54 protein-coding genes are annotated in these 56,221 nt (G+C 71.7%); 28 read left to right on the forward strand and 26 right to left on the reverse strand.

The window, feature by feature from the left end; translation table 11 throughout:
• Positions 1-241 precede the first annotated feature (241 nt).
• Positions 242-787, forward strand: coding sequence for a hypothetical protein (locus tag NOD94_RS16625; RefSeq protein WP_281206717.1), 546 nt, complete (start codon positions 242-244; stop codon positions 785-787).
• A gap of 310 nt (positions 788-1,097) precedes the next feature.
• Positions 1,098-1,574 (forward strand): hypothetical protein, encoded by a 477-nt coding sequence (locus NOD94_RS16630; RefSeq protein WP_281206718.1) that lies wholly within the window; start codon positions 1,098-1,100, stop codon positions 1,572-1,574.
• Positions 1,575-1,647: 73 nt separating this feature from the next.
• On the opposite strand, the gene NOD94_RS16635 is transcribed toward NOD94_RS16630, so the two are convergent.
• The 3 genes from NOD94_RS16635 to fabV form a co-directional block, all read right to left on the reverse strand.
• The gene (locus tag NOD94_RS16635; protein ID WP_281206719.1) at positions 1,648-1,923 is read right to left on the reverse strand and encodes a hypothetical protein; all 276 of its coding nucleotides are present in this window, start codon (positions 1,921-1,923) and stop codon (positions 1,648-1,650) included.
• Positions 1,924-2,382, reverse strand: coding sequence for a hypothetical protein (locus NOD94_RS16640; RefSeq protein ID WP_281206720.1), 459 nt, complete (start codon positions 2,380-2,382; stop codon positions 1,924-1,926).
• Positions 2,383-2,910: 528 nt separating this feature from the next.
• Complete coding sequence (gene fabV, locus NOD94_RS16645; RefSeq protein WP_281206721.1) at positions 2,911-4,137, reverse strand: enoyl-[acyl-carrier-protein] reductase FabV; 1,227 nt, start codon at positions 4,135-4,137, stop codon at positions 2,911-2,913.
• A 295-nt stretch (positions 4,138-4,432) separates the two neighbouring features.
• Between fabV and NOD94_RS16650 the strand changes: the two genes are divergently transcribed.
• The 4 genes from NOD94_RS16650 to NOD94_RS16665 all read left to right on the forward strand — a co-directional run bounded on the left by NOD94_RS16650 (position 4,433) and on the right by NOD94_RS16665 (position 8,851).
• Complete coding sequence (locus NOD94_RS16650) at positions 4,433-4,801, forward strand: hypothetical protein (protein ID WP_281206722.1); 369 nt, start codon at positions 4,433-4,435, stop codon at positions 4,799-4,801.
• 1,143 nt (positions 4,802-5,944) lie between these two features.
• Positions 5,945-6,529: a TetR/AcrR family transcriptional regulator gene (locus NOD94_RS16655; protein WP_281206723.1), complete on the forward strand. Its 585-nt coding sequence runs from the start codon at positions 5,945-5,947 to the stop codon at positions 6,527-6,529.
• Positions 6,530-6,600: 71 nt separating this feature from the next.
• Positions 6,601-8,001: an MFS transporter gene (locus tag NOD94_RS16660; RefSeq protein ID WP_281206724.1), complete on the forward strand. Its 1,401-nt coding sequence runs from the start codon at positions 6,601-6,603 to the stop codon at positions 7,999-8,001.
• 85 nt (positions 8,002-8,086) lie between these two features.
• Complete coding sequence (locus NOD94_RS16665; protein ID WP_281206725.1) at positions 8,087-8,851, forward strand: glucose 1-dehydrogenase; 765 nt, start codon at positions 8,087-8,089, stop codon at positions 8,849-8,851.
• 106 nt (positions 8,852-8,957) lie between these two features.
• On the opposite strand, the gene NOD94_RS16670 is transcribed toward NOD94_RS16665, so the two are convergent.
• From NOD94_RS16670 to NOD94_RS16690, 5 genes are all read right to left on the reverse strand, one after another.
• Positions 8,958-9,902, reverse strand: coding sequence for a hypothetical protein (locus tag NOD94_RS16670; RefSeq protein WP_281206726.1), 945 nt, complete (start codon positions 9,900-9,902; stop codon positions 8,958-8,960).
• 61 nt (positions 9,903-9,963) lie between these two features.
• Complete coding sequence (locus NOD94_RS16675; RefSeq protein ID WP_281206727.1) at positions 9,964-10,542, reverse strand: TIGR03086 family metal-binding protein; 579 nt, start codon at positions 10,540-10,542, stop codon at positions 9,964-9,966.
• Positions 10,539-11,135 carry a TetR/AcrR family transcriptional regulator gene (locus NOD94_RS16680; protein WP_281206728.1) on the reverse strand — a complete coding sequence of 199 codons (597 nt, stop codon included), beginning with the start codon at positions 11,133-11,135 and terminating at the stop codon, positions 10,539-10,541. The genes NOD94_RS16675 and NOD94_RS16680 overlap by 4 nt, the downstream gene beginning before the upstream one ends.
• A 147-nt stretch (positions 11,136-11,282) precedes the next feature.
• Entirely contained in the window at positions 11,283-11,783 is a 501-nt protein-coding gene (locus NOD94_RS16685; protein ID WP_281206730.1) for a DUF3291 domain-containing protein, read from the reverse strand.
• A 32-nt stretch (positions 11,784-11,815) separates the two neighbouring features.
• Positions 11,816-12,523 (reverse strand): helix-turn-helix domain-containing protein, encoded by a 708-nt coding sequence (locus NOD94_RS16690; RefSeq protein WP_281206731.1) that lies wholly within the window; start codon positions 12,521-12,523, stop codon positions 11,816-11,818.
• 272 nt (positions 12,524-12,795) lie between these two features.
• Here NOD94_RS16690 and NOD94_RS16695 point away from each other — a divergent pair, with 272 nt between their 5' ends.
• Together NOD94_RS16695 and NOD94_RS16700 are read left to right on the forward strand one after the other, a co-directional pair.
• Positions 12,796-13,107: an STAS domain-containing protein gene (locus NOD94_RS16695; protein ID WP_281206732.1), complete on the forward strand. Its 312-nt coding sequence runs from the start codon at positions 12,796-12,798 to the stop codon at positions 13,105-13,107.
• A gap of 118 nt (positions 13,108-13,225) precedes the next feature.
• Complete coding sequence (locus NOD94_RS16700) at positions 13,226-13,675, forward strand: ATP-binding protein (RefSeq protein WP_281206733.1); 450 nt, start codon at positions 13,226-13,228, stop codon at positions 13,673-13,675.
• A 123-nt stretch (positions 13,676-13,798) separates the two neighbouring features.
• On the opposite strand, the gene NOD94_RS16705 is transcribed toward NOD94_RS16700, so the two are convergent.
• Both NOD94_RS16705 and NOD94_RS16710 read right to left on the reverse strand, forming a co-directional pair.
• Entirely contained in the window at positions 13,799-14,170 is a 372-nt protein-coding gene (locus NOD94_RS16705) for a hypothetical protein (protein ID WP_281206734.1), read from the reverse strand.
• Between the two features lie 144 nt (positions 14,171-14,314).
• Positions 14,315-15,604 carry a serine hydrolase domain-containing protein gene (locus NOD94_RS16710; protein ID WP_281206735.1) on the reverse strand — a complete coding sequence of 430 codons (1,290 nt, stop codon included), beginning with the start codon at positions 15,602-15,604 and terminating at the stop codon, positions 14,315-14,317.
• A gap of 288 nt (positions 15,605-15,892) precedes the next feature.
• Between NOD94_RS16710 and NOD94_RS16715 the strand changes: the two genes are divergently transcribed.
• Positions 15,893-16,663, forward strand: coding sequence for a helix-turn-helix domain-containing protein (locus NOD94_RS16715; RefSeq protein WP_281206771.1), 771 nt, complete (start codon positions 15,893-15,895; stop codon positions 16,661-16,663).
• A gap of 102 nt (positions 16,664-16,765) precedes the next feature.
• Here NOD94_RS16715 and NOD94_RS16720 read toward each other — a convergent pair whose 3' ends face one another.
• Entirely contained in the window at positions 16,766-18,154 is a 1,389-nt protein-coding gene (locus NOD94_RS16720) for a mycothione reductase (protein WP_281206736.1), read from the reverse strand.
• A 153-nt stretch (positions 18,155-18,307) separates the two neighbouring features.
• Positions 18,308-18,931 (reverse strand): NAD(P)H-dependent oxidoreductase, encoded by a 624-nt coding sequence (locus tag NOD94_RS16725; protein WP_281206737.1) that lies wholly within the window; start codon positions 18,929-18,931, stop codon positions 18,308-18,310.
• Positions 18,932-19,060: 129 nt separating this feature from the next.
• Between NOD94_RS16725 and NOD94_RS16730 the strand changes: the two genes are divergently transcribed.
• On the forward strand, positions 19,061-19,300 hold the full coding sequence (locus NOD94_RS16730) for a hypothetical protein (protein WP_281206738.1): 240 nt from the start codon (positions 19,061-19,063) through the stop codon (positions 19,298-19,300).
• Between the two features lie 125 nt (positions 19,301-19,425).
• Positions 19,426-21,387 carry an acyl-CoA dehydrogenase family protein gene (locus tag NOD94_RS16735; protein WP_281206739.1) on the forward strand — a complete coding sequence of 654 codons (1,962 nt, stop codon included), beginning with the start codon at positions 19,426-19,428 and terminating at the stop codon, positions 21,385-21,387.
• A 124-nt stretch (positions 21,388-21,511) separates the two neighbouring features.
• On the opposite strand, the gene NOD94_RS16740 is transcribed toward NOD94_RS16735, so the two are convergent.
• The 3 genes from NOD94_RS16740 to NOD94_RS16750 all read right to left on the reverse strand — a co-directional run bounded on the left by NOD94_RS16740 (position 21,512) and on the right by NOD94_RS16750 (position 23,866).
• On the reverse strand, positions 21,512-21,784 hold the full coding sequence (locus NOD94_RS16740) for a hypothetical protein (RefSeq protein WP_281206740.1): 273 nt from the start codon (positions 21,782-21,784) through the stop codon (positions 21,512-21,514).
• Positions 21,785-21,985: 201 nt separating this feature from the next.
• Positions 21,986-22,936, reverse strand: a complete 951-nt coding sequence (locus NOD94_RS16745; RefSeq protein ID WP_281206741.1) for an Imm49 family immunity protein — start codon at positions 22,934-22,936, stop codon at positions 21,986-21,988.
• Between the two features lie 192 nt (positions 22,937-23,128).
• Positions 23,129-23,866 carry a class I SAM-dependent methyltransferase gene (locus tag NOD94_RS16750; RefSeq protein ID WP_281206742.1) on the reverse strand — a complete coding sequence of 246 codons (738 nt, stop codon included), beginning with the start codon at positions 23,864-23,866 and terminating at the stop codon, positions 23,129-23,131.
• Positions 23,867-24,074: 208 nt separating this feature from the next.
• Between NOD94_RS16750 and NOD94_RS16755 the strand changes: the two genes are divergently transcribed.
• Positions 24,075-24,290, forward strand: a complete 216-nt coding sequence (locus tag NOD94_RS16755) for a hypothetical protein (protein ID WP_281206743.1) — start codon at positions 24,075-24,077, stop codon at positions 24,288-24,290.
• 363 nt (positions 24,291-24,653) lie between these two features.
• Here the strand turns inward: NOD94_RS16755 and NOD94_RS16760 are convergent, their stop codons facing one another.
• Positions 24,654-24,905 carry a hypothetical protein gene (locus tag NOD94_RS16760; protein WP_281206744.1) on the reverse strand — a complete coding sequence of 84 codons (252 nt, stop codon included), beginning with the start codon at positions 24,903-24,905 and terminating at the stop codon, positions 24,654-24,656.
• 319 nt (positions 24,906-25,224) lie between these two features.
• Positions 25,225-26,106 carry a SigB/SigF/SigG family RNA polymerase sigma factor gene (locus NOD94_RS16765; protein ID WP_281206745.1) on the reverse strand — a complete coding sequence of 294 codons (882 nt, stop codon included), beginning with the start codon at positions 26,104-26,106 and terminating at the stop codon, positions 25,225-25,227.
• A 346-nt stretch (positions 26,107-26,452) separates the two neighbouring features.
• Here NOD94_RS16765 and NOD94_RS16770 point away from each other — a divergent pair, with 346 nt between their 5' ends.
• The 4 genes from NOD94_RS16770 to NOD94_RS16785 all read left to right on the forward strand — a co-directional run bounded on the left by NOD94_RS16770 (position 26,453) and on the right by NOD94_RS16785 (position 29,138).
• Positions 26,453-26,608 (forward strand): hypothetical protein, encoded by a 156-nt coding sequence (locus tag NOD94_RS16770; RefSeq protein ID WP_281206746.1) that lies wholly within the window; start codon positions 26,453-26,455, stop codon positions 26,606-26,608.
• Between the two features lie 222 nt (positions 26,609-26,830).
• A complete protein-coding gene (locus NOD94_RS16775; RefSeq protein ID WP_281206747.1) occupies positions 26,831-28,327 on the forward strand; it encodes a UDP-N-acetylmuramoyl-L-alanyl-D-glutamate--2,6-diaminopimelate ligase in 1,497 nt (498 codons plus the stop codon).
• Positions 28,328-28,410: 83 nt separating this feature from the next.
• The gene (locus tag NOD94_RS16780) at positions 28,411-28,896 is read left to right on the forward strand and encodes a DUF2975 domain-containing protein (protein ID WP_281206748.1); all 486 of its coding nucleotides are present in this window, start codon (positions 28,411-28,413) and stop codon (positions 28,894-28,896) included.
• Positions 28,896-29,138 carry a helix-turn-helix transcriptional regulator gene (locus NOD94_RS16785; RefSeq protein ID WP_281206749.1) on the forward strand — a complete coding sequence of 81 codons (243 nt, stop codon included), beginning with the start codon at positions 28,896-28,898 and terminating at the stop codon, positions 29,136-29,138. Before NOD94_RS16780 ends, NOD94_RS16785 begins: the two co-directional genes overlap by 1 nt.
• A 49-nt stretch (positions 29,139-29,187) precedes the next feature.
• Here NOD94_RS16785 and NOD94_RS16790 read toward each other — a convergent pair whose 3' ends face one another.
• Positions 29,188-29,595: a PPOX class F420-dependent oxidoreductase gene (locus tag NOD94_RS16790; protein ID WP_281206750.1), complete on the reverse strand. Its 408-nt coding sequence runs from the start codon at positions 29,593-29,595 to the stop codon at positions 29,188-29,190.
• Positions 29,596-30,056: 461 nt separating this feature from the next.
• Between NOD94_RS16790 and NOD94_RS16795 the strand changes: the two genes are divergently transcribed.
• From NOD94_RS16795 to NOD94_RS16820, 6 genes are all read left to right on the forward strand, one after another.
• Positions 30,057-30,602, forward strand: a complete 546-nt coding sequence (locus NOD94_RS16795; RefSeq protein ID WP_281206751.1) for a nuclear transport factor 2 family protein — start codon at positions 30,057-30,059, stop codon at positions 30,600-30,602.
• Positions 30,603-30,736: 134 nt separating this feature from the next.
• The gene (locus NOD94_RS16800; protein ID WP_281206752.1) at positions 30,737-31,807 is read left to right on the forward strand and encodes a hypothetical protein; all 1,071 of its coding nucleotides are present in this window, start codon (positions 30,737-30,739) and stop codon (positions 31,805-31,807) included.
• A 78-nt stretch (positions 31,808-31,885) separates the two neighbouring features.
• On the forward strand, positions 31,886-32,434 hold the full coding sequence (locus NOD94_RS16805; protein WP_281206753.1) for a GNAT family N-acetyltransferase: 549 nt from the start codon (positions 31,886-31,888) through the stop codon (positions 32,432-32,434).
• Positions 32,435-32,764: 330 nt separating this feature from the next.
• Complete coding sequence (locus NOD94_RS16810) at positions 32,765-34,006, forward strand: cytochrome P450, cyclodipeptide synthase-associated (RefSeq protein ID WP_281206754.1); 1,242 nt, start codon at positions 32,765-32,767, stop codon at positions 34,004-34,006.
• Positions 34,007-34,068: 62 nt separating this feature from the next.
• The gene (locus tag NOD94_RS16815; RefSeq protein ID WP_281206755.1) at positions 34,069-34,464 is read left to right on the forward strand and encodes a nuclear transport factor 2 family protein; all 396 of its coding nucleotides are present in this window, start codon (positions 34,069-34,071) and stop codon (positions 34,462-34,464) included.
• 262 nt (positions 34,465-34,726) lie between these two features.
• On the forward strand, positions 34,727-36,727 hold the full coding sequence (locus tag NOD94_RS16820; RefSeq protein WP_281206756.1) for an ATP-binding protein: 2,001 nt from the start codon (positions 34,727-34,729) through the stop codon (positions 36,725-36,727).
• A gap of 202 nt (positions 36,728-36,929) precedes the next feature.
• Here NOD94_RS16820 and NOD94_RS16825 read toward each other — a convergent pair whose 3' ends face one another.
• The 6 genes from NOD94_RS16825 to NOD94_RS16850 all read right to left on the reverse strand — a co-directional run bounded on the left by NOD94_RS16825 (position 36,930) and on the right by NOD94_RS16850 (position 47,407).
• The gene (locus NOD94_RS16825) at positions 36,930-39,302 is read right to left on the reverse strand and encodes a SpoIIE family protein phosphatase (RefSeq protein ID WP_281206772.1); all 2,373 of its coding nucleotides are present in this window, start codon (positions 39,300-39,302) and stop codon (positions 36,930-36,932) included.
• Between the two features lie 149 nt (positions 39,303-39,451).
• Positions 39,452-44,017 carry a HAMP domain-containing protein gene (locus NOD94_RS16830; protein ID WP_281206757.1) on the reverse strand — a complete coding sequence of 1,522 codons (4,566 nt, stop codon included), beginning with the start codon at positions 44,015-44,017 and terminating at the stop codon, positions 39,452-39,454.
• Between the two features lie 507 nt (positions 44,018-44,524).
• Complete coding sequence (locus tag NOD94_RS16835) at positions 44,525-45,154, reverse strand: glyoxalase (RefSeq protein WP_281206758.1); 630 nt, start codon at positions 45,152-45,154, stop codon at positions 44,525-44,527.
• A gap of 76 nt (positions 45,155-45,230) precedes the next feature.
• Entirely contained in the window at positions 45,231-46,169 is a 939-nt protein-coding gene (locus NOD94_RS16840; RefSeq protein WP_281206759.1) for an alpha/beta hydrolase, read from the reverse strand.
• Between the two features lie 88 nt (positions 46,170-46,257).
• Positions 46,258-46,734, reverse strand: coding sequence for a phospholipase (locus tag NOD94_RS16845; protein WP_281206760.1), 477 nt, complete (start codon positions 46,732-46,734; stop codon positions 46,258-46,260).
• A 202-nt stretch (positions 46,735-46,936) separates the two neighbouring features.
• Positions 46,937-47,407: a hypothetical protein gene (locus NOD94_RS16850; RefSeq protein WP_281206761.1), complete on the reverse strand. Its 471-nt coding sequence runs from the start codon at positions 47,405-47,407 to the stop codon at positions 46,937-46,939.
• A gap of 243 nt (positions 47,408-47,650) precedes the next feature.
• On the opposite strand from NOD94_RS16850, the gene NOD94_RS16855 reads away from it, so the two are divergent.
• The 5 genes from NOD94_RS16855 to NOD94_RS16875 are packed head-to-tail and all read left to right on the forward strand — an operon-like array spanning position 47,651 to position 51,783.
• Positions 47,651-48,154 carry an RNA polymerase sigma factor gene (locus tag NOD94_RS16855; protein WP_281206773.1) on the forward strand — a complete coding sequence of 168 codons (504 nt, stop codon included), beginning with the start codon at positions 47,651-47,653 and terminating at the stop codon, positions 48,152-48,154.
• The gene (locus NOD94_RS16860; RefSeq protein WP_281206762.1) at positions 48,151-48,966 is read left to right on the forward strand and encodes a zf-HC2 domain-containing protein; all 816 of its coding nucleotides are present in this window, start codon (positions 48,151-48,153) and stop codon (positions 48,964-48,966) included. The genes NOD94_RS16855 and NOD94_RS16860 overlap by 4 nt, the downstream gene beginning before the upstream one ends.
• A gap of 59 nt (positions 48,967-49,025) precedes the next feature.
• Positions 49,026-49,832: an ATP-binding cassette domain-containing protein gene (locus NOD94_RS16865; protein WP_281206763.1), complete on the forward strand. Its 807-nt coding sequence runs from the start codon at positions 49,026-49,028 to the stop codon at positions 49,830-49,832.
• Positions 49,829-51,214, forward strand: a complete 1,386-nt coding sequence (locus NOD94_RS16870; RefSeq protein ID WP_281206764.1) for a hypothetical protein — start codon at positions 49,829-49,831, stop codon at positions 51,212-51,214. Before NOD94_RS16865 ends, NOD94_RS16870 begins: the two co-directional genes overlap by 4 nt.
• Positions 51,211-51,783, forward strand: a complete 573-nt coding sequence (locus NOD94_RS16875; RefSeq protein ID WP_281206765.1) for a hypothetical protein — start codon at positions 51,211-51,213, stop codon at positions 51,781-51,783. Before NOD94_RS16870 ends, NOD94_RS16875 begins: the two co-directional genes overlap by 4 nt.
• A 16-nt stretch (positions 51,784-51,799) precedes the next feature.
• Here NOD94_RS16875 and NOD94_RS16880 read toward each other — a convergent pair whose 3' ends face one another.
• Positions 51,800-52,645: a hypothetical protein gene (locus NOD94_RS16880; protein WP_281206766.1), complete on the reverse strand. Its 846-nt coding sequence runs from the start codon at positions 52,643-52,645 to the stop codon at positions 51,800-51,802.
• Between the two features lie 66 nt (positions 52,646-52,711).
• Entirely contained in the window at positions 52,712-54,064 is a 1,353-nt protein-coding gene (locus NOD94_RS16885) for an AMP-binding protein (protein WP_281206767.1), read from the reverse strand.
• A 301-nt stretch (positions 54,065-54,365) separates the two neighbouring features.
• Between NOD94_RS16885 and NOD94_RS16890 the strand changes: the two genes are divergently transcribed.
• Positions 54,366-55,994: an alpha/beta hydrolase gene (locus NOD94_RS16890; protein WP_281206768.1), complete on the forward strand. Its 1,629-nt coding sequence runs from the start codon at positions 54,366-54,368 to the stop codon at positions 55,992-55,994.
• The last annotated feature ends 227 nt before the right edge of the window (positions 55,995-56,221 follow it).

The following is a 56,221-nucleotide window of genomic DNA, read 5'->3' on the forward strand; positions in this document are numbered from 1 at the left end:
CCGCGCCCCCCCCCCCCCCCCCCGCCCCCCCCCGGGCCGGGGGGCGGGCGGGGGGGGGGGGGGGGGGGGGGGCGGGCCCGGGGCCGCGCCGGCGCGGCCTGTCCGGCCGGCAGTACCGTTCAGCCGAATCGGTTGCTCCAACCTGCTGATATTTGTCCGACAATCAGCCCGTCGTGCGCTGTCGGCGGCGCGAGTGTCCGAGGCTCCCGCTGGTTCAGCACGCAGACCACAGGAGCTACGGATGAACGCGGTACCCATGATCATGCGACGCTTGCGGCCGGTGGCCGTTCTCGCCGTACCCCTCGCCCTCGGCCTGGCCACGATCGCGGCTCCTGCCGCGGTCGCCGCCCCCGGCACGGACTCCGTGCACGCACCCTCCGACGGCCCGCGCGGGCCCCAGGGCGCCAAGGGGCCCCAAGGCCCCAAGGGGCCCAAGGGGCCCAAGGGCGACCGCGGGCCGGCCGGTCCCGCCGGACCTGCCGGGCCGTGCGTCGACATCGCCGTCGTGGCGGGCGCCACCGCAGGCAGCGAGTACAGCGCCGCCCTCACCCGCGGCAAGACCTTCGTCGGCTACCGCCCCACCCTCACCGGCGCCTACACCTGGCGCGACCTGACCCTCCCCGTCACCCCCGGGTACCCGCGCAACACGTGCAGCGTCGGCGTGAAGCTGGCCGGCGAGCGCGTCTACGTGAAGGTCCTCACCACCGCGGGCGACATCTACGAAACCTCCTGCACCGCCCCCGCCCTCACCTGCACCCTCGGATGGACCGCCGTCATCAAGCCTTGACCCCACGGCCCCCGAGCCATGCCCCCGTCGTGAGCGCGGCCGATGCGACGGGGGCCGGTGCGCACCAACACCACGGGCGTGGCCGCGACGGCAACGTCTTCGGCCGGCCGGCAGCGTCGCGACGCCCGGGGAACCGCCGGACCTGCGCGATGCGTGGGTACGTACGGTTCCGTGGAGCAGTTGCCGGGTACCCCCTTCTCGGGCGGATGACCGACGGGCCGGGGGGCGTCGCGTGGGACGGACGGGGCGAATTTGGTGGTGGCGCGGGGTCGGCGGACTCGCCGTGCTGTGGCTCGTGGGGAGCACGGCCATGGTCTGGCTCTTGTTCGGCGCCCGACTCGGCGCGCTGACGGGCGTCGCCGGGCCGACCGGCACCTTCGTGGTCACCGGCTGCTACGGCGGGCTGGAGCAGACCGACACCCGATGCGGGGGAACCTACACGCCGTCCTCCGTACCCTCGTCCAGTGGCGGGTCCGCAGAGCGGAGCACGCAGCTCCACTCCCCCGCCGACGAATACCTCCCGGGTACCCGGCGGAACGTCCGACTCGTCGGTGGCGCCGCCTTCGAGCCCTCCCCGCTCTCGGCCGCCGAACACGTGACCTTCGCCATCTGGACCGCGGTCACCCTCGGTCTGCCCGGCCATTGGCTCCTCACCTCCGCCCGCCGGGGACGCCTCCGCGGCGGCGACGGCTACGTCTTCGTCTGGCTCGCCTCCCTGGTCGGCGCCATCGCCCTCGGCGTCCTCGCCCTCCCGGTGGCTTGGATCCTGGCGCTCGTCCGGGGATAGGGGAGCCGCGGGATCACCTCCTCCTGGTCTCCAACGGAGGCAGAGGCGACGGGCGTTGGGCGGTTCGGGGCCCTCAGGTCGCGTGACGGACCTTCCATCGGGAGACGCGGCCGCGTTCCTCGGCCGCCCGCGTACAGGGTTCCGTCCGGGCGAAAGCGAGTCCGTTGGGTTCGCGGTCGGGGGCGGTGAGCGGGTGTTCGGTGATCTTCCCGTCCGGGGTGACGGAGCCGACCCGGCCCGTGCCCCACCCGGTGAACCGGCAGGACCCGTTCGGGCGCCGGTGTCCGTCGCCCTCGTGGTTGGGCCCGGCGTGCCCCGTCTCGACCGGGGCAGCGACGTCGTGGGTCACTCACAGTCCCTGCGCGGCCCGAAGTCGCTGGATCTGTCGGAGAACGGCCTGTTCGGAGACCGGAGTGTGCGGCTCCGGCCCCATCCCCACCAGGTCGGAGATGCAGGCGCCGACCCGTGTCACGATGCGCTCCATGACCTCGGAGGGTGCCTGGGCACCTTCGTCACGGAAGGTCATCCGGATCCGGACGGTGTCCTCGGGGAACTCCGCTCCGTCCAGATCCTCGTACCGTACGGTCACCTCCCGGCCCTCGTCGTTCTGCCGGGGGCAGGCCGCGAGGGCGGTACGCAGTTGCGCGAAGGTGGTCTCGGCACCCGTTCCCGAGTATGAGGCGAGGAAGTGCACGGGGTCGCCGGGCGCGTCCGCGGTGAACATCTGGGTGATGGCGGCCCGGGCGCCTTTCTGCCGGAGCAGGGCCCACATGGTGGTGCAGGGGTTCGCCCGTTCCTCCGGGGTCATGGGCCGCAGTTCGCTCGGGTGCGCCTCCCGGACTTCGTCAGGGCCCGGGACCCCCACGGCCTCACCCCGCTGCAGGACAAGCTGCAGCAGGCGCGCGGTGTCCGGTACCCCTCCGACGGCATCCGGCGTGGGCAACTCGACGGAAGGCGAGGGCGCCGGGCCCGTCGACTCGGCCGAGGACGCAGCGGGGGCCGTACCGGCGGCCGGGGTTCCCACCCGTGAGGGCTTGGCTGCCACGACGGTGGGCGGCCCTGAGCAGGCGGGGAGCACGAGACAGCCGGCGAGTACGGCAACCAGAACGGCGGCGCGACGGTCGAACGTCATGTGGGAAGCCCCCCGGCTACGAGTGGATCGGTTATGCGCACCGCACTGTAACCGTGCCGCGTACCGTGACCTGTGGCGGGCCGCTCACAGGGCCAGGTCCGTGACGTCCCGCCCGGGACGTGGGTGTGCGGGCCGGCCCGACCGGGGCGCGGCCCGGGTATCGGAAGTCCGCCGAACCGCCACAACACCACTTCCGGACGGGTGTCAGGAAGCGTGGTCGGGCCAGGGGATGTCGGTGGCGACCGGGGCGGTGTAGTCGACGCCGGGCACGGAGAATCCGTAGAGGCGTCGTACCTCGGCGCGGAACCAGTCGAGGTCGGCCAGGTCCGCGATGGTGGCGGTGGTGGCGCCCTCCCAGCGTTCGGCAACGGCCGCCTGGACTTCGTCGGTCAGTTCGAAGGTGTCCAGGCGGATCCTGCCCTCGTCGTCCAGGGCGAGCGGGGCGACGCCGGTGAGTTGGTCCCACAGGACGGCGAGTTGCTGGATCGGCGGGACGAGGTCGTCTCCGAGCACGCCCCGCAGGAGGCCGGTGTAGAGGGCGATGCCGGGGATCGCGGTGGAGGACTGGGTGACAGCGGCGCCGTTGACGGAGGTCACGGCCCGCCCGCCCACCGTCTTGTCGAGCCGCTCGTTCAGGTTGCGGGCGGTGGCCTCCAAGTCCGCCTTGGCCGCGCCGATCGTGCCCTGTCGGTAGAGGGCGGCCGTCAGTGAGGACCCGATGTAGGACAGCGCGGCGGTGGCGAACCCGTCGGCCAGCAGCCCTCGCCCGGCCAGGTGGTCGATCCAGCGCTCCCAATCCGCGCCACCCATCACGGCCACGGTCTGCCGCACGTCGTCGCCCTCGGCGGGCGCGGTCTCCACCTCGCGGACCTCGGGAACGCCCTCGTCGTCGAAGGCAAGGGTCTTGGTGCGGTTGGCCCGGCCGATCGGCTTGAGGACCGAGGCGTACGTGGCACCGGTATCGGGGTCGGTGCGACGGGGCGCGGCCACCGAGTAGATCAGGTAGTCGAGACGACCGCCGAAGCGCTGCTCGATGAGGTCGGCGACCTGGTCCTTCATCGAGTCGGAGAACGCGTCACCGTTGAGGAAGACCAGGTCCCGCCCGGCGGCACGGGCGATGTCGGCGGTGGCGGCGGTGCGGTACCAGCCGGCCGTCGCGGTACGCCGTACGGTGGGGGCCTTTTCGAAGGACACCGCGATACCGCGGATGCCGGCGCGCTTGAGTCCGGCGAGCGTGGCCGCGAGACCGTATCCGGCGGAGGAGCCGATGACCAGGGCGACCGGCCCGTCGCCCTCCGGGACGCCGGAGGGGGTGGGGGCGGGGGCGGGGCACGCCTGCCACATGTCTGCCACCAACTGCCGGCAGCCCACGGGGTGGGAGTCGAGGAAGAGGAAGCCCCGGTTTCGGGGAGTGAGAACGCGATCGGTCACGATGACAGTCCTTGGGTCGGCCGGGTCACGGACGCGGCGACCAACCCGGCCGACCGCGCCCTGCAAGTCTGCGACAGCTTCCCCGAGGCAGGCGGCCCCCGACGGCAACAACGATCATGCGCCGGACTTGGAGTGTTTCCACCAGTGGCCGACCAAATGGGAAGCGTTCGCGCCCTGTTGAACATCGCCCGGCTGCTCCCGACACCGCACGCCCGTCCACAGCAACGACAACGACGCACCGGCCCGGAGCCGGGCCGGGTCATTCCCGGGGCAGGCCCGGGGCAGGCCCGGTCCAATGCCTGGCCACGGCCGGTCCGCGCCGACCGACCCCGACCACGTTCCACCCGCCGATCTCCATGTACGACGCCACCCTGTCGATGAGCGCCATGGCCCCACGGTCCTGGCACTGGGTGTCGGACCGGGCAAGACCGGAGCTCCGCTGACCGGCCTCACCCTGAGCCGCATCGACGGCGCGCACACCGGATCGACCTCCGACCTGTTCAACACCGCCTCCCACCTCGGCATCGAACTGGGAGCCGTCGCCACCGAGGTCGTCCTGCCCCACGAGCACACCGCAGCCGCGCGTGGCACCGATGCCGTCGCCGCCTCAGCCGCAACACTCCTTCACGTGATCGGCGGAGGCCTGCTGACCATGTGGGCCTGATGCTCCTGCTGCCCACCCGACACACCACCTCGGGCGGGCGACGCAACGCGTCCACACCCCGAGCTCCCCGGACGAGGCGGCCCCACCGACGACGAGCGGCCCGGACCACCGCACACGCCCCGACACAGGGACCGAGTCGCCGCCCCCACCCCCGACATGGACCCGACGACGAGGCCGACCCCCTGCCCTACGCGGAAAGCAGGCCGCCGCCGCAGCGACGACACAAGCGGCTGGGATCGCCGGGAACAGCCGCAAGTCAGGGGGCGAGGCAGACCCCGAACGGCTCATCCCCGCGCGTGCGGGGAGCAGCCCGCGCTTGGTCCGGTCGTACGGCACGTCGTTGGGTTCATCCCCACGTGTGCGGGGCCCCGGGGACCCGGGGACCCACGGGTTCATCCCCGCGTGTGCGGGGAGCAGCGCGACACCCCACCTGCGGAGTCCCACTGGTGGGGGTCATCCCCGCGTGTGCGGGGAGCAGTCGTCCCGGGTCTCGGCCGGCACGAGGGGGGTGGAGTCATCCCCGCGCGTGCGGGGAGCAGACCACGCTCCGGACGTCGGACGACGACCAGGAAGGGCCATCCCCACGCGTGCGGGGAGCAGGCCGAGTCCTTCCCCAGCAGGTACACCGACCCGGGGTCATCCCCGCGCGTGCGGGGAGCAGCCGGAGCAACCGCAGATGCTGGCGTTGTACCAGGGGTCATCCCCGCGCGTGCGGGGAGCAGGCTTCCTGAGCTGGGAGTCTATGTGGGCAGGGGCCCCTGATCCAGCACTTTCATCGAATCCGGCAAACGTTACATACCGCCTCGACGGCCAGTCGGTTCGCATGACGCCTCGACCGGCTGGGGGTAGCTGGAGCGGACAGGCCGGCGCTTGCACCCCAGCGGCCGGCGCACCGCATCGTCGTCGTCACGCCGGCAAGGGCCCGACATGTCGAGGACCAGGCCTGCGGCGATGGGCTGCGAGGCCGATGTCGTCCGGGTCGCCTCACCCGGTCGGCGCGCCAGAGACCCGCCCGGACTGTTCGCGTTCGGTCGGCAGCATCGCCATGAGTGCGACGCCTCTCAGCAAGCGTGACGGCAGGCCGTCGACTCGGCCATCGGTCGATATTTGACCGATCGTTTCACTATCACCTACAGTTCCCACATGGCCAGGACCAAGGAATTCGACCCGGACGCCGCGCTGCAGTCAGCTCTGGAGCTGTTCTGGCGGCGCGGCTACGAGGCGACCTCGATGGCGGACCTCGTCGAGCACCTGGGCATCGGCCGCGCCAGCATCTACGCCACCTTCGGCAACAAGCGCGAGCTGTACCTGAAGTCACTGGATCGGTACAACGAGAACCGCGACTCCGACCTGCTGGGCGAACTGTCCCAACCAGGCCCCGCACTGCCCTCCGTGCGTACGGTGGTGCGCCGCTTCGCGACCGAGGCGAATTCCGACGACCGGCGCCTGAAAGGGTGCTTCGTCACCAACACGGCCGCCGAGCTCGGCGCGCACGACGCGGCGGCGGCCCGGCGGGTCGAGGCGAGCTGGGACCACGTCGAGACCCTGCTGCGATCGGCGCTGGTGCGGGCCCAAGCGCAGGGCGAGCTGCCCTCGGACCGCGATCCGCGCGCGCTCGCGCGGATGCTGCTGGTCCTGATGCAGGGGCTGCGGGTGGTCGGCAAGGCGTCGCAGGACCCGGGCCGGGTGCGGGACGCCGCCGAGCAGGCATTGACGCTGCTGGACTGAGCAACACCTCCTTCGAGGAGGTTCCTTCATGGCCAAATTATGGAACGTTCAGTCAAATATCAGGGGGAGAAATGTTCGGCGCCCAGAGCTCGAAAACCACGACCGCAGCCACCTCGTCCGGCCCCGCGCCCGGCCTCCCACCCGACCTCCCGCCCGGCCCCGCACCCGGCCCCGCCTTCGCGCTGCTCGGTGCCGTACAGATGTCGCTGATCTTCACGCTCACCTCGCTCGTCGTGCCACTCCCCCGGATCGGCCGCGAATTCTCGCTCGACCGGGACGACCTGATCCTCCTCAGCGCCGCCTACGGGCTGACCTTCTCCGGACTGTTGCTCTTCGGCGGCCGCGTCGCCGACCGTTTCGGCGGCCGTCGCGCCCTCAGCGCGGGGTTGCTCGTGTTCGCCGCGGCGTCCCTTGCGGCGCTACTGGCCCCGGGACCTCAGACCCTGCTCGCAGCCCGCTTCGCGCAGGGGGCCGGCGCCGCGCTCACCGCACCCGCCGCCATGGCCGTACTGCGTGCGGTCTTCCCGCACCCCGCCGAGTACGGCAGGGCAATGGCCACCTGGGGCGGGCTCTCGATCCTCGGGGCCACCGCGGGGAACCTGCTCTCCGGAGTCATCTCGACGCTCGCGTCCTGGCGGTCCGCCCTGGCAGTCCCGGTGGCCGCAGCCGCACTCGCACTCGTCCTCGCCCCGCGGCTGCTGCCCGCGACCCGGGCCGGCACGGGCCGCTCCCTGGATCTGCCGGGCGCGCTGCTCGCCACCGCCGGGATCACCCTGGCCGGCTACGGCCTCGTCCTCACCGACGCTCACCCCTGGGGTTCGGCATCCGTCGTGATTCCCCTGCTCACCGGGGCCGCGCTCCTCATCGGCTTCCTGATCGTCGAACGCCGCGCCCAGGACCCGCTGCTCCCCCTCGGATTCCTCCGGGACCGCCGCCGGGCCTTCGCGCTCACCGCGATCGGCCTGACCGCCGCCGGGACCGCGACCACGTTCGTCCTGCTCTCACTCCACCTCCAGCAGGACCGCGGCTGGTCCGCCCTGCAGACCTCCGCCGCCTTCGTTCCCTTCGCGGTGGCGCTCCTCGTCTCGGGCCGAACCGCCGGCCCGCTCATCGCCAGGTACGGGGCGCCGGCCGTCACCACCTCCGGACTCGCGGTCGCCGCGACGGGCCTCGCGCTGCTCGCGCTCACCGGCCTGGCATCCCACACCCCCTACGCCTACGGACTTCTCCCCGGCCTGATCCTGTTGCCGGCCGGCGTGGCCGGCGCCTTCGCGGGGGCCGCCGTCCTCGCGACGGACGGGGTGGAGCCGCAGGAGACCGGACTCGCGGGCGGCGTCATGAACACCGCCATGGAGCTCGGCCCGACCGTCGTCCTCGCAGCCCTGCTCACCCTCGGCTCCGACGCCACCTCACTCGCCGCGACGGCAGTCGCCTTCGCCGCCGCCGCGTTCCTCAACACCCGTACCGAATGACCGAATGACCGAGTAGCCGAGTAACCGAAACAACCGAGTAGCCGAGTACCCGAGTAAGCGGCTACGCACCTAAGGAGTCATCACCATGACCGCACGCTTCACCGGCAAGACCGTCCTCGTCACCGGCGCAGGTTCCGGCATCGGCCGGGCTATCGCACTCGCCTTCGCCGCCGAGGGGGCGGCGGTGGTCGCGGCAGGACGGACCGCCGTATCGCTCGACGAGACGGTAGCCCTGATCGAGAAGGCCGGCGGTACGGCAGCCGCGGTCACCGCGGACGTGACCCGCTCCGATGACGTCAGGGCCTTGGTACGCCGCACCGTCGAACGATTCGGCAGCCTTGATGTCGCCGTCAACAACGCGGGCGTCTTCCGGGGCGGCGCACCCATAGCCGACCTCCCCGAGGAGGACTGGCGCACCCTGCTCGACATCAACGTCACCGGTGTGCTCCTCGGACTCCAGGCCGAAGTCGCCCAGATGCGCGACCAGCCGACCGGCGGCGCGATCGTCAACATCTCCTCCAACCTCGGCGCGCACACACGCATCCCGGGCGTGGCCGGCTACATCGCCACCAAGGCGGCCGTCTCCGCCCTGACCCGGGCCGCCGCCCTGGACCACATCTCCGACGGGATCCGCATCAACTCGGTCAGCCCCGGCGCGGCCGACACCACCATGTCGCTGTTCCCGGGCGAGACCGAAGCCGACCGTGCCGCGCGGATGAGGGGCTCGTCGCCGCTGGGGCGGGTCTCCTCCACGGCGGAGGTCGCGGCAGCCGTGCTGTACCTGGCCTCGTCGGATGCCGCCTCCGTGGTAGGCAGCGATCTGGTCATCGACGGTGGCGTCTCCGCCTGACCGGGATCACGGCCGTACGCCGGTCCCGTACCCAAGGGGGCAGGTACCTCGACGCCATCCGGTCGACCCTCGGCAGCACCGGCTCGACCCGGGCTCCGGTACGGGCTCAGGTACGGGGCCGGGTACGGGGCCGGCCGGTGCCGGCGGTCACCTCGCGTGCGATGCGACGCCATTCGCCTTCCCCTCCGGGCAGGGGCCAGGCCCACGTCGGCTGTTCCACGGTCTTCAGGTCCTGGAGGCGGCGGCCGAGCCGCGGGCCGGCGGTGGCGGCGCCGTCCGGGACGGTGGGACCGTGGACGGCGCGGAGCTCGGCGTGGCGCGCCAATTCGTACTCGTAGGCACCCACGGCGTCGTCGACGCGTGCGGCCAGGTCATCGCGCGGCACCGTACGGTGCAACTGCAGCAGTGGGGGCTCGACGGACTCGGCGATCGCCGCGGCGAGCCGTGCGTGGCCGTCCAGGATCAGATGACAGTCCAGGCCGCTGACCCACCACAACAGAACGGGTGGGAGGGTCCCCTCACGGGCCTGCTTGCGGTACGCCTTGACCCGGCTGTCGCCCGGACCGGGCATGGGCCTCAGCGGCAGGATCTCCCAGGACACGGAGTGGAAGAACCAGTCGACGTATCCGTCCGGATGGCCCTCGACGAGCATCGAGCTCCAGTGCTCGGCGTGCGAGGTGGCAGCGTGGCGTCCGCGCTGGAGTGGGCTCTCGCACGAGAGCAACCATCGCCCGTCGTGCAACGGGCTGCCCGGCGAGTCGCCGAGGTGGCGCGCGAAGCGGTGGGCCCACCCATCCGGGCGGCCCGACAGGGCACGCCCCGCGTCGGCGCGCAGCGGTGGGACGAAGGAGCGGTAGCCGTCGGCGCGCCAGAAGTCCACGCCCCGCAGGGGCTCTTCGACGACGGCGAGGAGGACGGGCCGCGACAGTTGGGAGACCAGCAGCCGCGGCCCGGCGGTGAGGACGGACAGCTCCGGCCGGTGGCGGTCCTGTACCTCCAAGGACAGGCCGACCCATGTGCCGTCGTCCCGCGTGACATCGCTGCGCTGCATGCCGTGAGCGTAGTCGGCGACGACTCCGTGGTCGGGGGCTGTGCCTGTGCCTGTGCCTGTTTCAGGGTGCCTTCCGCCCCAGGAGTGCGAGCAGTCGCCGCTCGGGAGTTGCGTCTTCGGAGATGGACAGGGCGGGTGCGTACATCCCGGTCGTCGCGAACCGGTCCGCCATGGGAGCGATCGCCGTCAGAGTCGCCGCGACCGCCTCGGCATCCAGTGACACATCGATGCCCGCGGCTTGCGCGAGGTCCCAGGTGTGGACGAGCGGCTCGATGACGGCGGTGGCAAGCACCCGATCAACGGTCACTTCGCCGTGATGTGAGGCGACTCGACGGTTCGGGTCCGCGGTGTTCAACAGCTGCCGCATCGACTGGACGGTGTCGGCCCAGGCACTCGCGGGTTGGCCTGTGACGGCTCCGGCCGGATCGGACCTCGGCTCACGCGGCCCCTGCCCGGACAGCAGGGAGGCGATCTGCTGCTGACCGTCGATGATGTGTCCCAGGACGTGCAAGCAGGTCCAACCCTCGCAGGGAGACGGGCTGTTCCAGCGATCCGCCGGCACGCGGTCGACGATGTCGGTCGTGTTGGTGAGTACGCGCATGTAGCGCGTCATGGTCCGGTTCACCGTGTGTGCGTTCACCGTGTGTGCTCCGAGTCCTGCGTCGACAACAGGGGGTGCAGGGCGTTCCAGGCGGCCAGGGACAGTGGTCCGGCCGCTCCGCCGGGTGGTTCGGTCCCGGTGAGCAGCCATCGACGCGTGTACTCGTGGGCCGGCCCGATCCATACGGCGATGACGACACCCAGGGAGAGTGCTTCGTCCCAACCGTGCCGTCGCAGCCACTCGGTGACGGCGCGGAAGAATCCTCGGCTGCTTTCCGCGATCCTGGGCGCGTCCAGAGGGGTGAACCAGGCGGGCGGGGTCGACAGGAACGCCGCGAGCTGCGGGTTCTCCTCCACCCACGTCAGGTGGCGGTGTACGACACCCTCGACACCGGCCCGCAGACCGGTTTGGGGGGTCAGGACGGCCAGCAGCTCGGCCTGGTGCTGTTCGAGCCCTTGGAGATAGACCGCTTCGGCCAGGTCCTGCTTGGTACGGAAATGGTGGAAGAGGCTTCCGTTGCTGACCTCGGCCCGCTTCCGGACCTGCTCGACCGTCGTGCCCTGCACTCCGTTCTCGAGGAAGCAGCTCAGGGCTGCGGTCAGGATGCGCTGGTAGGTGTCGGGGCTCAACATGGTGCCAGAGTAGCGCTCTAGAGTGCCACTCCATCGGTGATATCCGGTCACGTTCCGGGGGTGGGTCCCGGCCGCGCACCCGGCCCACCCGGCCCCCAACCCCCCACCCCGCCCGGCGGTGCGGCCCGTGCGTCGCTCGCGGAGGGTTCAGGCGGTGCCGGTGGGCTGCAGGTGCGGGGCGGCCTCGGCCACGGTGTAGGAGGAGGTGAAGGTGAAGGCGCGCGGGGACGGACCGTGCGCCCGCAGGTCCGCCAGTCGCTCCAACGCCTCCTCGACGGTGGGGAGGTGACCGGCGGGAACCCACCAGAGAACCAGGTGCGGCTCGACGTGCCGCGCGAACCACTCACGGCGACGCCGCATCGCCTCCAGGTGCCCGCTCCGGTAGGTGAAGTCCCACAGGGACTCCTGCGTCTCCCACACGGACATGTTGACGATGACGTCATCTCCCGCCGGGCGCAGTTCGGTGGCGTCATCCGCCCCCTCTTCCACGAGCCGCCAGACGAAGCCGGGCGTGCCGTCGGCGGCGGAGTTGAGCGGTTCGAGCATCTCGACGAACGGCGCCATGCGCGGGTCGTCCAACGGGTGGCGGAGCGTGGCGACGTTGAGCAGGGCGAGGTGCGCGGCAGGGGCGTGCTGGGATGCGGTCATGACCTCATCCCAGCACGCCCCACGTTTCTATGTCAATCAATATTGTTTTTAGAATTCTCGACCACCACGCAGCACTCCCCCGGGCGGGCCTCCATGCGGGCACGGACGGCGCCGTCCGAGCCGAGGAGACCCTCCAGCAGCGCGAGGTTCATGCCGCAGACGAGCGGCGGAAAGCTTTCGGCGACGGCATGGAAGGGGCAGTTGCGCATGCGCACGACGGGCGCGTCCTCTTCGGCTTCCCCCTGGGCACCGTCCGCGCCCAGGGCGCGCTCGGGGACCTCCAAGTGCGGTTCGTAGCCCCGGGCGGCCAGTATTCCCATTGCCTCCTGGAGGCCGCCACAGGGTGCGGTCGAGCCGCGCAGGGCCTCGCCCCGCCTGCGGGCGGCCGCGCGGAGTCCGTCGTCCAGTCCCGCCTGCTCGGCGGCCTCGGCCAGCAACTCGGCGGCGGTGCGGTAGTCGCGAGCCGGCAGCGACACCGACCTCTCGACCGGCGCCCGCGTGTACACCTTGGCGGGACGGCCCGCACCCGGCCCCGATCGGCCCGTCAGTCGGCGGCTACCGCTCTCCAGCAGCCCCGCGGCGGCCAGCTTGTCGAGATGGTGAGCGGCGAGCGTGCGCGCCACCCCGGCCGCCTCGGCGGCCTCGTTGCGGCCGACCTCGCGGCCCTGCGCCACCACGTACTCGTACAGACGGCGCCGCACCGGGTCCTGCAACACTGCGATCGCATCGATGTCCTCCACCTGTCCATTCTAAGAACAACTCAGGTTGGACATAGATCGGCCCGACTCACGGGCCGAGGACCAAGCCGCCGAGCCTGCCGTCATGCGGCGAACCGCGCGGAGTGGGGATTCATCCGTTCTGCACCGACACCTCAAGAAGACGTCGGCCCGCGCACCTCCCGCGTCCTCCTACCGGCCCCTCGCCCGGACGAACGCCCGTCGTCGCTGGAGGGGGCGGCATCGAGGGGCTGACACCCTGTTCCCGGCCGTACGCGGGCCGGCATGCTGTGGCCATGGAAGACACGCACAAAGGGCACAACTCCGTGGCGATCGTCACCGCCACCGGCGAGTACGACGCGGACACCGTGGGACCGATCGCCGAGGAGCTGAGCACGGCGGCCGCGACCCACCGCACCGTCGTACTGGACGCCTCGGCCCTGACCTTCGCCGACTCCTCCTTCCTGAACCTCCTGATCAGGGTCCACCGCACCACGGCCCTACGCATCGCGGCCCCACAGAGCCAGTTGCTGCGCCTCCTGGAGATCACCGGCGCGGACCAGGTCCTCGACCTGCACCCCACCCTGAACGAAGCGGCCCGGCCCTGACGGGCCACGAGCGGCACACATGAAACTCCCCGAGCCGGTGGCGGGCCTTTCCCGTGACCGCGCGAGCGACGTGTGCGAGGATCGCGTGGTCGATTCGACACCGGGCAGACGCGGAGACATGGGACGGTCACGAGGCAACGACGAGCCGGGCGGACGTAGCGCCCGCCCGGAGGCGTCCCCCGCTCCTTCCCCCGCACCCCCACCCGCCCCGCTCCCCGTGACCGCGGCCGACGCCCGCACCCAGGTCGCGGCCGTGCTGCGACGAGCCGGGCTCCCCTGGGACCCGCGCGCGGTGACGGACGCCCTGATGGTCACCACCGAACTCGTCACCAACGCCATCCGCCACGGCGGCGGCCTGGCCGCGTTCCACGCCGATGTCCACGAGGGCGCGCTACGGGTCTCCGTGGCCGACCACAACCCCCAACCCCCGATCACCCGCACCAGCCCGCCCGCCGGCAGCCGCATCGGCGGCTACGGCTGGCCACTCGTGCAGAGCCTCGCCGCCCACCTGAGCGTCACCACGCACGGCAACGGCAAGCTCATCACCGCGGACCTGAAACTCCACTGAGCCGTCCGCCCCGTCCCGCGGACCGCCCGCGGCCCACCCGCTCCGCCGACCGGTCGGGGCGGGTGGGCCGCGGGCGGGCGGTGTTCGCCGCTGCGCCGTTCGCCGCTGCGCCGCAACCGGGGCTCAGTCCGCGTACACGACGATCAAGCAGAGTGCCGCGAACGGTACGACGGATGCTCCGAGCAGCGTCAGCACCGCCGGGACGGCCGCCGCCCGCCGCTCCCGACCCTTGCGCAAACCCGCGCGGAACACCGCCCGAGCGGGGACGAGCGGCAGCACCACGAGGGAGACGAGGACGACCGGCACCAGGAACCGGCTGAAGGCGGTGGCGCCGGTTTCGGTGGCCAGGCGCCAGGCGGTCGAACCGAAGACGACGGCCGCGCCGGCCAACAGTGCGAACGAGAGGACCGACGCCACGGCGATGGTCAGCCTCTCCGCCCACCACTGGGCCCGCGCGCTCTCCCGGCGCACGTCCGTCATCCCGTCGTATCCCATGCGCGTCCCCCTCCGCCACCGCGGTTCGGCGTCGTCACCGCACCGCAGGCCGATGGTACGGGGAGGGATGCGTCCACGCCGCGTCGAGACCGTCATCGGGCGGGAGTTGGCGTGCCGGCGGGTGGCCTTCGACGACCGGAGTTCCTACGCGGCCGGCTCCGGGGAGGGGCTCGGGCAGAACTCGGCCAGCAGGACGTCCGTGAACGTGGTGATCGGTGAGTTCCAGTCTCCATTGACGTTGACCGACACCATGCGCGTGCCGTTGCGGGTGCCGAAGGTATAGGTCCAGGAGCCGTTGATGGCTCCTCCCATGCCCCAGACCGTCACGCCGCAGGACAGTCTCTGCGAGGCGATACCGAGCCCGTAGGCGGTGTCGGGGATCCAGTTCCTGGTCGGGACCATGGTGAGCATCTCCCTCTGCTGGGCGGGGGGAAGGACCCGACCGCCCAGCAGTGCGCCGAAGAACCGGTCGAGGTCGCCGGTCGTCGAGATCATGCCGCCCGCGGCCCATCCCCAGGACGGGTTGAGTTCGGTCACGTCGTGGATGCCCGCGTGGGGGTCGGTCAGCATCAGCTTCGAGTAGTGCCGGCCGTGGGGTCCGTGGATGAGCGGATCGTCGCCGCGCGGCAGGTACGTCGAGGCGAGCCCGAGCGGGCGGGTGACGCGCTGCTCGATCGTGGTGGCGAGCGGCCGGCCGGTCACCCGCTCGATGATCATCCCGGCGAGGAAGTAGCCGGTGTTCGAGTACGCCCAGCCGCTGCCCGGCGCGAACGTGGGCGGATGGGACACACCGATCCCCACGATCTCCTCGGGGCGGTAGCTGTCGAAGCGGTGCTTGAGGAACGGCGTGTCCGCGCCCCGGGCCCTCATGACGTCGTCGTTGACGTAGTCGTAGATTCCGCTGGTGTGGTCGAGCAGTTGCCTGATGGTGATCCGCTCGGGTTGGTAGCCGGGGCCGCGCACGACGCCGGGCAGCCACTTCTCCACCGAGTCGTCGAGGGTGAGCCTGCGTTCGGCCGCGAGTTGCAGCATGACGGTGGCCGTGAACGTCTTCGTGGTGCTCCCGATACGGAAGCGGTCCTGCTCGCGGCGCTGACGGCCGGTCGATGTGTCGGCCACTCCGGCCGTGCCGACCCACGTGTCACGGCCGTCCTGGATCCTGGCGAGGATCCCGGGCACGCCCCCGTCGGCCACGGCCCGGTCCAGCACGCGCTGAACCCCGGCGCGATCGCGAGGAGTCGTCGCCGCGGCCGCGGTCGGGGCCGCGACGGCGATCTGGGAGGCCACCGCCGCGGCGACGATCAGCCGCAGCCCCGCACGAATCCCTCGGCCGGGCTTGCGCATCGTGTTGCCGGTCCGGCCCCGGGCCGGACGGTCGCCGTGAGGACCGGAGACGGAGAGGGCGGTCTGTCGGGGCGTTGTCGTCGTGTTCATGAAGGAATCGTCGGACCCTGACGCAGGGTCAGGGTCAAGCCGGTGCGGGACCCGGCTCCCCTACGGCGGCCGGCACCTTGCCGACCCGCTGTTCCTGACGCGAGAACGCTACGTTGCGTTTTAGCTTCCTGCAATACTGGCGTTGCGTGTGATCAATGATATTGCAGTTCAGTTGCCCATCTTGTTGCAATGACTTGAATCTCAACGCAACGTTTCGCCAGAGATTGCGTTGCATTTGTGCGACGGTGAACGCTATGGTGGAGCCTCCCGATGACGAAGGAGACCGCAATGCCGGGAGGCAGGCTCACCCAGCAGGAACGCCGCCAGATCGAGCTGGGAGTGGCCGACGGCCTTGCCTACGCCGAGATCGCCCGGGCGCTCGACCGCCCCACCTCCACGGTCACGCGTGAAGTGATGCGAAACGGTGGCCCCACCGCCTACCGCGCCGACCTGGCCCACCGCGCCACCGAACGCCGGGCGCACCGTCGCAGGCAGCCTGCGCCCCGGGGAGCGGAAGCGCCGGCGCAGGCCCACGGCCGGGACTCCGAGGCCGTGCGCGAGTACGAGGAGGTGTTCGCGACCGTCTTCATGCAATCGGGCCTCCCCAGGATGACGGCCCGGGTGCTGGCCGGCCTCTACACCACCGACACCGGCAGTCTCACCGCGTCCGAACTCGCCGGGCGCCTGCAGATCAGCCCGGCCTCCGTGTCCAAGGCGATCGCGTTCCTCGAAAGTCAGGGGCTCATCCGCCGGGAACGCGACGAGCGGCGTCGCGAGCGTTATGTCGTCGACGACGACGTCCTGTACCAGTCGACGATGGCGAGCGCCCGGGCCACCGCCCACCTCGGCGACGTCGCCCGGCAGGGCGTCGCCATCCTCGGCCCCCACACTCCGGCCGCCACCCGCCTGGAGAACATCGCCCGCTTCGTCACGTTCATTTCCGAGAGCATCGCCCGAGCCGCGGACCAGGCCCGCGAGGTCCTCCACACGAAGCCCGAAGGGGCCTCGGACGGCGCGCCCCGGCCGCATTCGGACCAGCCCGGTTCGGACCGGGGGTAAACGAGACCGTTCGGGACGCGGGTACTGGGGCGGGGCGGGAGCGGCAGGGGTCGGCCGGCACGCCGGCCCCTGACCCCGCCCGGGGCGGGCTGGTCGGCGCCGTCAGGCCGACCCCGGGTCCTGCGCGAGATCCAGGTCGAGGAGCGCGTTCGAGACCGCCTCCGTGGGCGCCGGGTGGATCCACAGCGGGGTCCTCGCGAGCGCACCGGCGTCGATGCCGAAACTCATGGCGACCACCAGCGGTTGGATCAGGCTCGTGGCCTGCGGGCCCATGATGTGCGCGCCCAGCAGCTGCCCGGTGCGGCGGTCCGCGAGAACCTTGCAGAAGCCGGTGTCGTCCTCCAGGGCCCAGCCGTAGGCGGTGTCCGAGAAGGGGCGCACGGAGACCGCGTAGTCGAGGCCGTCCTGCCGGCACTGCTCCTCGGTCCGGCCGACCTGCGCGATCTGGGGATGTGTGAACACCCCGGCGGGGACTGCCTCGTGGGAGGTGCGGACCAGGTCGTCGGGATGCAGAAGGTTGTGCGCCACCACCCGCGCCTCCCGGTTCGCGACGTGCTTGAGCGGGAAGGACGTGCAGACGTCACCGAGGGCGAACACCCCCGGGACGCCGGTCCGTTGGAAGTCGTCGACGACGACCCGGCCGTCGTCGTGCAGGTCGATACCGGCCCGGCGGGCGTCGATCCGGTCGCTGTTCGGAATGCGCCCGGCCGCGACCAGCAGGGTGTCCGCCTCCACGGCCGTGCCGTCGTCCAGCACCAGGCGCAGCCGCCCCGGCTCGCCCTCCACGCGGGTGAGTGCCGTTCCCGTGCGCACGTCGTACCGGTCGGAGGCGATCTTCGTGTAAGCGGTGGCGACCGCCTCGTCCTGTGCGGAGAGCAGGGTGTCCTCCTGCTCGATGATCGTGATGCGGCTGCCCGCGGCGTGGAAGACGTGCGCGAGCTCGGCTGCGATGTAGCCGCCGCCCAGAACCGCCAGGTGTCGTGGCGGGCGGTCCAGGCGCATCACCGTGTCGGAGGTCTCGTACGGCAGCCCCGAGTCGCGTACCGGCGGAGGTACGGCCGGGCGGCTGCCGACGGCGACGACGACCTGCTCCCCGCGGACCTCGACGGCGTCCGCGCCGCTCCCGACGGTCAGTGTGCGGTCTCCGGTGAAGCGGGCCCGTCCCTTGAGGACGTCGATGTTCGGGGCGTCGCGGCGGCCCTGCTCCCCCTCGGCGGCCTGCTGGTCCAGGCGCCCGAAGACCCGGTCCCGGACGGCGGACCAGTCGACGCCGCTCAGCCGTGCCCGTACGCCGAACCGGTCGGCGTCGCGGATCCCGGCGGCGAGGTCCGCGACGTGCACGAGCATCTTGCTGGGGATGCAGCCGCGGTTCAGGCAGGTGCCGCCGAAGGGGCCCTCGTCGACGAGGGCCACCCGTAGGTGGGAGAAACGGTCGTCCACGAGGGCGTTGCCGGAGCCCGCCCCCACGATCACCAGCTCATGAGTACGCATCGGCGGAACGTACCCCCGCATTGCGGATGTATCCGCCAACGGCACGCGCCCCGCCGTGTCCGTGCCTGCCACCAGCGGCAGGCCATCGGTCGGCCTGCCGCTCGCCGACGTCGGGCTCCGGCCCGGCGGGGGGATTCCCTCGCGTGGCGGGCGTCAGGAGGGCGGGTAGGCGGCGTACTTGAGGCGGCGGGCGAGGTGGGCCGCGTTCGAGGCGAGGGTCGCCGTGGTGGCCGCCGTCTTCTCGGGAGTCTTGTCGAGATCCTGGTAGTCGGTGCCCTGCATCGCCTCGCCGACCCAGTAGGTGACGGCGTTCGCCGGCAGGGTGAAACCGCAGTCGTTCAGGCCTTGGAACAGTTCGGCGCTCACGTGGTGCGCGCCGTCCTCGTTGCCCACCACGCACACACCGGCGACCTTGCCGTAGGTGAGCATGCGGCCCTCTTCGTCGCTCTCGCCGATCTCGGCGTTCAGGCGTTCCAGGACCCGCTGGGCGACGCTGGACGGATGCCCGACCCAGATCGGCGTGGACAGGATCAGGATGTCCGTACCCAGGATCGTCTCCCGGATCTCCGGCCAGAAGTCACCCTCGCCCATGTCGACCGCCACTCCGGGGCGGACGTCGTGGTCGGCGACGCGGATCACCTTGCCGCTCACGCCGTGGTCGGCGAGGGCCTCCATGGTCTGTTCCGCCAGCAGCTGGGAGCTGGACGGCTCGGGGGACGGGGACAGGCTGCACACGAGGGCTACGGCGCGCAGCGGAGTGGTGTCGTTGGCTTCCATGGGACCCGCCTACCCGTAGAAACGCGTTCCGATCACGCGTCACCGGCCATCGAGCCAAATGCCCAACAAAATGTTGAAGGTGCAGACCATGTGAACACTCGGCGCGCATGCCCCGCCCACCTGTAGGGCATGAGCGAGCGACCGTGCCCCACCCCCTCCCTTCCGAACGGAGCTGCCGCGATGCCCCTGTGGCTCACCGTCCTTGTCGTCCTCGGCGTCTGGGCCCTCGCGGCGACCGTCCTCGGTCTCCTGTTGGCCCGCCTCATCCACCGCAATCCGGCCCCCGCCCTCCTCCCCGCGGTCGTGGAGGAGAGAAGATCCGTCCTGGTCATGGTCACGGTCACGGCGGGCCCGGCGAGGAGGGCCTGAGCGGTCCGGGAATCTTCATGGACCTTATGGATCTTATGGACCTTCGGGATCGGATACGGGCGGCGGGGGTGCCCGCCACTCGTTCGTCCCCGGTTGATCGTCAGGCGGTGGGGTAGCGGAGCGGCATGGCTCCCGAGAACGCATCCACCCCTGTGACCGGCTACGTACAGCCCGAGATCGACGTCGCCTCGCTGACCGCGGTGCTCGACGGCGAGTACGCCGGGATCCGTGACCTCGTCCGTACCAATCTGACGGAGCACGCCTCCGTGCTCGAAGAGGCCGACGAGCTCGGCATCGACGCCTTTCGCGAACGGGTGCGGGAGATCGTCGTCGAGATGGCCGCCACGGGCCAGACCGGCATGGGCTTTCCGCCCGAGTACGGCGGGGGCGGTGACGTCGGCGCCTCGATCGCCGCCTTCGAGACGCTGGCCTTCGGCGATCTGTCGGTCCTGGTGAAGGTCGGCGTGCAGTTCGGACTCTTCGGCGGCGCGATCCTGCATCTGGGCACCGCCCGCCACCACGAGGCGTACCTCCCGGCCCTGATCACCGGCGAGCTCATGGGTTGCTTCGCGATGACCGAGACCGGGCACGGCTCCAACGTCCAGGCACTCGGCACCGTCGCCGAGTACGACCCCGCGAGCCGGGAGTTCGTCATCACCACTCCCGACGAACAGGCGCGCAAGGACTACATCGGCAACGCGGCCCGGCATGGCGAACTGGCCGTCGTCTTCGCGCAATTGGAGGTGGACGGCCAATCCCGGGGCGTGCACGCCTTCGTCGTCCCGCTGCGGGTCGAGGGAACGCCGGCGCCCGGTGTCCGGATCGAGGACGACGGACGCAAGATGGGGCTCAACGGTGTGGACAACGGCCGCATCCGGTTCGACGGCGTACGGGTGCCGCGCGAGGCGCTGCTCAACAGGTTCGCCGACGTCACCCCCGACGGCGTCTACGAGAGTGCGATCGACGACCCCAACCGGCGCTTCTTCACCATGCTCGGCACCCTCGTGCAGGGCCGCGTCAGCGTCGCGGGCGCCGGGATCAACGTCGCCAAGGTCGCGCTGACGATCGCCACGAAGTACGCCGTGCGGCGCCGGCAGTTCGAGGCGGACTCGGGCACCGGGGAACAGGTGCTCCTCGACTACGGCCTGCATCAACGCCGCCTGCTGCCGCTCATCGCCCGGACGTACGCCTTCCATGCCGCACAGGACGTCGTGCGCACTCAACTGCACGAGGTCTTCTCCGACATCGAGGACGACGCGCAGGCGCGACGCCGGCTCGAATCACGGGCCGCGGGCCTCAAGGCGCTCGGCACCTGGCACGCCACCCGGGTCGTCCAGGAGTGTCGCGAGGCGTGCGGCGGCGCCGGCTACCTCGCCGTCAACCGGTTCGCCGCCCTCAAGGGCGACAGCGACGTCTTCACCACCTTCGAGGGCGACAATCACGTCCTGCTGCAGCTGGTGGCGAAGGGCCTGCTCACCGATCACGCGAGCGAGTTCGAGGACCTCGACCAGCTCGGCATGGTCCGGTACGTCACCAACCTCGCCGTCGAGACGGTCATCGAGCGGACCTCGGCGCACAAACTGCTCGAACGGGTACGGGACCTCCTGCCCGGCGGCGAGGAATGGGACCGGGAGGCCGGCCTGCTCGACTCGGAGTACCAACTCGCCATGGTCCGTTTCCGCGAGGAGCACATGCTCGCCGGTCTGGCCCGGCGGATCAAACGCGGCATCGACCAGAAGCGCGATCCTGGCGCGGTCTTCTCCCAGGTCCAGGACCACGTCATCGCGCTCGCGCGTGCGCACGTCGAGCGGCTGGTGACGGAGGCCTTCGTCGACCAGGTGCGCGCGCTGCCCGAAGGCGACGAGAAGGCTGCGCTCGGCCTTCTTTGCGACCTGTCCGCCCTGTCGACGATCGAGGCGGACCGGGCTTGGTTCATGGAGCACGGACGGCTGACCGTCCAGCGTTCCAAGGCGATCAGCCGCGAGGTGAACGACCTCTGCCGCAAGGTCCGTCCCCTCGCCGTCGACCTCGTCGACGCGTGGGGCGTCCCGACCGCGATGTTGAGGGCGCCGGACCTGGTGGGCTGAGCCGGGCCGAGTCGTGCGACCCGGTTCGCGTCGGGCGCGACACCGCCTCGGCCGGTGGCCCGGACCCCCCGCGGTATCGGGGGTTCGGGCCACCGGCCGAGGCGGCACCGGTGCGGGGCTCAGATCACGCGCCGGCCACGATGGCGCCGAGGACCATGCCACCGACGAGGCCGACGGCGCTCACCACTATGGCGATCGTGGCGAGCCGTTCGTGTCGGACGGCTTTGGCGACGATGGCCAGCACCAGGCCGATCACACCGAACACGATCGGCAGGAAGATCAGGGCGATCACACCCAGCACGATCGCGATGATGCTGAGGACGTTGCCGGTCGACGCGCCGCTCGGGGCGCCGCCGGTCCCCTGTCCGGTGGGCTGGTTACCGTACTGCGTCGTCATCTTCCACTCCTTCGGAACGATCAACCGGAAACCTGGTCCGAAGAGGACCGGCCTAGCCCGCGATTACCCCGAAGTCCGTTGAGAATGCCGCCACTTGGGAACTCGCGTGCGGGCCGATGAGCCGGTGGCGTCCTGGAGTCCAGGAGTCCAGGAGTCGGCGGTGACCGCCGCCGGTCCGGATGGCGACCGGGTGAGGTCGTCCTACAGGACGCCCCGGTGCCCCAGGTCGCGGCCGCTCCCGGGGGCCGCCCGGTCCAGGGCGTCCGGAACACCGACCAGCCCCTGGGGCAGGTACCGCGAGTGGACGTCGAGCGTCCACCCGTGCGCCTGGACCGCGAGAGCCGTGGCGGCGAGGGCGCCCAGGGGCAGCAGGGTCCGGGACGCGGGATCGTCCCCGACGTTCCGCCGGTACTCCAGCAGCCGGGCCACGAGGGCCTGCTCGAAGGCGGCCCGATCGTCGTCGAGCAGCACGCGGAGCAGGCGCTGGTCGGGCGTGAGGGTGCCTGCGGCGTCGAGCCCCTGCGCTGCTGCCGCGCGCTCCTCGGTGGTGGGCAGGCACAGCGGCACCGTCGGCCGGCGGTTCCCGAGGTGGCCCGAGGGGGTCAGGTAGCGGCTCAGTGCGTCCATCTGCGCGAGGTCGGTCACGAGTGACGCGGACTCGAACCGCGAGTAGGGCACTCCGTCACGGATCGCGGGCGCGTAGTCCTCCCGCAGCAGGAGGCCGATCACCAGCCGATGGTCCCACACGCGCCCGCTCACCAGGGCGAGTTCGAAGGCGTCCACCCACGACCGGGCCGTCGGTGCCTCCGAGGCCACGGCATCGAAGTCCTTGTCCTCGGTGGTCAGCGTCTCATCGATGAGCGGGAAGAGAAGCTCCTGGTCACCGCCCGGGAAGCAGCCCCAACTCAGCAGGCCGAGCGAGCACTCCGCAGCCGTGTGCAGGACGTTCCGCAGTTGCCCGTCGGGGGCCGCGCCCGCCGCGATGGCGGCTGCCGCGTGGTCGAGGAGTTCGTCACGCATCTCGTACAGGGGCCCCATGGACAGTCCGCCGTACTGCATCCAGTGCCACCGGCCGAAGGTACGTCGGCGTATGTCCTCAAGCGCCTCTGTCAGCCGCTCGGCATTGATGTCGTGGGGAGTCACTTCCGGCACTGCCGCCGCCCTTTCGTGATCACGTCGGTTGAACGGGGCACGCTACCAGCGGGGTCCGACGCCGATGCCCTTCACCGCGCGCCGACGACGGTGCCGGCGCACCGAGGGGCGCTCCGTAGCGCGCGGCGTCGGCCCCGGCCCGTGGAGGGACGGGGCAGCGGGGTCCCACGACAACAGCGGTACCCGGCAGGGTCAGTTGGAAGTCGGGCGAAGGACCAGGCAGACGAAACCGAAGCTGTCCCGGTAGGAGCGCAGCCATTCTTCGCGGCGGGTGGTGGCCGTCTCAAGGGCTTCGGAGCTGTTCGGATCATCAGGATGGTCCAGTGCCCAGGAAGCCAACGACCCCCAGCACGCCCACTCGTAGTCGTCCAGTTCCCGACGGGTGCTGACGTGGCCGTGGACAGGTACCCATCCATCGGCGGTCACACGGTCCAAGGTGGTCGCCAGGTCGGTGAGGTCACCGAGCATTCCGACGGCCGCCGGGGACGGTTCATCCGCCCAGAATCCCTCACCGACCAGGACGCGGCCGCCCGGAGCCAGGTGGTTGCGTGCTGCCGCGAGTGTGGGGAGCAGGCCGCCGAACGCATGGGTGGATCCGATGCTGAGCACCAAGTCGAACGGGTGCGGGGAGGCGAAGTCCGCGGCTGCCCGATGGTGGAGCTTCAGACGTTCTCGCACGCCGCGCTCGCCCGCGGCCTCATGGGCCCGCGCCAGGGCGTCTTCGGAGGTGTCGACGCCTTCGGCACGCAGTCCGGGGCCGGCGGACAGGGCTCGGAGGAGCCATTCACCTCCTCCGCAGCCGAGATCGAGCACCTGTGCGTCGTCGTGGGGGATGCCGTGGCCGAGGAGTTCGCGCACCGAGTCGTCGTCGAGCGGAGACCTGATCGGATGGTTGGCATGGGCGATCCCGGACACGTGTTCACGATTCACCACCGCAGCCTGCCATCGCCGGAAGTTCTGACGCATCCCATTTCCCGGCCGAGGAGAAGACCGTGCCCGTCATCGCAGGCCTTGACCGCCCTCACGGCGATTCGGGCCGCGCCAGGGTGCGCCGGAAGTCCCCGCCGGGGACCGTGGGCCGATGCGCGGTGGGCAGGTTCGAGGTGCCCCGCGAGCGGGTCGGGCGCAGGCTGGACCCATGCCCGACCAGACGGAGATCGTCGTCCACCCCGTGTCGCCCCAGGGCGGCCGGAAGGTGACCGTGCATGCGCTGGGTGTGGACGCCGACCTAGGGCGCGCCCACACACCCGGTGACGTGTCGGAGTTCCTGCGGCGCGCCGGCCTTGAGGACGTGGACCTCTCCGAGGACGGCCCGATCCGCTGGGAAGGCGGCGGCCCCGAGGTGTGGACCTGAGCCGTACGATCGCCGCCACCGGGCCATACGAACGTATAGGGCCGATGCGCCATACGGTCGTATGGATCCGCTTCGATCGGATGCTCCACCCCGACGGTGGATCGGTGAGCAGAATGCCGGCGAACGAGGGTTTGGCGACGACGGTCCGGGACACACGCGCGGGTACGGTGGACGCCTCAGGAGACGGGCGGCCACCGCGGCTGGGTGACCGCAGGCGGCTCCCCTCCCCCCTGGGAGTCGCCTGCGGCCCGCCGACCCCCACACCGCGGCATCAGCATCGCGCGACAAAGGGGCACGCCGGGGCATCGTCCGCCGCGTACGACGAAGCCGCGTCCGACGAACTCGCGCCCCACCCCCGGAGCCTCAGTCCGCGACCTCCTGAGGCTTGGGGTCCTTGGGCTCGGGGTCCTTGGGCTCGGCAGTCCGATCGGCCTCGCCCCGCGACTCCTCCCGGGATTCGGTCGGGTCCCCGGCTTCGCCTTCCCACAGATCGGGCGCCTCGACGACCCGCGGGGGAAGGTCGGGCGTGAGGGCGCCCTCGTTCTCGGGAACCTTGGCCGGCAGCTCCGGTTCGGGCGTGAGGGCTTCGCGGGCTTCACCTTCATGAGTGGTCATACATCCCGCCTGCCCCGCGAATCGATCCGAACGCCCGCCCGAGTGAACAGGCTTTCGGATGACGGGGTTACGCACCTGCCCACCCTGGCCGACGGTCCGGGCCCACGGATCGCGGAGTGCGCACACTCCCGGGCCGACCCGTCTGCGGATACGGCGGGAGGCAACGGCCGCCCGGCTCGACGCGGTTCGGGCGGCTCGGCCCCCCGCGTGCCGCGTTGCGGGCGACCGGCGCGACGCGCCCCCGCAGGCAAGGCCCCGACATGCAGGACGAGCCCCGGCCTGGGCACGGGGCTCGTCCTGGGCCGTTCCCGGCCGGGCGTCAGTTGGCGAGCATGCCCTCACGGAGCTTCGTGAGGGTGCGGGTGAGAAGTCGGGAGATCTGCATCTGGGAGATGCCGAGGCGTTCGCCGATCTGCGCCTGCGTCATCTCCTGGCCGAAGCGCATCTGCAGGATGAGCCTCTCGCGCCCTTCGAGCTTCCGCAGCAGCGGAGCGAGGCTGTTCATGTCCTCGAAGAGCTCCATGGCCGGGTCCTCGCTGCCGAGCACGTCGGCGAGGGGCCGCGGGGCGCTGTCGGAGGTTTCGTCCTGGTCGTTGTCGAGGGACTGGCTGGAGTGGCCGTTGGCCGCGACGAGGCCCTCGATCACCTGATCGTCACTGAGCCCCAGGTGGTCCGCCAGTTCACGGACCGTCGGCGCGCGGTCGAGCACGGCGTGCAGGTCCTCCTTGCCGCGGGCCAGCTCGATGCGCAGTTCCTGCAGGCGTCGCGGGACGCGGACGGCCCAGGTCGTGTCCCGGAAGTGCCGCTTGATCTCCCCGGTGATGTACGGCAGCGCCAGGGTCGTGAACTCGTTGCCGAGGGCCGGGTCGAAACGGTCGATCGCCTTGATCAGACCGATCGTGCCGACCTGGATGATGTCCTCGATGTCCGTACCGTCGGTCCGGTTGCGGAAGCGGCGCACCGCGAACTGGACCAGGGACAGGTTCATCTCGATCAGGGTGTTGCGGACGTACTGGCGCTCATGGGTGCCCTCGTCCAGAGTGCGGAGCCGCTCGAAGAAGGCCCTGGAGAGGGTGCGGGCGTCGGCCGGGGCAACCTCACGGGCGTCCAGGACATGGGGAAGCGGTTCGAGGAACGCCTCGGTGGGCTCGGCCACGGCCTCGGTCGGCGCGGTCGTGAACTGCGTGGACAGAGCGTTCATTTCGAATCCCCGATGCAATCAACCTCGTACCCGAGGACTCCCCCCGGACGCTGCCGCCCCTGTGGCCGCGGCTCGATCATTGCGCCTTCGACACACACCCGTCAAGCGATACGTGAAATACATTTCGCGAGTTGCGCTGCCGTGCACTCCGGAACGGCCGAAGCCCCGCCCCACGAACCGCGACGCCGACGGATGCTCGCGGCGCCGGCCGAACGGGTAACCGCCCACCCGACCCACAGGGCCGCGGGTGGGCGGGGACCACGAGCCGCGCCGCGCGGCGATGGGCCTCCGCGACCGACGGACCGGGGCGGCGTGGGGGTCGTGTGAACCCGCATACACTCCATCCATGAACCGCACACGACGCGTCACGGGAGAGTGCCTGCCGCAGGCCGCCCCTGCCGCGCGTGGTGCCTCAGCGGACCGGACCGGCGTCAGCCCCCGGACCGCCGCCGACGGCAAGGCCCCCACGGTCGGCCGCGGCGTCCTGCACGGCCACGGCTAGCGCCGTCCCGTCGCGCCCGAGCCCCGCCTCCTCCCGCCGCACCACTCTCCGCGACGGGACCGGCCCCGGCAGCCCGGCCTGATCGCCGCACCCCCGTCGGCCTTCGCGGCCCCGAGGGCCGCGTCCCTTCCCACCGCACCACCCGCAGTCCCGACGCTCCGTCGGCGCTGCCGCCAGGCGAGGGCCGCACCCCGGGCCGTAGCCGTCTTCGAAGGGACCACCGTGAAGTTGAGCGGATTGTTGACCGGCCACGAGCACCACGTCATCCAGGGCGACACGGATTCGACGGGGATCACCGCGGGCACCACCTTCGACATCGACCGGGTGGTGCCGGGCTCGCTCTTCATCGCCGTACCCGGCCACCGCGGCGGCGGCCCCGCCTCCATCGGTGCGGCGCTCGCCCGCGGCGCGGTGGCGGTGCTCGTCGACGCCGCGGGAGCAGCCGCCGCGCCCCCCGGGCGGGAACTGCTCCCCGCGGTGTGCCTCGTACGGGTGCCCGACACGCGGAAGGCGGCCGCGGTCGTCTCCTCCCGCTACTTCGGCGAGCCGGGCCGACAGATGAACCTGGTGGCCGTGACCGGGACCAACGGGAAGACCTCGATCTCCTACATGGTCGAGTCACTGCTGAGGATCTCCGAGGGCGCCTCGGTGGGCGTGATCGGTACGGCGGGCAGCCGCATCGGCGACGAGGTGATCCCGATGCCCCCCTCGGTACTGACCACACCGGAATCCCCCGACCTGCAGTACCTCCTGGGCCACATGCGGGACCGGGGTACGGGAAGCGTGGTGCTGGAGGCCACTTCGATGGCACTCCAGACGTACCGGATGGACCGGACCTTCGTCGACGTCGGTGTCTTCACCAACCTGACCCAGGACCACCTGGACGACCACGGCACGATGGCCCGCTACACGGACGCCAAACTGCGGCTGTTCCAGGGGCTGTGCCGGCACGCGGTGGTCAACGTGGACGACACCGTGGGAGCCGGCATCCGCGCGATGATGCCGGGGGCGGTGACGACCTACGGGATCGACGAGGAGGCGGACTTCCGCGCCACCGACCTGATCGCGGACGCCTCGGGCACCCGGTTCACCCTGCACCACGCCGGACGGACGTACCCGGCGGCCATCCCGGTCCCGGGCCGCTTCTCGGTGTCCAACGCGCTGGCGGCCGTGGCGGCCTGCCGCGTGCTGGGCAACGACCTGGCCGGGCTGGTCGCCGCACTCGCGCTGATGCCGCCCGTACCGGGCAGGTTCGAGCGCTTCGTGACCCCCGCCGGCACCTCGGTGATCGTGGACTACGCACACTCGCCCGACTCCCTCGACAAGGTCCTCACCGCCATCCGCGACTTCGCGCGGGGCCGGGTCATCACCGTCTTCGGTTGCGGCGGGGACCGCGACACCACCAAGCGCGCCGAGATGGGCCGCATCGCCGGCACCCACTCCGACCTGTGCGTCCTGACCTCGGACAACCCACGGACCGAGGACCCCGAGGCGATCCTGGACCAGATCGCTCCCGGCATCGAGGCCGCCGGCACACCGTACGAACGCTCCACCGACCGTCGTCGGGCCATCGCCTTCGCACTGTCCGAGGCCCGGCCCGACGACATCGTCCTGATCGCCGGAAAGGGCAGCGAACCGCACCAGATCGTGGGCGAGGAACTGCTTCCCTTCAGCGACATGGCGACCGTCCGCGACCTGACCTCCCTCCGGCTCCCCTGACGCATCCCGGGGCGCTGTTCCACCCTTGCTCTACCTATCGAGATTCGATAGATTTCCATCGTAAGTCGATGGAGGGATGGGTCATGGGGAAACTGGCAGTGCGGGCGCTCCGCGCCGTGCTCGTGGTGGTGCTCACCGGCACCGTGTTCGTACAGGCATCGATGGTGTGGGCATTGGTCGACCGCTCGCAGGACGAGTCGCTCCCGTTGACCCCGCTGCGCGTGATCGTGATCCTGGGGATGGTGGCCGGCCAGGTCGCCCTGGCCGGCGTGTGGCGGCTGGTGTCCATGGTGCGCCGCGGAACCGTGTTCTCCCACGCGGCCTTCCGGTACGTGGACGCCGTGATCGGCGCGATCGTGGCGGTCGCCCTCCTGTGGTTCGCGGTCACGGCCATCAACGCGCCGGGCCAGCGGGAGGACCCGGGCGTCACCGTCATCATGGGCGGGATCGGTCTGGCCGTCCTGGGGGTCGCGCTCATCGTGCTCGTACTGCGGATGCTGCTCGTCCAGGCCGTGGCGCGCGACGTCCAAGCGGCGCGTATGCAGGCCGAGTTGGACGAGGTGATCTGATGCCGATCACCGTCGACATCGACGTGATGCTGGCCAGGCGGAAGATGTCCGTGGGCGACCTCGCGGACCGCGTGGGGATCACGCCCGCGAACCTGGCGGTTCTCAAGAACGGCCGGGCCAAGGCGGTGCGCTTCGCGACGCTCGCCGCGCTCTGCGAGGTACTGGAGTGCCAACCGGGCGACCTGCTGCGCTGGGAGGCCGAGGACGCCGCGGCGGACGGCGCACCGTCTGAGGGTGCCTGAGAACGCCTGACACCGCCGCACCGCGCCGTCCCGGCCCGTCCCGGCGGGTTCAGAGGGATCCGACGACCTTGCGGGGAACCACGCGGACGACGACGCGTTCGCTGTCCTCGGCGGACGCCGGGTTGAAGTCGGCGTAGTCCTTGCCGGTGTACTTGCGGGAGAGCGCGTTGATCAGTTGCTGCCCGCCCTCGGTGGTGAGCTCCGCCGTGCCCCGGACCTCCGCGTAGGTGTAGGGGTCGTTGTGCGGGTTGATGAGCACGGTCACCCGCGGGTCGCGCCGCAGGTTCTTCTCCTTGCGGCGCCCGACGGTGGTGGAGAAGAGCAGGGCGTCGCCGTCGCGGGCGAGCCAGGTGACGGACACCTGGGGACTGCCGTCGGGTTGGATCGTGGCGATGGAGGCGAAGACCGGGGTGTCGTCGATGATCTGCTTCAGGTCATCGGAGAGCGCAGCCGTCACGGTCGAGTTCCTTTCAGCGGGGTACCGCCCGGGGGCGGACAGCAGACCCAGCTTTACAGAGACCGACCAACGCGGAACAACTCCTTCCGGAGGCGCGACGAAGGGTGGACCGCGCGATTCCCCCGTGCTCGGCCGCGAGGTCAGGACGGTGACTCCGCCGGGGGCCGGCCGGCGACGGCTCCGGTTCACTCGAACGGCGGCCGCCGAAACCCCCGGCGTCCACGGACGCACCCGGCCCGGCGACGAGCGACGGACGTCGTACCACCCACTCCCACCCACTCCCGACGACTCCCGTTGGGACCGGCGGGGCCGGGTGGACACGCGCGGACAGCGGTGGACAGTCCCGGCCCCCGTCGGGTCTGGCCGGTGGACACCACGTGACGCGAGCCTGTGTGCCGTGCCCGTCGAACACGACCCGCACACCCGCACACCCGCACACCCGCACCCTGAGGAGCATCACCATGACGCCCCGTCCGCCCCGCGCCATGACCGTACTGATCGCCGCCACGGCCCTCTGCGCGACCACAGCCACGGCCGCCGCAGCCGCCACGACCGCTCCTGCCTCCTCCGCCTCCTCTGCCGCGCGGGACGCCGGACGTCACGTGCCGAAGATCGTCACCGACTGGGCCCGCGCCTGGAACGGCACCGACCCCCGGGCGCTCGGCGACCTGTTCACCAGCAACGGCACCTACACCGACCAGGCCGTGGGCATCACCTTCCGCGGCCGCGAGGAGATCTCCGGGTGGAAGGCCCGCGCCGACCGCCTCATCGACGACGTCCACGTCACCGTGCGCACCGCCCGCCGCGACGGTGAACGGATCACCGTCCAATCCATCTACTCGGGTCACCTCAAAGGCGCCCCCAAGCCCTTCGCCGTGCCGATGACCACCCTCCTCGACCTCGACAGGAACCGGTGCCGCATCACCTCCGACCAGGACCACTACAGCCTCGCCACCGTCCTCGCCCAGTCCGGCCTGCCGGCCGATTGGACCCCGCCCGCCTCCTGACGGGCGGTGAGCGCGCCCGACCCGGCGGGACGTTCGTCCTACCTGGTCAGGCGCGAGGTGGGGGCCTCGTGGGGGTGGTCCGGGCGTGGTGCATCATCAGGGTGCCTGCGCACCGTTCCCCGAAGGATTTGATGATGAGACGCTCCGTACCCGCGGCCCTCGCCGTTCTGCTCGCGGTCGCCGCAACGGCCGGCTGTGGCGCGCGGACCCCGAAGGCCGGCGCCGACGGTACGGGGACCCCCACCGCCGTCCCCGTGACGAGCGGCCCGGCCGCCCCGGTGAAGGCGCCCCCGCTCTCCGAGGAGGAGGCGCGGGGCGTCGTGAAGGATCTGACCGACAAGGTCGAGGCCGTCAACTTCGACGCCGAGTACTGGAAGGGCGTCACCGAGGGCCCGCTGCTGGCGCAGCAGCTCGCCCTCGTGGAGACCGGAAGGAAGTACGGAACCGAGCGGCCGCCGAGCCCCGACAACTCCCCGAAGACGGACCCGACCGTGCACACGTGGAGCACCGGCAAGGACGACGGCAGCGACCGGTGGATACTCGGCGCCCACGAGCTGGCGGGTCGCACCGTCGGTGCCGCCAAGAGCGAGACCGTGCTGCGCTGGTCGCTCTTCCACCAACAGCGGACGGGTGGGCCCTGGCTCGCGGCCTTCGTCGCCCGCGCCCCCGGGACGACGGCGCTGCCCACGATCGCGGTGGGCTCCGACGGCCGTGCGGTCACGGGCGGGGACGTGGCGGGACTCGCCGCCGACCCGGCGAACGTGTGCGGGCAGTACGGCGACTACCTGCACACCGACACCGCCACGGGCGGCGTCAAGTGGAGTCAGGACATCACCGAGGTGAGGACGGGCTCCGCGGCAGGCCTCAAGTCGATGCGCAAGGACCTGGGCAAGGGCGGCAAGCTCGATGTGGACGTCGACATCACCCGCGCGCCGCACGGCCCCGTCTGGCGCACCACGGACGGTGGGGCGCTCGTGGCCTGCACCGCCGTCAGCAAGGTGTACACGGAGCTGGGCCCCGGGCGTTCGACGACCTTCAGCAGCAGCGGCTGGGCCGGCACGACGGGCATCCGGTGGGCTTCGTACACCCAGCGCATCATGGGTCTGACCGTACTGAAGGTTCCCGCGGGCGCCTCGGGCGAGGTGTCCGTCGCGGCCGAGTCGAACCTGCCGTACTCCTTCGACGGCACCAAGTACACCGACTGACGGGTCCGGCGGGGCGTCCGGGCGCCGGGCATCCGGCGGACCCGGACGGTTCCGCGTTCGAAGCCATAACATCGGGCCATGTCCCTCACCCGGTCACGGGTTGAACTGTGCCCGCTCACCCTCGCCGACGAGGACGAATTCTGCTCGCTCGTGAGGGCCGGCGCCGAGCTGCATGCGCCGTGGATGCAACTCCCCGCGACCGCGGAGGAGTTCCGGAGTTGGATGACCCGCTTCGACGACGGCACCAACAGGGGCTTCTTGATCCGCGTTCGTGAGACCGGGGCGGCCGCAGGCACGGTCAACGTCAACTCGATCATCCGGGGTCGCTACCAGGGCGCGTCCCTCGGTTATGCGGCCTTCGCCCCGTCAGCGGGTCTGGGTTACATGGCCGAAGGGCTCGCCCTCGTCATGGAGTACGCCTTCACCGAGCTGCGGCTCCACCGGCTGGAGGCGAACATCCAGCCGGCGAACGTGGCGTCGTTGTCCTTGATCCGGCGCCTGGGCTTTCGCTTCGAAGGTCTGTCGCCCGACTACCTCTGGATTCGCGGGGCGTGGCGCGACCACGAACGCTGGTCCATCACGCCGCCGCCTCCCTGGACACCGGACCCCTCCCGGCCCGATTTCTAGGAACACCTGGTGCCGGGCCGCCGTCGGAGGTCGGTTCCTCGACGGCGGCGAGCAGTTCGGTGGGGATCTCCAGCGCCTCGCATACGCACGGGCCTCCTTCCGTGCGATCTTCGACCGCCCGACGGAAGCAACCTGAACCGGTACTCGCACGTCATGCAGCCGGGGGGGGTGGTGGGGACGCGGGCATCCGGCCGGCTTCCCTCGGTCGATAGAAGGTGGCTGCCAGGAGGAGAGAACGCGATGGATGTCGGATCCGCCCGGCCCCGCCGGGCCGCTGACGTCCCGTTTCCCGCTCCTGTCACGCACCGCGCACGTTGAGAGGTTTTGCCGATGCCCGTGGTCAGTCCCGATTTCAGCGTCCTGTCCGAGGACTTCGCCGCCTCCCCCTACCGCTGGTTTCCACAGTTGAGGGAGCGGGCGCCGGTGCACTACGAGCCCGCGATCGACAGCTATTTCCTCTCCCGCCACGAGGACGTCCAGCGGGTACTGACCGACCACGAGGCGTTCACCACCGAGACGCTGCAGGTGCGCGCCGAGCCGGTGATGCGCGGGCCGGTCCTCGCCCAGATGACCGGGGCGGAGCACACCGCCAAGCGGAAGATCGTTGTCCGGAGCTTCACCGGCGGGGCCCTCCAGCACCAGGTGCGCGCCATCCGATCCAACGCCGCCGAGCTCATGGCACCGTTCCTTCCGCGCGGTCGTATGGACCTGGTCAACGACTTCGGCAGGCCCCTCGCCATCCAGGTGACGCTCGATGTGCTGGGTCTGGACAAGAAGGACTGGCTCCAGGTGGCCGCGTGGCACAGCGGAGTCGCCGAGTTCATCACCAGCATGGCGCTCACTCCCGAGCGCCGCCGGCACTGTCTGGACTGCGCCGAACGGCTGGAGGCCCATCTCCTCCCCGTCATCGAGCGGCGGCGCGAACACCCCGGCGACGATCTGATATCGCGGTTGTGCACCGCCGAGTTCGACGGCATCGTCATGAGTGATCGCGACGTCACCGCGCTGATCATCAACGTGCTGGCCGCGGCGACCGAGCCCGCGGACAAGACGCTCGCCCTGCTCTTCAAGCACCTCATCGACCACCCCGAACAGATGGCGCAGGTCCGCCGGGATCCGGACCTGCTGCCCGCCGCGATCGCCGAGACCCTGCGCTACACCCCGCCGGTCCAGCTCATCCCCCGCCAGGCCGAGGGGGACGCCGTGTTCGCCGGCACCACCGTCCCGGCGGGTGCCACCGTCTTCTGCATGATCGGCGCGGCGAACCGTGACCCGGAGGCTTTCACCGCCCCGGACACCTTCGACATCCACCGCCCCGACCTGGGCACCGCCCGCTCCTTCACCGCGGCCGCCCAGCACCTGGCCTTCGGCACCGGGCTCCACCAGTGCGTCGGCACGGCCTTCGCCCGCGCCGAGATCGAGACCGTCGCCGCGATGCTTCTGCCGCTGCTCGACCGGGTCCGGTTCAGCCCCGGCTTCCAATACCGGGAGAGCGGCCTGTACACGCGGGGTCCTGTCGCCCTGCCCCTCGACTTCACGCCCGTCCCCGAAGGCGCCACCGCCCGCGAGTGACGTCCCCTCTCCCCCTGCCCCGCACCTCTCCTCACCCCCTCACCCCTTGGGCGTAGACAGCGATGACACAGACCACCGACATCACCCGAGCCATCAACGACCTGCTGTTCACCCCGGGTCTCGACCTCTCCGAGGCCATCGACAGGCATTTCACCCCTGACTACCGTCAGCGCACCAACGGGGTGTGGAGCGACCGGGCCGCCTTCACCCAGCACATGACGCGCCTGCGCACCCTGGTCCGCAGCGGACACATCGAGGTACACGACGAGCTCCGCGACGGACAGAACTACGCCGACCGCCACACCGTCACCATCAGCCAACACAACGGCCGCACCTCGCGCACCGAGGTGTTCCTCTTCGCCCGGCTGGCCGAGGACGGCCGCTTCCAGCGCGTCGAGGAGACCACCCTCCTCGTCGACGGCCACCCCGACGACGGGAACCTCGGCCTCATCAAGTGATGCGGTCGGCCTCTGTGGGGGGCGCCCAACTTGCCGTGCGGGTAACGCGTTCGTCCTGGGCGCGGTCCCGCACCTCACGTCCCGGCGCCCGACGTCTCCGTTACCATCTCCACCGGAGAAGCGGCCCGGAGGCGGATTCGGCCTCCCTGACGTCGGGTGCCACACCTCATTCCCACGAGTGCGCGACAGGGCCCCGGCCGGTCGGAGCCGGATCGTGTGCTTCTCAGACGCTGGAACAAGGGGGTTGGCCGCCATGGTGTCCGTGGGGGAAAGACTGAGCCGAGCGCGCGTACGGGCCTTCGTCGGCCGGGACGAGGAACTCGGCCGATTCGGGGAGGCTTTGGCCGGGAATCCGCAGGCGCCGTTCGCGTTCTACGTGTGCGGGCCGGGCGGCATCGGCAAGTCGACGCTGCTGCGACGGCTGGCGGATCACGCCCGCACGGCGGGGCGCCTGATCGTCGAGCTCGACGGCCGGTTCGTCAGCCGGGACCCGGCCGATTTCGAACGTGCCGCCGGGCCGTTCCTGGACGTTCCGGGCACGGTCCTGTTCGTCGACTCCTTCGAGCACTGCCAGTGGCTGGAGAGCTGGCTGTGGCACCGCTTCCTGCCGCGGGCCGCGGACGACACCCTGGTCGTCCTGGCCGGACGGCGCGCGCCGCAGCCGCAGTGGACCGCCGACCCCGCCTGGTCCCGGCTCCTGCACGTGACCGAGCTGGAACCGTTCTCCGCCGAGCAGGCCCGGCACCTGTTGGTTACAGCGAACATCCGGCCCGAACTGCGGGACCGGGTGCTCCGCTTCGCCGGCGGCAACCCGCTGGCCCTGTCCCTCGCGGCGGCGGCGGGGTCGGCCGGCTGCGGCAGTGAGGAGATCTGGGCCCCCTCGGCGGACGTCCTGCGCACCCTGCTGGCCGGGTTGATCGGTGAGGTGCCGACGGCCGCCCACCGCCGCGCCCTGGAAGTGGCGGCGCAGGCGCACTCGACGTCCGAGGAACTCCTCGCCGCGGTGCTGCCCGCCGAGGACGCCCACCCGCTGTTCTCCTGGCTGAGGGACCTCCCCTTCATGGAGTCCACGCTCCGGGGGCTCCATCCGCACGACGCCGCGCGCGAGACGCTGGCCGCCGACCTGCGGTGGCGGGCGCCGAACGCGTTCGAGACGATGCGCCGGCGGCTGGCCGACGAGTACCTGCGCCTCCTGCGCGAGGGCCCCGAGGATCGGGGGTGGACGGTCACCGACGAGCTCTTCTACCTCTTCCGGGAGGGTGAGGCCCTGACGCGCCTGCGTACCTGGTCCCGGGAGGACGAGGTGCACGACCGCCCTCTGCATCCGGACGATCTCGACGTCGTGCTGGCCATGGCCGAGGAGACCGAGGGGGCCGCCTCCGCGGAACTGGTCCGTTACTGGGCGCGGCGCCAGCCGCGGGCCTTCAGCGTCTACCGCCTCGTGAGCACGGGTCGGATCGTGGCGTTCACCGCGCGACTGGCCTTGCCGGCTCCTCCCGACCCGCAGGACCTGGCCACCGACCCGGTCGTCGCCGCCGCGTGGCGGTACACGGACGCCACCGCACCGGTGGGTCCCGGCGAGGAGATCGGCATAAGCCGCTTCTCGATCTACCCCGAGCGGTACCAGGTGCCCTCGCGCGTCATCGACCTGAGCAGTTCCCGGGCCCAGGCGGAGGCGGCCCGGGCGCGCGGCCGCGCCTACGGTTTCGCCGTCTACCAGGACGCCGAAACCTGGGCCGAACGCGTCAAGGGCACCCTCACCGACACCGGGGCACGGCCTCGGGTCGGCGCGCACACCTACGGGCTGTTCGGCGTCGACTGGCGGCGGACGCCGGTGGAGGCATGGCTGAAGCGGTTCATATCGGCCACCGACATGACCGATGTCCCCGTCCTGTCCGGGCCGTCGCCCGTTTCGCGCAGCGCGTTCGACCAGGCCGTGCGCGAGGCGTTGGCGCACTGGCGCGATGGGAGCGGCTTCGCCGCCTGCGCCCTGTTGCGTACGCGGCTCGTGGCCGACTGCGACGAACCCGTCGGTGCGTTGCGCACGCTGCTGCGCGAGGCCGTCGACGACCTCGCCCTCGACCCGCGCGGAGCGCGCGCCCGCGAGGCCCTCACGGCGGGCCACTTCTCGGGAGCGCCCACGCAGGAGGCGGCGGCCCGTCGCCTCGGACTTCCGTACGGCACCTACCGCCGCCACCTGCGTCAGGGCCTGGACCTGCTCTGCGAGGCCTTGTGGCAGCAGGAGCTGCACGGTCCCCGGTAACCGTCCGAAGGCGTAGGGGGCGCCACCATGGGCAGGGGCGGGGCATGACGACGGTGCTCGGCGCCTTTGTCATCGGCACTCCCGACCCGGCCGCGCCGGCCGCCTGCTACCGGGCCCTGCTGGTCCGGGAGGAATTCGAACGCCGACCGGTCCGCGCCCGCCCTTCACCCTGCCCGGGTCGCCGCCGGCCGGCGGTGGCTCGTCAGTGCACCTCGATTCCGATGAGGCAGGTGTCGTCGTCGGTGTCGGACGCGGTGTGGATCAGCATGTTGTCGAGGCGCTTTTCGAGGGAGTCGGCGGTTCGGGACGCGACGGTGAGGAGCTGCGACAGGGAGTCGGTGACCGCGATGTCGCGGCGTTCGACGAGGCCGTCGGTGTACATGAGGAGGACGTCGTCGGCTTGGAGTTGTACCTCTTCCTCGACGAAGGTCGGCTCGGGTATCGCTCCGAGGAGCATGCCTCCCGTGAGGGGGAAGGCGCCGGCTCGTGTGCCACGGACCAGGACGGGTGGCAGGTGGCCCGCGCGGGCCCACCGCAGGGTGCGGGTTTCCGGGTCGAAGATGCCGCATACGGCGGTGGCGGTGAGGTGGCTGGTGAGGTGGAAGGCGACGCTGTTGAGCCAGGTGAGCAGTTGCGCGGGGCCGGCGCCGGTGACGGCGAGGCCGCGTAGGGCGTTGCGGAGGACGACCATGCCGGTGGCGGCCCGGACGCCGTGGCCCGCGACGTCACCGACGCTGAGGAGGATCTTGTTGTCGGGCAGGACGACGGAGTCGTACCAGTCGCCGCCGACGAACGCCTCGGTTTCCGCCGGTCTGTAGCGGACGGCGATGCGCAGTCCCGGTACCTCCAGGGGGGCTGGGGCGGGCGGCATGATGGCCTGCTGGAGTTGTAGCGCGAGCCTGTTGCGGTCGGCGGATTCGGCTTCGCTGTCGGCGAGTTGGTCCCGCGTCGCGGCCAGGGCGACCTCGGTCCAGTGCTGGGAGGAGACGTCCTGGCAGGCACCCCGGATCGCGTGGAGGTGGCCCCGGTCGTCCAGGACGGGCTCGGCCACCATGCGGATGTGGCGGGTGATGCCGTCCGGGCGCAGGAGGCGGAAGTCAACCGACGATTCGCGTCGGCGGTGCAGGAGGGTGCGCAGGAACCGGCCGATGGAGTCGACGTCGTGGGGGTGGGCGTGGGTGGCGAGGTCTTCGAGGGCCACGGGTGAGGCCGTGAGGGGGAGGCCGAAGAGGGTGAAGAGCTGGCCGTTCCAGGTGGTCTTGCCGGTGGTCACGTTCTGTTCGAAGCCACCCACCCTGCCGAGTCGTTGGGCGTGTTGCAGCAGGCCGGCCAGGCGTGCGGTCTCGTCCTCGATCTTCCAGATGAGGAGGAGCGCCGCGCCGTGGCGGGTGATGCTCACGTCGGCGACGGTGGTGAGGGGCACGTCGCCGACGAACGCGGTCAGCGCCGTACTGAGGACCTGGCAGGCCTCCCCGGTGGCGTAGGCCCGCTCCAGTTTGTCGAAGAGGCCGCCGTCCTCGGCTGCCGCGGGGTACGCCTCCAGGAAGCGGGCTCCGGTGACGATCGACCGGGGTCGTCCGGCGGGGTCCACGAAGCGGCTGTTGGTGTGGTGGATGCGGAAGTCGGCGAGGCGGCCGTCGTTGCCGAGGGCGGGGGTGAGGACGAGGGCGGGGTCGCGGAGGTGGTCGGTGAGGTCGGTGAGTTCGGCCACGGCTCCCGGGTGGGGGGCGTCGGCAGCGGTGGTGGCCGGGTGGGGGAAGTGCTCCTCCAGGGTGTGGGCGCACAGCTCGGCCAGGGCCTCCAGCTGGCGCAGGACCTGTGGGGGCTGCGGGGGCAGCGCCTGGGGCCAGGCGATCTCCAGGACGCCGTGGATGCGTCCGCCGGTGCCGGCGGGGACCGTGACGCGTCCGCCGTCGGGGTGCGGCCGTCGGCCGATGGTGGGGATGCCGGCCTCGGACAGGCTGGTGACGACCGTGAGGTCCCGGTTGGTCAACGCGAGGCGGGCGCAGGTGGCGACCTCGGGCGGTACGTAGCGCCAGCGGGCGGCGTCCTCCTGGGTGAAGCCGGCCTGGCCCACCAGGGTCAGGGAGGAGTCGGCCGCGGCGATCCAGATGGCGACGCCGTGGGCGCCCAGGGGGCGGAGCGCGTTCTCCAGCAGGGCGGTGGCGACGGCTTGGGAGTCGGTGGCGGCGAGCACGCTGCTCTCGGCTGTGCGCAGGCGGACGGCCGGTGCCGTGTTGTCGGGTCCGGGGGGCCCGACGGCGGTTTCGAGGAAGTGCTGCGCGATCTCGCTGACGCGGTCGCGGGCGGACTGGTTGATGACGTCGACGGCGAGGGCGAGGACGGTGGTGCCGGACTGTTCGGCCAGCGTGGTCAGCTGTCGGGAGGCTTCCGTGGGGCCGCATCCCAGGCGCCCCACCAGGATGCCCTTGGCCATCTCGACCAGTGCTCGTCCCTCGGCGGCCGACTGTGCCTCCAACGCCTCCTGGCGCAGCCGCTCCACGGTGGCGGCGAGGCGTCCCGCCCCACGGGGCTCGGTGCCGGGCGCCGGTGCCGGCGGCGGGTCTTGGGGCAGCGGCCGGGACGCGCGTGCGGCGGGCACCGCCTGCGCGGCGGTGTCCGTGACGTTCCGGTCGTGGTGGTGCGGCTGGGGGGCGGTGGGTTCGCCGGGGTTGGTGTTCACCGTGCGTCGGTCTTCTCCGTGGGGTGGGCCGGGTGGCGGGGTCAGCCCCGGGGGGCGTGCGGGGTTCCTTGCGAGGGCAGCCACCTGCGCAGGCGGAGGATGAGGTCGTTGGCGTCGACGGGCTTGGTGACGTAGTCGCTGGCCCCGGAGGCGAGGCTCTTCTCCCGGTCTCCGGGCATGGCCTTGGCGGTGACGGAGATGATGGGCAGGTCGACGTACCGGGGCATGCGCCTGATCTCCGCCGTCGCCGCGTAGCCGTCCAGTTCCGGCATCATCACGTCCATCAGGATCAGATCGATCCCCGGGGTGCTGGTCAGCGTCTCGATGCCCTTGCGGCCGTTCTCGGCGTGGAGGACCTGCAGGCCGTGCAGTTCCAGGATCCCGCTGATCGCGTACAGGTTGCGCGGGTCGTCGTCGACGACCAGGACGGAGCGGCCGGCCAGGCCGGTGTCCACGACGGGATGCTCGGGTGCGGCGAGGTCGGCGTCGAGGCGCACGAGGGGCAGGGCGTCCCCGGGGCGTTCCGCCGACAGGTGCAGGGCGATGCGTTCGCGTAGTTCGTCGAGGCTGGAGAGCACTTCGAGCGGCTGGGTGGTCGCGCGGAGCGCGATCTCCTCCTGCTGCGCGCGGGTCATGCGGCGGTTGTCGTGCGCGAGGACCGGCATGGAGGCGAGGGCCGTGTCGCCGGCGAGGTCCTGGAGGAAGCGGACGGCTTCGCCGTCGGGGTCGAGTTCGAGGACCACGCAGTGGAAGGGCGACTGTGCGAGGACGTCGGCCGCGTCGGCCGCGGTGACGGCGGTGACGACCACGGCTTGGCCGGCCGGGCCGGTGGTCGCCCGGCCGGCGCTCAGGTCGGCCGCGGCGCTCTCGGCGACGAGGCTCAGGAGGCCGTTGCTGCGCTGTTCGATCACCAGCAGGCGTCGGGGGTGGCGGGTGTCCTCGGCCGGAGCGCTGTCGCCGTACTGCTCGCCCGGGTCGCCGTCGGACGCTTCCGGCGCCGGGACGGCCGTCTCACGATCGACGAGGTCGGGGCGGGAGACGGGGAGGTAGAGGGTGAAGGTGGAGCCTTCGCCCGGAACGCTGCGCGCGGTCACCGCGCCGCCGAGCAGGCGGGCGATCTCCCGGGTGATGGACAGACCGAGGCCGGTACCTCCGTACTTGCGGCTGGTGGTGCCGTCCGCCTGCTGGAAGGCGGCGAAGATGACCTCCAGCTGCTGCTCGGCGATCCCGATGCCGGTGTCGATGACCCGGAAGGCGACGACGGATCCGGAGCGGGCGAGCTCCGCGGGGATCTCCGTCGGGGACGCCGGTTCGATCCGTACCTGGACCTGGCCGCGTTCGGTGAACTTCACGGCGTTGGAGAGCAGGTTGCGCAGGATCTGTTGCAGGCGCGCGTCGTCGGTGAGGAGGTCCACCGGTACGCCCGTCGCGGTCGTGATGTCGAAATCGAGGCCCTTTTGACTGGTCAGGGGCCTGAACGAGGCTTCGACGTAGTCGAGCAGCTTCTTGAGGGAGACCCGCTCGGGGTTGATGTCCATCTTGCCGGCCTCGACCTTGGACAGGTCGAGGATGTCGTTGATGAGCTGGAGGAGGTCGGAGCCGGCGGAGTGGATGATGCCGGCGTACTCGACCTGCTTGGGGGTGAGGTTGCGGCTCGGGTTCTGGGAGAGGAGCTGGGCGAGGATCAGCAGGCTGTTCAGCGGGGTGCGCAGTTCGTGGCTCATGTTGGCCAGGAACTCCGACTTGTACTTGGAGGCCAGGGACAGTTGCCGGGCCCGGTCCTCCAGTTCCTGCCTGGCCTGTTCGATCTCCAGGTTCTTCGTCTCGATGTCGCGGTTCTGGGTGGCGAGGAGGGCGGCCTTCTCCTCCAGCTCGGCGTTGGAGCGTTGCAGTTCGTCCTGCTGGACCTGGAGCTGCTCGGAGCGGGCCTGGAGTTCGCCGGTGAGGCGCTGGGACTCGCCGAGGAGCTCGTCGGTGCGGGCGTTGGCGACGATGGTGCTGACGTTGACGCCGACGGTCTCCATCAGGCGGCCGAGGAAGTCGCGGTGCACGGGCGTGAAGGGGCTGAAGGAGGCGAGCTCGATGACGCCGAGCACCTGGTCCTCGACGAGGATGGGCAGGACGATGAGGTTGGCGGGAGCGGCGGCGCCGAGCCCGGAGGAGATGAGGTAGCCGGGCGGCACGTTGTCGGTGGCCAGGATGCGGCGGCTGCGTGCGGCCTGCCCGACCAGGGTTTCGCCGTGCTTGATCCGCTGGGGGCTGTCGGTGGGCCGGCCGTAGGAGCCGATCAGGGTGAGCCAGGCCTGGCCGTCGGCCTCTTCGCCGAGGTAGAAGGCGCCGTAGCTGGCGTCGACCAGGGGGGTGAGCTCGTCCATGACGAGCTCGGCGACGACGGCCAGGTCGCGGTGTCCTTGCATCAGGCCGGAGATCTGCGCCAGGTTGGACTTGAGCCAGTCCTGTTCCTGGTTGGCGCGGGTGGTCTCGCGCAGCGAGCCGACCATCGAGTTGATGTTGTCCTTGAGTTCGGCGACCTCGCCGGAGGCGTCGACGGTGATGGACCTGGTGAGGTCGCCCTCCGCGACGGCGCTGGCGACCTCGGCGATGGCGCGGACCTGCTGGGTGAGGTTCCCGGCGAGTTCGTTGACGTTCTCGGTGAGCCGCTTCCACGTCCCCGAGACGCCCTCGACCTCGGCCTGACCGCCGAGGCGGCCCTCGCTGCCGACCTCTCGGGCCACTCGGGTGACCTCGGCGGCGAAGGAGGACAGCTGATCGACCATGGTGTTGATGGTGGTCTTCAGCTCCAGGATCTCGCCGCGCGCGTCCACGTCGATCTTCTTGGAGAGGTCTCCGTTGGCGACGGCGGTGGTCACGAGGGCGATGTTGCGGACCTGACCGGTGAGGTTGTTCGCCATGGAGTTGACGTTGTCGGTGAGGTCCTTCCAGGTACCCGCCACGTTGGGCACCCGGGCCTGTCCCCCGAGCCGGCCCTCGGTGCCGACCTCGCGCGCCACGCGGGTCACCTCGTCGGCGAACGCCGACAGCGTGTCGACCATCGTGTTGATCACCCCGGCCAGTGCGGCGACCTCGCCCTTGGCCTCGACGGTGATCTTCTGCGAGAGGTCGCCGCGCGCGACGGCGGTGGCGACCTGGGCGATGGAACGGACCTGGCCCGTCAGGTTGGACGCCATGACGTTGACGTTGTCGGTGAGGTCCTTCCAGGTGCCCGAGACGCCCCGGACGGTGGCCTGACCGCCCAGGTTGCCCTCGGTGCCGACCTCGCGGGCGACGCGGGTGACCTCGTCGGCGAACGCCGACAGCTGGTCGACCATCGTGTTGATGGTTTCCTTCAGCTCCAGGATCTCGCCGCGCGCGTCGACGCGGATCTTCTGCGACAGGTCGCCCTGGGCGACCGCGGTGGTGACCTCCGCGATCGAGCGGACCTGCGCCGTCAGGTTGTCGGCCATGAAGTTGACCGAGTCGGTCAGGTCCCGCCAGGTGCCCGAGACGCCCTTCACGTCGGCCTGACCTCCGAGCCGGCCGTCCGTGCCCACCTCGCGGGCCACGCGGGTGACCTCGTCGGCGAACGCCGACAACTGGTCGACCATCGTGTTGATGGTGGTCTTCAGCTCCAGGATCTCGCCGCGCGCGTTCACCCGGACCTTCTGGGACAGGTCGCCCTGTGCCACCGCGGTGGCCACCTGGGCGATGGAGCGCACCTGCGAGGTCAGGTTCCCGGCCATGAAGTTGACCGAGTCGGTCAGGTCCCGCCAGGTGCCCGAGACGCCCTTCACGTCGGCCTGACCGCCGAGGATTCCTTCGGTGCCGACCTCGCGCGCCATGCGGGTGACTTCTCCCGCGAACGCGGACAACTGGTCGACCATCGTGTTGATGGTGTTCTTGAGTTCCAGGATCTCGCCGCGGGCGTCGACGGCGATCTTCTGGGACAGGTCGCCCTGGGCCACCGCCGTGGTCACCTGGGCGATGTTGCGGACCTGGTCGGTGAGGTTGCCGGCCATGAAGTTGACCGAGTCGGTGAGGTCGCGCCACACCCCGGCGACGCCGGGGACCTCGGCCTGGCCGCCGAGGCGTCCTTCGCTGCCCACCTCGCGCGCCACGCGGGTGACCTCGTCGGCGAAGGAGGACAGCTGATCGACCATCGTGTTGACGGTGTCCTTCAGCTCCAGGATCTCTCCCCGGGCCGCGACGTCGATCTTCTGCGACAGGTCGCCGCGCGCCACCGCCGTGGCCACCTGGGCGATGTCCCGCACCTGGGTCGTGAGGTTGCCGGCCATGGCGTTCACGGAGTCCGTCAGATCGGCCCACGTACCCGACACCCCGGGCACCACGGCCTGCCCTCCCAACGTTCCCTCCGTGCCGACCTCCCGGGCGACGCGCGTCACCTCCGAGGTGAACAGGGACAGTTGATCGACCATTCCGTTGAAGACCGTCGCGATCTCGCCGAGGAGGCCGTCTGCCTCGTCCGGCAGCCGGGTACCGAAATCACCGTCGCGTACGGCCGTCAGCCCGGCGAGGAGCTGGCGCAGTTCCGGCTCCCCCACCGCCCCCGTCGCCCCGGCACCCGCGCGTGTCTCCGCCGGCTTGCTCATCCCAGCCCCATCTCAGTCCGCCCTTGGGCCACGCCGCGATCCTCGGGCGGCCCGGGGACAAGTCCACCACATCCCGCGCGGCCCGCGAAGCACAGGCCCGTCCATGGGGTCGGGCTCCGATCGGACGGCTTCACCAGGTGAACGGCCAGTGCCCCAAATCATCGGCATCGGGGCTCGTTCGGGATCGAACGGGGTGGATACACGCGCTGGTACGAGACGTTCCCGAACCTGAGGACCTCTCGCAGCGGACCCGGGTCGCGGGGGCCTTCCCCCCCCTGTGCCACGCGACCGGGTCCGGTCGTACCGCGGGCTGCCGCCCGGATTCCGTACGGCACCCGGATACTTCCCCGCCCGCTCGACACGGGACCCGGGGAACCGGCAGGCCCCCGGCGGCGCCGCTCCGGCGCCGCCCCCGGGCTCCGGAGTCCGGCGGCAGCAGCTCGGTGCGTACGACGGCCCGGCCGCAGGCGCCCCACCGACCCCGACCGGGCGTCGGTCGGCGCCGCGTCACGCGGTGAGCGAGGGCGTCGCGGCCTCCTCCCAGGCGAACCCGTCGGGGTCGGTGAAGGCGCCACCCGTGCCCCCGAGGGCGATCCGGTGCGAACCGGTGCCCTCCGGGGTGACACCGACGTCCTTGGCCAGCGCGCGGCGCCGGTACAGGGCCAGCTTGACGGGACCGTCCCCGACGGCGAACTCGACGTACATGGGGCCGAAGCTCTTGGCGACGGTCAGGCCCTGGTCGAGGTAGAACCGCTTGCTCGCGGCGATGTCGCGGACGCCCAGCAGCAGGACGAACGCGTCGAAGTCGCGGGTGGCGGGCCCGGTGTCCTTCTTCGCCGAGGTCGCGACCTTCCAGATGGCGCCGTCCGGGGCCCGCACGACGCCTCCGTAGCCCCAGAAGGACTTCGTGGCGGGCTTCAGCGAGGTGGCGCCGGCGTCGAGGGCGGCGCCGACGAGGAGGTCGACGTCGGCCGGCTGGGACACGGTGAGGGAGAGCGTGTGGCCGCGGAAGCCGGTCGTGGGTGCCTGCGCGGCCCGCAGCCGCAGCCGCGCGTCCAGGCCGAAGGCGGTCGTGTAGAAGTGCCGGGCGGCCGTGGTGTCGGCCACCTCCAGGGTCACGGTCTCGATGGATGCCATGCCCACGACGTTAGGCGCCGGGCATCGTCCGGGGCTTCTCGAATCCTGACCGATCGCCCCGGCCCCTCGCCGGTGTTCAGCGGGCGGCCGGCTTCGGCTCGGGCAGGGTCGCGGCCCGGTCGGCGACCAGACGGATCGCCGCGATCGTGAGGTCGGGGTCGTGGAGCTGGACGTAGTGGTCGCTGCCGGTCGCCAGTAGGTGCGGGGTCTGCGGTCGCAGCCCGACCAGCGCCTGCTGGGCCTTGGGCCAGGCCGTTTCCAGCTTCGCGAGCAGGGCCTTGTCCATGGTGGCCGGCGCTGCGAAGGGTGCGGTCTTGCTGAGCACCGCGACCGGGACCGGTGGGAGCGGGCCGCCCCGATCGATGTCGTCGACGCCGGCGTCGATGTCGACCTGTTCGAAGTTCGGGTCGGTGTCGAAGGGCGTGCCGGGGTGGCGCAGGGACGCGACGTACGCCGCCCAGTCCGGACCCATCGCCGGCTTCAGACCGGGCCCCAGGGCGTCGACGAGGACCAACCCGCGCGTCCGCTCGGGGTGCTCCTGCGCGTACCGCAGGGCGAGCATCCCTCCGAAGGAGTGCCCCACCAGCAGGTACGGGCCCGGTACCCGGCCGGCGCCCAGGACCCGGTCCAGGTCCTGGACCATGTCGGGCAGCGCCCGGGTTCCCCGTACGGGCGTGCTGCGGGTGGTGAGCGTCGGTGGCTGCGTGTAGCGGATGGTGCCGGGCCGGTCGTACGTGCACACCCGGGTGAACGCGGCCACGCCGGGCAGCACCGCCGGCGCTTTCGGCACGGGCGGGGTGGTCTCGGTCAGCGACCACGGGTCGGAGGACTCGTGGAGTCCGGACAGCAGCACGACGGTCGGGCTCCCGGAGCCCGCACACCGCAGGTGGAGGCCGCGCCCGCCACCGATGTCCACCCGCTGTCCGGTGTCCCCGCCGTCGGGCCCGGGCGTCGCCGCCACCAGGAGCAGGACACCCAGCGCGGCCGCCGACGCACCGCGCGCACGCCATCGCATGTGCCCATCCTCCTCCGTGCCGCGCCCGGTCGCCTCCGGGCGTCGGGCGGTGTTCCCGGAGGCGGTCGCGGTGGCTCTGCCGGCCGGGTCAGGCGACGGCGCCGTTGTCCACGGCGGCGGTCTTCCCGAAGACCTTGACGGCCTGGTAGTAGGTCCAGGCCGTCGAGTCGCACGAGGTGCGCTTCGCTCCCGTGTAGGCGGTACAGACCCGCTTGAGGTCGGCGTGGAAGGCGTCGTCGAGCCGCGCCTTGTTGGCGCTGAACGATCCTGCCGCCTTGTAGTTGCGGTAACCGAAGTCGTGGCGGGCGCAGGAGGTCTGGAAGGGGAAGCCGAACGGGTTGTCCGGGGAGGACGAGCAGTAGTCGGTCGACCAGTCGAAGCCGTAGGCGGACCAGTTGCCCTGGTTGGCGCGCGCGGCCACCCAGGAGTTGTGGCTCGCCGCGCTGGTCTGCGTCCAACCGCTGAGGACCTGTGCCTTGTCCGCGGGGGCGGCGGCGGCCGGGGTGGCCAGGGCGACGACGGCGGCCGCCACGGCGGCGGTCACGGCGGTGAGTTGACGACGCATCGGAATCCTCCAGGGACGGTGCGCCGGGAACCCCCCGGCGCGATGCGCACGAGTCTGGAAGCCCCCGATATCAAGCCCTTACCGCCCGGCTATCCGATGCGGGCACGGCGATGGAGAGCGGGCCGAGCGGCCATCCGGTGGACGGCGGACCGGCGGGGACCGGCGTACTCCGCCGGCCCCCTCCGGCAGAGCGTCCGGACGCTCAGGTCTGGCACTGCTTCGTGGTCGCGGGGGACCAGCCGCTCCAGGCGGCGCCATCGGCGCGGGCGTGCACGCGGATCTCGACCTTCACCGGGCCGCACACACGGGTGGTGCTTCCCACTTCGACGGGGCCGATGGACTCGCCCGCCCGGACGTGCGCGCGACCGCTGCCGATCTTCTCCCAGTGACCGCCGTCGACCACGCGGAAGTACGCCTCGTAGGTGACGTTCAACGCCTTGGATCCCGTGTTGCGCGCCTTGATGTGTGCCGTGACGTCCCGCGTGGGGAACCTGCCGGCGGAACCCCGTTGGGCGCTGATGCAGCCGTTGACGGCTACCCGGCCGGTGGACACCCCTCCCCCGCAGGCGACGGCCGCGGCGTGCGCGTCGGCCGGCAGGGTGAGCAGGGTGAGCGCGGCCGCGCCCAGGATCGTTCCGGTACGCCTCAGGTGCAATGTCCCGTTCCCGTCCATGAGTCCGTTTCCTCTGAAGAGACCATGGCGCGCTTCGGGGCGTGAAGTGCGGCTACCCGGAGGGTCTTTCACTCAAAGGAGGACAAAGCGCAGGGCCGTGGATCGGATGGTCGCACTTTCCGCGATGTGACCCGGATCACCTCCGAGGGAAAACCCGCCGTCCCCGACGTACGTCTAGCAGGTGTGAAACGAGTGTGGGCGGCAGCGCCGCAAGAACTGGACGAGGAGCATCTCCTGCGGCGGGTGGCCCGGGGCGACCGGGCCGCCTTCGAGGAGTTGTACCGCCGCACGTCGCCCTGGCTGGCGGTGCGGCTGCGGCGCCGCTGCGACGACCAGCAGATCGTCGCCGAGGTCATGCAGGAGACGTACCTGGCGGTGTGGCGGGCGGCGGGCTCCTTCTCCGGAAGTCGGACCGGGGGAACGGCCGTCGGCTGGCTGTGGACGATCGCGGCCCGCCGGCTCGTCGACGCGTTCCGGCGCAGGGCCCACCACGCGGAGCCGCCGCTCGCCTACGCTCCGCTCGCCGCGGCACCCGCGGCCGAGGAGGAGGCACTGGTGGCCACCGTCGGCGGCGACGTCGGTGACGCGCTGCGGCGCCTGGCGCCGGAACTCAGAGAGGTGTTGCAGGCCATGGTGCTCGACGGACTGTCCGTCCGGGAGACCTCCGTTCTGCTCGGACTGCCCGAGGGAACGGTCAAGACCCGCGCCCGCCGGGCCAGGATCGCGATGCGGAAGGAGCTGGCATGAACGGGGAACACGCGTCGGCACGACTCATCGACGGGTACGCCCGCGGCGACACGAGCCTCCTCGTGGACGAGGTGTGGGCCCTGGAGGCCCACTTGGAGGGCTGCCGGGTCTGCCGCGACCGGCTGTCGGCCGCCGTCACGACGCGGGCACCCGCCGTGGTCGCGCTGACCGAAGCCGTCTGGTCCGATCTCTCACCCCAACTGGACTCGGTCGTCCCGGCGCCGCCGCGCCGACGCCGGGCACGGCTGCGGGCGTGGACGACGCCCGCCATGACCCCGTGGTTGGCCATGGTCCTCGCCGTGACCCTGCTCGCACTGCTGCTGGACCTGGCGGGACCCGGCTCCGGTCAGGTGTCCCTGGTGCTGTTGCTCGCGCCCGTCCTGCCCGTGGGCGGCGTGGCCGCCTCGTGGTCGCGCGGGCTGGATCCCGCGTACGAGCTGACGGCGTCCACCCCCCGGGCGGGTCTGCAACTGGTGTTGCGGCGCACCGCCTCCGTCCTCGCCGTGGTGATTCCCGCGCTGCTCGCGGGGGGTTGGACGACAGGGTTGTCGGCCGCGCAATGGCTGCTGCCCTGTCTGGCCTTCACCTCGCTGACCCTGGCCCTCGGCGCGGTGATCGGCGTGACCCGCGCCGCCGTCGCCCTGGTGGCCGTATGGGTCGCGGTGGTGGTGGCGCCGACCCTGGCCACCAGCCGTACGGCGGTCGCCCTGCAGGCGGACGGGCTGCCGGTGTGGGGTCTGCTCCTCGCGCTCGGCGTCGTCGTGGTGATCGCCCGCAGGGGCGCGTACACCGGGCCGGGTGAGCGGCGTTGAGCCCGCGGACCGCTCCGGAACTCCCCCGAACCACCCCACGAGACAAGAGGAAGCGCACGATGCCCGCAATGAGCAGGGACGACATCGCCCCCACGGCCTACGCCTGGGAGATCCGGGCGACCGCATTGAAGGTCAGGGTCGGTCGGAACCGGATGGCCGTCGACGGGCTCGACCTGTCGCTGGGTACCGGGGTACACGGCCTCCTCGGTCCCAACGGTGCGGGGAAGACCACCCTCATCCGGGCGCTGGCCACCGTGCTGCGCCCCGCCGGGGGTGAGCTGGAGCTGCTCGGGGAGTCCGTTGGCGGGCGGGGCGAGTTCCGTGCGCTGCGCCGCCGGATCGGCTACCTGCCGCAGGAGTTCGGCTACTACAAGCGTTTCACCGTACGCGAGTTCGTCGAGTACATGGCGTGGCTGAAGGAGGTGCCCACGGCCGACATCCCGGCCGCGGTGCAGCGTGCCGTGGAGCGGGTCGGCCTGGCCGACCGCGCGGACGAGCGGATGAAGACCCTGTCGGGCGGGATGGTGCGGCGGGCCGGCATCGCCCAGGCCATCGTCAACGACCCGTCGATCCTGCTGCTGGACGAGCCGACGGTCGGCCTGGACCCGGCGCAGCGGCTGCGCCTGCGCGAACTGCTCCAGGAGTTGGGGACGGACGCCTGCGTGGTCGTCTCGACCCATCTGGTGGAGGACGTGGCCGCGGCCTGCACGGACGTGGTGCTGTTCGCCGAGGGGCGGCTGGTCTTCCAGGGCACTCCGGGCGAACTCGCCGCGGCGGGCGGCCCGGAACACGTGGGCGACAGCCCGTTGGAACGCGGCTACTCGGCTCTGCTGGTCGACCCGGTGCGCACGAGGGGTGCCTGGTGAACCTCCGTATCCCGCTCATCGAGCTGAGGCGTTCCGTGGCCCCGTGGGCCGGCGCCGTCGTCCTGCTGGCCGCGCTCGCGTTCCTGCACCTGCTTTCCGGGCCGTGGACCAAGGGCACCGCGCTGTGGACCGCGCAGTGGACCTCCATGGCCATGTGGACCCGGTACCCCCTGGTGTTCCTGTGGCCGCTCGCCGTGGGACTCGGGGCGCTCCAGGGGCTGCGCGACCACCGCTCGCGGATGTCCGAACTGCTGACCAGTACCCCGCGACCCGCCTCGCACCGCGCGGCCGCGCTGGCCGGCCCGACGGCGTTCGCGCTGGTGTCGGCCTTCGGGCTGCTCGTCGTTCTGGGTGCGGTGCGAGTCCTCGCCGGTGACGCCTCGTACGCCCACTTCGGTTGGCTGCCGATTTCGCTGGTGGGGGCGCTCGCGGTCGCCGCGGGGGCCGTCCTGGGCATGGGGGTCGCACGGGTCCTGCCCTCCGTGCTCACCCCGCCCGTACTGGCCGTGGGCACCTTCCTCCTCGCGAGTTTCCTCCGGCAGACGACGGACGGGGCGCTGCCGACCTCCGCCGTGCCGAACCGCCTCTCTCTGCTGTCGCCGACGGTGGCGGAGGCACGCGAAACGCTCCTGACGCTCTCCGCTCCCGTCCACCTCGGGCAGGCGCTCTGGTTCCTCGGCATGGCCGCGACGGGCCTCGCGCTGCTGGCCGCCGCCGGCCCGCGCGGCCGACTGCTCGCCCTCACCCCGCTGCTGGCGGGCGGGGCCGTCGCGCTGCTCCTGTTCCCGGCCGACCCGCGCGGTACGTACGTCGTCGACCGGGCCGCGGCGACGCAGGTGTGCGACGGCCAGGTGTGCGTGACCGCCGCCCGGCGGGCGCGGCTAGACCAGCTGGCGGGGCCGGGCAAGGAGGCACTGCGCCTGCTGCGCGACGCCCTCGGCGAACGGGCGCCCGTCGCCATCCACGAGGCCACGCTCCCGCGTGCGCTGGGCGGGACGCCGGAGCGGTCGCCGGGGTTCCTGCTCGTCGACTTCGACGACGGGATGATCGGCGCCGCACGGGGCGAGGGGCTGACGCGGGCTCTGATCGGTCAGGGCCTGGCCCCGGTGTGCAGTCCGCGCAGCGACACCGAGAGCGGCACGCTCACGGACGCCGCCGCGCAGAGCGTCGGGGCCGCCTGGGTGCTCGGTGCGGAGCCCCGGCCGCTCGACGGGACCATGCACGGGGCGGACGACCAGGACGCCCTGGCCCGCCCGGTGTGGGAGGAGTTGACGGCGCTCCCGCCGGCGGAGCAGCGGGTTCGGATCGGCGCCATGCACACGGCCGCGGTCTCCTGCTCGGGCGATCCGCTCGAAGCGCTGACCGGCGGTGCGTCCCGGTGAGGTGGCTGACGCTGTACGCGCGTTCGCGGCAGGTGCCCGCCTCGCTGGCCGCGGTGCTGATCAGCGCGTCGGTGGTGTGGGCGTTCGCCCGGGTCGACGACGGGCCGTGGGATCCGCGGCTGTCCACGCTCGCCCTCGCCGCGGGGGCGACGGCGGTGTCCGTCGGTCTCGGCGGGCAGGACCTCGCGATGGACCGGGCGGCAGCGATCCGCTGGATGCCGCGCCGGGCGGCGCACGTACTGATCTGCGGCGTGCTGATCGGCGGGGTACTGCTCGCGGCGCAGACGTTGAGCGGGCAGCCCGCCACCCCGGGGTTCGTCGTGCGCAACTGCGCGGGGTTGATGGGCCTCGTCGCCCTCGGGGCGGCCTGGTACGGGAGGCAGTACGCGTGGATCCTGCCGTTCGCGTGGATGTCGGTCTCCTTCGTGGCCCCGTCCGCGCCGGACGTCACCTCGCAGGTGCTGACCTGGATGCTGTTGCCGCCCGACGCGACGGCCGGCGTCTGGACGGCCCTCGTCCTGGCCGTCGCGGGTCTCACGGTGTACGCCGTCGGGGGTCCGAGGCGTTAGGGCCCGGGGTGCGGTGTCAGGGCCGTTCGGCGTACTGGAGCGCACCGCCGACCGAGAAGCACAGGGCTCCCAGCAGGGTGCCCCAGTTGGCGATGTCCGCGTCGAGTTCGCTGCCGGTCGCCCTGGGGGTGAAGGCCGCGAGGGCGGAGATCATGAACAGGACGGAGCCGAGCTGGTTGACCGCGACGATCCACCAGCCGAGGTCGTGCGCGAGCACCCGGAGCCGGCCGTGACAGACCTCGACGAACGACAGGTGCCCCGACACCAGGAACAGCACGCAGCCGATGACGTCGGGGGTCCAGATCAGCCGGTTGATCTGCTGGACGGTCAGGCCCTGGAGGAACGAGTCCAGCAGGTTCACCCCGAACACCAGCGTGCCGGCGAACAGCGCGAACACGCACAGCCAGTCCAGGTGCATCGGTTCGTAGCTCCACCACCGCCACCGCCGGGTGACCAGGGCGTCGGCTCCCGACGGAACGTGCCGGGGGGCGTTGATCACCTGGAGCAGGGAGACGTATCCGCCCGTGTTGAAGAACAGGCCGCCGACGAAGTAGACGGCGGCGCTGGTGATCGCGTCGCCCGATCCGAACTGGGCGAGGGCCGCTCCGACGGCGAAGAGCGCGCCGCCGATCACGAAGGCGACGGCGGCGATGGAGTTCAGACGGCGCAGTCGTACGAGGGTCGCGGCGTCGGCGCGCACGTGCCGGGCGTTCGACGCTCCCCGTGCGCGCACCGCGAGCACGCCGCGGCGTCGGGCCAGGCGCGAGTCCCAGACGGCTTCGCGACCGTCGGGAAGCCGCCAGGTGCGCCTGGTGGTGAATGGTCCCGCGCCCTCGGCGACGCGCAGCTCGGCCTGTGCCACGGACCGAGCCTAGGCCGGCTCCTGCGGATATTGCCCGACCCGCGCCGGGGCGCGTGAACGGTGCGGTCAGGCGTCCTGGAAGGCGCCGGTCACCACCAGGTTGCCGTCCGGGGTGCGGTGCGCGAGGTTGCCCGTGCGGAGGTAGCCGTCGGCGGTGAAGGAGCGTGCGTTGTGCTCCGGCGCCCGGTAGTGGCCCCGGGGGACGTGCGGGCCGCGGGCCAGGAGTTCGCCGGGCTCACCATCGGGCACGGGCCTGCCCTCGGCGTCGACGATGCGGAGTTCGTCGTCGTTCGAGAGCGGGCGGCCCTGGGTACCGAGCACGGTCTCGTCCGGGTCCCCGGGCCTGGTCAGGGTGAGCGGCCCCTCGGTCATGGCGAAGACCTGCTGCAGGCCACAGCCGAGTGCGGGGCCCATCCGTTCGGCGGTGGCCCGGTCGGTGGGTGCGGCGCCGACCTGTACGAGTCGCAGGCTGCTCAAGTCGGCCCCGACGGTGGGGAGCACGTCCAGCCAACGCCGGGCCAGGTCGGGCACCACCGACGTGAGGGTGACCCGTTCCCGTTCGATCACCCGCAGGCACTCGGCGGGATCCGGGTCCTCCACCAGGACGACGGCGCCGCCGACCGAAAGGGTGCCGACGATGCCGGGGCAGCCGAAGGCGAAGTGGGAGGAGGCGGGCAGCGCGGCGAGGTACACGTCGTCCTGGGTGAGGGACACCAGCTCGGCCGCGGCGCGTGCCTGGTAGGCGTAGTCGTTGTGGGTGCGCGGAACGAGGTGGGGCGCCCCGGTGGTGGCGTCGGAGAGCAGCAGGAACGCCACCTGGTCGGCGCTCCGCGCCGGCGTCGGCTCGGGCGGGGAGTCGATGGAGTCCAGCGGGAAGTAGTAGCAGCCCGCCGGGTCGGTCGTGAAGCCGCCGTACGGTGACGCGGCGCCCGGCGCCTCCAGGGTGAACACGCGCCGGAGGAAGGGTCCTCGGGCCGCGATGTCCGCCGCCATCGCCGTGTGGTCGAAGCCCCGGTGGGTCGACGGGCCGGCGTAGCCGACGCTCTCGGTGACCTGCACGAGGTCGGCGACATCGGACGCGCCGTACGGGAGCGGGCAGAACACGGGCACCGCGCCGACGCGCATCAGCGCGAACACGGTGATGACGAAGTCGGGAACGTTCGGCAGTTGGACGACGACCCGCTGCCCGGGCCGCAGGCCGCGCAGCCGGAATCCGGCGGCCATGCGGTCCACGCGGCGGTTCAGCTTCGCGTACGTGACGCGGGTGTCGCCGTGCACGAGCGCGGTCCGCGGTCCGTACTGGAGGGCCCAGCCGCGGAGCAGGTTGTCGAGCGTATTGCCGTTCCAGCGCCCGGCCGCCCAGTAGCGGTCGACGAATTCCTCGGGCCAGGGCGTACAGCCGTCGAGCAGGGGTGTCATGTGCTTCTTCCTGTGCCGGTCCCGCACCTGCCGTCTTGATCTTGACCAGCCAATCCCCCGCCGCCGTCGGCCGCAATGCGCCATCCGAACCATGGGCGTCGAGCTCCCTCGGCTGATGGTCCAATCCGCGGTTCGGTTCGGGATGTCGGTCCGGCCGTTTTCCGGGAGCGTACAACCGTGGTCGTAGGCGGGCGCCGCCCATGGTGGTAGGCAGGAGTGCGCTCCTGGTGGGCCGACAGGCGCGGCGCCCGGCGGCTACGTTGTCGCTCGTTCCGGAACGTCCATGACGGAGGATCGCCGCATGCAGACCCGTTTGGCTGATGCCCCGCGCAGGCGAGTGGTGTGGGGGATATCCCTCGTCCTGATCGCGGTCACCGCGCTCCTCGGGAGCCCGCCCGGCACCGCGACGGCGACGGCGACGCCGCTCGCCGCCCCGCCCGTTCCCGTACTGTCCTGGGGCCCCTGCGACGGGGCGGCCGCCGGCGGTCCGGGTGACGGCTTCGAGTGCGCGACCGCCCTGGTGCCGCTGGACCACCGCCGGCCCACCGGGGCCACGATCCCCCTCGCCGTCACCCGGCGGCTCGCGGCCGACCCGTCCCACCGCACCGGCGTCCTGCTGCTGCACCCGGGCGGACCCGGCAACTCCGGCGTCGACTTCGCCCGCGACAGCTACGACGCGCTCCCCGCCTCCCTCCGCGATCGCTTCGACGTCGTCGGGTACGACATGCGGGGCGTGGCGCGCAGCGGACAGGTGGAGTGCTGGAACGACAGGGAGTACGCCGCCGCCGTCGACGCCGCGCGGGGCGTACCGGGCCCGGGCGCCCTGCGGGAAGCCGTCCGGCAGGGTCTCGACTTCGCCACCGCCTGCCAGGAGCGCGCCGGGAACCTCGTGCCGTTCATCGGCACCGGGTCGAACGCCCAGGACATCGACCTGCTGCGTCAGGCCCTCGGCGAGGAGACGCTCTCCTTCTACGGACGCTCCTTCGGCAGCTACGTCGGCACCGTCTACGCCGCCCGGTTCCCCCGGCACGTCCGCGCCATGGTCCTGGACGGGGGCTACGATCCGCGCACCTACGCCGACGTGCCGTACGTCTACGACGCCGGGCAGTTCGCCGCCCTGGACTCGGCGGTCGGCCGGTTCCTGGACTGGTGCGCGCAGAACGCCACCACCTGCGGGTTCGGTGACGGCGAGCCCCGGCGGGCCTTCGAACGGCTCAAGCGGTCACTGGACGCCGAGCCCGTCATCACCGCGAGCGGACGCCCGGCCACCGGCTACACCCTCGCCTACCGCCTGATGTTCAACATCAACTCGGGCAAGGTGATCTGGCCCTACCTGGGGCAGGCCCTGCGCGCGGCCCAGAACCGCCAGGTCTCGTTCCTGCTGTCGCCGCCCTCACCGGGGTCCTTCGACTTCCTCAACGTCAACCTGGCCGTGGAGTGCGCGGACCGCGTCTACCCGACGAGCCGGCTGCTGCTCGGCACCCTGGTCGGCGCCCAGGCCGCCTCCGCTCCCCTGCTGGGACCTCCCGTCGGCCTCGGGCCGCCCACCTACGACCACAATCACGCGCCCACCTGCGCCCAGTGGCAGTCCGAGCGCCCGAGCCGCTACGAGGGCTCCTACCGGGCGGCCGGTTCGGCCCCGATCCTGGTCCTGGGCACGACGGGGGACCCGGACACCCCGTACCAGGACTCCGTGGCCCTCGCCGGGGCGCTGGACAACGGACGGCTGCTGACCTTCGCCGGTGAGGGGCACACCGCCTACAACCGGAGCGCGTGCGTCAGCGCCTTGGCCACGGCCTACCTCGCCACGCTGGCCGTGCCCGCGCGGGGCACCGTCTGCGCCGACGAGGCGCCGCCGGCACCGCTCGGCCTCCGTGCGACGGGCATCGAGGTGGACGAGACGCGGGACGTGATCCCGGTACTGCGCTGAGCACGTCCCCCGAGTGCCCGGCTTGAGCGGCGGCGGGGCCGCGGCCCGAGCCGGGGGCTGCGGCCCCGTCCTCGTTCCGGGGGCCGTCAGGCCGGGACGCCCCAGCGGTGCAGGAGCCCTTCCCTCCCGTCGCGGGTGAGCCAGGTGCCGTCGCCGAGCGGTCTGGCGAAGGTGGCCCCGGTGGCGCTCCCGCCGTGACGCGCGCCACCCGACCCGCCGTCCCCGCA

Source organism: Streptomyces sp. Isolate_45, from assembly GCF_024721315.2.
Taxonomy (GTDB): domain Bacteria; phylum Actinomycetota; class Actinomycetes; order Streptomycetales; family Streptomycetaceae; genus Streptomyces.

Coding starts and splice junctions, on each gene's coding strand:
- NOD94_RS16705 (WP_281206734.1), bottom strand. CDS start 14,170: ATGGGATACGACGGGATGACGGACGTGCGCCGGGAGAGCGCGCGGGCC.
- NOD94_RS16670 (WP_281206726.1), bottom strand. CDS start 9,902: ATGCAGCGCAGCGATGTCACGCGGGACGACGGCACATGGGTCGGCCTG.
- NOD94_RS16770 (WP_281206746.1), top strand. CDS start 26,453: ATGAACCGCACACGACGCGTCACGGGAGAGTGCCTGCCGCAGGCCGCC.
- NOD94_RS16800 (WP_281206752.1), top strand. CDS start 30,737: ATGAGACGCTCCGTACCCGCGGCCCTCGCCGTTCTGCTCGCGGTCGCC.
- NOD94_RS16840 (WP_281206759.1), bottom strand. CDS start 46,169: ATGCGATGGCGTGCGCGCGGTGCGTCGGCGGCCGCGCTGGGTGTCCTG.
- NOD94_RS16765 (WP_281206745.1), bottom strand. CDS start 26,106: ATGAACGCTCTGTCCACGCAGTTCACGACCGCGCCGACCGAGGCCGTG.
- NOD94_RS16680 (WP_281206728.1), bottom strand. CDS start 11,135: ATGTTGAGCCCCGACACCTACCAGCGCATCCTGACCGCAGCCCTGAGC.
- NOD94_RS16735 (WP_281206739.1), top strand. CDS start 19,426: ATGGCTCCCGAGAACGCATCCACCCCTGTGACCGGCTACGTACAGCCC.
- NOD94_RS16755 (WP_281206743.1), top strand. CDS start 24,075: ATGCCCGACCAGACGGAGATCGTCGTCCACCCCGTGTCGCCCCAGGGC.
- NOD94_RS16845 (WP_281206760.1), bottom strand. CDS start 46,734: ATGCGTCGTCAACTCACCGCCGTGACCGCCGCCGTGGCGGCCGCCGTC.
- NOD94_RS16830 (WP_281206757.1), bottom strand. CDS start 44,017: ATGAGCAAGCCGGCGGAGACACGCGCGGGTGCCGGGGCGACGGGGGCG.
- NOD94_RS16780 (WP_281206748.1), top strand. CDS start 28,411: ATGGGGAAACTGGCAGTGCGGGCGCTCCGCGCCGTGCTCGTGGTGGTG.
- NOD94_RS16730 (WP_281206738.1), top strand. CDS start 19,061: ATGAGCGAGCGACCGTGCCCCACCCCCTCCCTTCCGAACGGAGCTGCC.
- NOD94_RS16740 (WP_281206740.1), bottom strand. CDS start 21,784: ATGACGACGCAGTACGGTAACCAGCCCACCGGACAGGGGACCGGCGGC.
- NOD94_RS16815 (WP_281206755.1), top strand. CDS start 34,069: ATGACACAGACCACCGACATCACCCGAGCCATCAACGACCTGCTGTTC.
- NOD94_RS16710 (WP_281206735.1), bottom strand. CDS start 15,604: ATGAACACGACGACAACGCCCCGACAGACCGCCCTCTCCGTCTCCGGT.
- NOD94_RS16655 (WP_281206723.1), top strand. CDS start 5,945: ATGGCCAGGACCAAGGAATTCGACCCGGACGCCGCGCTGCAGTCAGCT.
- NOD94_RS16805 (WP_281206753.1), top strand. CDS start 31,886: ATGTCCCTCACCCGGTCACGGGTTGAACTGTGCCCGCTCACCCTCGCC.
- NOD94_RS16720 (WP_281206736.1), bottom strand. CDS start 18,154: ATGCGTACTCATGAGCTGGTGATCGTGGGGGCGGGCTCCGGCAACGCC.
- NOD94_RS16885 (WP_281206767.1), bottom strand. CDS start 54,064: ATGACACCCCTGCTCGACGGCTGTACGCCCTGGCCCGAGGAATTCGTC.
- NOD94_RS16665 (WP_281206725.1), top strand. CDS start 8,087: ATGACCGCACGCTTCACCGGCAAGACCGTCCTCGTCACCGGCGCAGGT.
- NOD94_RS16625 (WP_281206717.1), top strand. CDS start 242: ATGAACGCGGTACCCATGATCATGCGACGCTTGCGGCCGGTGGCCGTT.
- NOD94_RS16850 (WP_281206761.1), bottom strand. CDS start 47,407: ATGGACGGGAACGGGACATTGCACCTGAGGCGTACCGGAACGATCCTG.
- NOD94_RS16640 (WP_281206720.1), bottom strand. CDS start 2,382: ATGACCCCGGAGGAACGGGCGAACCCCTGCACCACCATGTGGGCCCTG.
- NOD94_RS16860 (WP_281206762.1), top strand. CDS start 48,151: ATGAACGGGGAACACGCGTCGGCACGACTCATCGACGGGTACGCCCGC.
- NOD94_RS16795 (WP_281206751.1), top strand. CDS start 30,057: ATGACGCCCCGTCCGCCCCGCGCCATGACCGTACTGATCGCCGCCACG.
- NOD94_RS16725 (WP_281206737.1), bottom strand. CDS start 18,931: ATGGAAGCCAACGACACCACTCCGCTGCGCGCCGTAGCCCTCGTGTGC.
- NOD94_RS16700 (WP_281206733.1), top strand. CDS start 13,226: ATGGGACGGTCACGAGGCAACGACGAGCCGGGCGGACGTAGCGCCCGC.
- NOD94_RS16785 (WP_281206749.1), top strand. CDS start 28,896: ATGCCGATCACCGTCGACATCGACGTGATGCTGGCCAGGCGGAAGATG.
- NOD94_RS16890 (WP_281206768.1), top strand. CDS start 54,366: ATGCAGACCCGTTTGGCTGATGCCCCGCGCAGGCGAGTGGTGTGGGGG.
- NOD94_RS16760 (WP_281206744.1), bottom strand. CDS start 24,905: ATGACCACTCATGAAGGTGAAGCCCGCGAAGCCCTCACGCCCGAACCG.
- NOD94_RS16650 (WP_281206722.1), top strand. CDS start 4,433: ATGCCTGGCCACGGCCGGTCCGCGCCGACCGACCCCGACCACGTTCCA.
- NOD94_RS16835 (WP_281206758.1), bottom strand. CDS start 45,154: ATGGCATCCATCGAGACCGTGACCCTGGAGGTGGCCGACACCACGGCC.
- NOD94_RS16630 (WP_281206718.1), top strand. CDS start 1,098: ATGGTCTGGCTCTTGTTCGGCGCCCGACTCGGCGCGCTGACGGGCGTC.
- NOD94_RS16810 (WP_281206754.1), top strand. CDS start 32,765: ATGCCCGTGGTCAGTCCCGATTTCAGCGTCCTGTCCGAGGACTTCGCC.
- NOD94_RS16685 (WP_281206730.1), bottom strand. CDS start 11,783: ATGACCGCATCCCAGCACGCCCCTGCCGCGCACCTCGCCCTGCTCAAC.
- NOD94_RS16865 (WP_281206763.1), top strand. CDS start 49,026: ATGCCCGCAATGAGCAGGGACGACATCGCCCCCACGGCCTACGCCTGG.
- NOD94_RS16715 (WP_281206771.1), top strand. CDS start 15,893: ATGCCGGGAGGCAGGCTCACCCAGCAGGAACGCCGCCAGATCGAGCTG.
- NOD94_RS16695 (WP_281206732.1), top strand. CDS start 12,796: ATGGAAGACACGCACAAAGGGCACAACTCCGTGGCGATCGTCACCGCC.
- NOD94_RS16660 (WP_281206724.1), top strand. CDS start 6,601: ATGTTCGGCGCCCAGAGCTCGAAAACCACGACCGCAGCCACCTCGTCC.